Source organism: Serratia sp. CY33525, assembly GCF_052169115.1.
In the GTDB taxonomy this organism is placed as follows: domain Bacteria; phylum Pseudomonadota; class Gammaproteobacteria; order Enterobacterales; family Enterobacteriaceae; genus Serratia; species Serratia sarumanii.
This window is the reverse complement of record NZ_JBJNLK010000002.1, coordinates 674992-731434: the sequence shown is the minus strand read 5'-3', so window position 1 is coordinate 731434 and position 56443 is coordinate 674992. Positions and strand designations below refer to the sequence as shown.

The window sequence follows — 56443 nt, the reverse complement described above, 5'->3', positions numbered from 1 at the left end:
CTGATTTACCTGATCCCGAACGTGATGACGGTCTTCACCCTGGTGACCACCGTATCGGCGATTCTGTTCATGTTCGTCTGGACCATCATCCTGTGCTCGTACCTGGTCTACCGTAAACAGCGCCCGGCGCTGCACCAGAAATCGATCTACAAGATGCCGGCCGGCAAGCTGATGTGCTGGGTGTGCATGGCGTTCTTCGTGTTCGTGCTGGTGCTGCTGTCGCTGCGCGAAGACACCCGCCAGGCGCTGATCGTCACCCCGCTGTGGTTCATCGTGCTCGGCCTGTCTTACGTGTTCCTGCGCAAGAAGAAAACCGCGTGATGCAAAAGGGGCGGATATCTCCGCCCCTTCCTGCTTTCTATGTCTCTGCGCTAATCCGCTTCCGTCGCCACCGCCGCTTTATCCCTGCGCCGCACGCGCAGCTCGCTGACCACCACCCCGATTACAATCAACGCGCCCCCCAATAACGCCACGCCCGGTAAACGCTCGCCGGCCAACCGCCCGACGATGCCCGCCCAGACCGGTTCGCCGGCGTAAATCACCGTGGCGCGCGTCGGCGAAACGCTGCGCTGCGCCCAGTTCATGGTCAGCTGAATCAAGGCGCTGGCCAGCCCCAGCCCTATGGCGCTGTACAGCAGGTAATCCGAATACGGCGGCGGCGACTCGCCGGTCGGCGCCATCATCAAAAAGGAGGCCAGCGAGGCGGTCGCCAGCTGCACAATGGTCACTCGGCGAATATTGACCTTGCCGGCGAAGGCGCCGATCAGAATGATCTCTGCCGCCATGCCCAGGGTGCCGGCCAGCGTCAGAATTTCACCGAGGCTCAGCGTCATGTCGGTGCTGCTCGGCGCCGCCAGCAGCATCAGGCCGGTGAAGGCCAGCAGAATGCCGATCCACGACATGATGCCGGGGAAGCGCCCCAGCACCAGCCATTGCAACAGAGGCACGATCGGCACGTACATGGCGGTGATAAACGCCGATTGGCTGCTGGTGATGGTCTGTAGGCCGACGGTTTGCATGCTGTAACCGAACATGATCGCCAGCCCGATCAGCATGCCCGCCTTCAGTTCATACCGGGTCAGGCCGCGCAGCACGCGCAGCGAAAACAGCGTCAGCGCCAGCGTGGCGGTGGCGAAACGCAGGCCGACGAAAAAGAACGGCCCGCTGACCTGCATCGCGTGATGCACCGCCAAAAAGGTGCCGCCCCAGATCATGGTGATGAAAATCAACACCGCTTCCGGCAACCTGATTTGCGGAACCACGGCGGAAATAAAGGATTTTTTTGCTGCTGACACCGGCTTGCCCTTCCTGCTGAGTGCAATATAATGCACAGATCCTGCCAGTATGAGATAAAGTCCGGCGATGAGCAATACGGCGCATAACGCAAAAACCGATCCTCCCAAGGTGCTGCAATACCTGAGCAGCAATCTGCGCGGCTACCGCCAACGGGCGGGCCTGAGCCAGATGGCGCTGGCCGAGCTTTCCGGCGTCAGCCGCCGCATGCTGGCGGGCATCGAGGCCGGCGATCGCAACGTCAGCCTGGCGGTGCTCGACAAGATCGCCGCCGCCCTGGCGATTTCTTTCACCGATCTTATCCAGGCGCCGGAAGCGCGCGGCAGCCATCTGGTGGGCGAGTTGGCCTGGCAAGGCGCGCAGCCGGGCAGCCAGGCGCTGTTCGCCGCCAGCGTGCCGGCGCGGCAACGGGCCGAGCTGTGGGAGTGGACGCTGATGCCGGGCGAGCGCTATGACTCTGCCCCGGACGCCGAAGGCTGGAGCGAAATGATCTACGTGATTGCCGGTACCCTGACGCTGGAGCTGGAACAAGGCACGCTGACGCTCAGCGCCGGCGCCGCACAAACCTTCAACAGCGATCAACGCTACGCTTACGCCAACCACGGCAACCTCCCCCTGCGCTTTATCCGCAACGTCGCCTTCTGACCGCCCGCCGACCCGCGCCGGCACGCTGGCAGGAACAGCGGCTGGCGCACAAGCTGCGGCGCTTGCCCTGAATCCGCCATCCAACAAAACCAAGTTCGTCATTCGCTTCTATGCTTATCAAGGGTTTTTGTTAATCATCTGAGCGGGAGTACGGAACATGACGAAAGTGTTGGTGCTTTATTACTCAATGTACGGCCATATCGAAAGCCTGGCGCAGGCGGTGGCCGAAGGCGCGAATCGGGTTAACGGCGTGGACGTGACGATTAAACGCGTGCCGGAAACCATGACGCCGGAGGCCTTCGCCAAAGCCGGGGGCAAACAACATCAACAGGCGCCGGTCGCCACCCCGCAAGAGCTGGCGGACTATGACGGCATTATCTTCGGCACGCCGACCCGCTTCGGCAATATGGCCGGGCAGATGCGCACCTTCCTCGATCAGACCGGCGGTCTGTGGGCTTCCGGCGCGCTGTACGGCAAGGTAGGCAGCGTCTTCTCCTCCACCGGCACCGGCGGCGGCCAGGAACACACCATCAGTTCCACCTGGACCACGCTGGCGCACCACGGTTTCATCATCGTGCCGATCGGCTATGCGACCCCGGAGCTGTTTGACGTTTCGCAGGTGCGCGGCGGCACCCCGTATGGCGCCACCACCATCGCCGGCGCCGACGGCTCGCGGCAGCCGAGCAACGAAGAGCTGACCATTGCCCGCTATCAGGGCGAGCACGTGGCAAAAATCACCGCCAAGCTGAAAAGTTAAGTCCCCTCCTGCGCCTGTGATTCAAAGGGCCGCGCATTCGCACGGCCCCATCTTGTTGCCGACACGCCGCAAGGTTAGAATGCCCCTCCCCCGGCCATTCAGCGTCTGAAGGCCAGGCCCGAATTCGTTCTGCCCGTCGCTCATCCGCTTTCAGCCCGAGGACGGGCGTTCTGTTTTTTGCGCACAGCGAAGGGAATAAGTCAGTGTCTAAAGATTTTGATGAACTAATAAGAGACATGGATCTTATTATTGAAAATGTAGACAGCTTCAAGGCTCTGGCTCCGCGCGCGCCCGAGCCGGCTCCGGCCCCGCCGCCGCCGGTTCATCACTACGACTCGTTCTGCGAGAACATCGCGCTGAAAGTGGTCTTGAAGGTGCTGCTGTCTTCGGTGGACAAAATAGTCAAAGTGCAGATCGCCAACAAGGTCGAGCAGGAGATTACCCAGATCGAACAGCAGGTGGTGCGCGCCGGCGGCGGCCCGGTGTCGCCGGACGATCTGGCGCAGATGACGCACTATGTGCGCCGTACGGTCAACGACCTGCTGGAATAACGCCCCCGCCATACTTATTAGGCGATATGAATTTTTACGTTATTTTTATATCGCCTGCTTTATGCTTGATACACTTCAATAAATTGACGCATTGTCGGCAGGCATTCCGAGCAACAGTATGGTCAGAACCAAACAGATCCTGGTCGTTATTCATCTTTGCAGCTTTTTGGTCCTTCTTTACAGCCTTTCAATGATCCCGCCCCTGCTGATGGGGCTGTTGTATAAAGAAAAAAGCGCCTTCTCATTTTTCTATACCCTAGTGGTGGCCGCCACGCTCGGCGGATTGGGCTGGTTCAGCACCCGGCAGTCGAAAGTGCAGCTGCGCACCCAGGACGGTTTTCTGATCATCGTGATGTTTTGGCTGCTGTTTTCCGCGATCAGCGCCCTGCCGCTGTGGCTGGATGACACGCTGAACGTCCGGCTGGTCGACGCGATGTTTGAGGGAGTCTCCGGCATCACCACCACCGGCGCCTCGGTGCTGAATGACGTCTCGAACGTGCCCAAATCGTTCCTCTATTACCGCTCCCAGCTCAATTTTATCGGCGGCCTCGGGGTTATCGTGTTGGCCGTGGCCGTGCTGCCGCTGCTGGGCATCGGCGGCGCCAAACTTTACCAGTCGGAAATGCCCGGCCCGTTCAAGGAGGAACGCCTGACGCCACGCCTGGCCGATACCTCGAAAAACCTGTGGTTGATCTACCTTGGGCTGGGGTTGGCCTGTACCGTCGCCTTTCGTCTGGCGGGCATGCCGTGGTTCGATGCGCTGTGCCACGGCATTTCCACCGTGTCGCTCGGCGGATTTTCCACCCGTAACGAAAGCCTGGGGTACTACGACAGTTCGGCGGTGGAAATGGTCGGCGGCATTTTCTCTATTCTGGCGGCGGTGAACTTCACGCTCTATTTCATTGCCGTCGGCCGTCGCAGCCTGAAACCGCTGTACCGCAGCCCCGAGCTGCGCTTTTTCCTGTTGATTCTGGCCATCGTCGTGGCGATCGTGTGTATCGAGCTGTACCGCTCGGGCATGTACGGCGTCAAAGACGCCTTCGTGCACGGCTTTTTCCTCACCAGTTCGATGATGACCGACAACGGTCTGGCCATCGCCGATTACACCCGGATCCCGTCCCACACCATCATGCTGCTGCTGGCGGCGAGTTTCTTCGGCGGCTGCGTCGGCTCCACCTGCGGCGGCATTAAAGCGCTGCGCTTTCTGATCATGTACAAACAAAGCCGGCTCGAGATCAACCAGCTGGTGCATCCCAACGCCATGTACACCATCAAGGTCGGCAATGCGCCGATCCAGGATCGGACGCTGCGCTCCGTCTGGAGCTTCTTCTTCCTTTACGTGCTGTTCACCTGTCTGTTTATCTGGCTGCTGAACTTGATGGGCTATGATCTGGTCACCGCTTTCGCCACCGTCGCCGCCTGCATCAACAATATGGGGCTGGGGTACGGAGAAACCGCCGCCGGTTTCGGCACGCTGAACGACGCGGCGAAATGGCTGATGTGCGCCGCCATGCTGCTCGGCCGCCTTGAGATCTATCCGATGTTGATCCTCTGTTCACGCGCGTTTTGGCGTTTTTGATAGTCCGAGCGGCGTACAGGGCGCCGTTCCGCTCTGTCAACGCCGACACATTCACAACATGAATGTGTTGCATTGTTGTATTCGTTTCACTGCGATAAGTTTAATTCACTGTAAATATATACAGTATTTTTTAACTTATTGAGGATATGAATATGCGTTTTAACAACAAGATGTTGGCCCTGGCCGCCCTGCTGTTCGCCGCGCAGGCGTCGGCCGACACGCTCGAATCCATCGACAACTGCGCGGTCGGCTGCCCGACCGGCGGCAGCAGCAACGTATCGATCGTGCGTCACGCTTATACGTTGAACAACAACAGCACCACCAAGTTCGCCAACTGGGTGGCCTATCACATCACCAAAGACACGCCGGCCAGCGGCAAGACGCGCAACTGGAAAACCGATCCGGCGCTCAACCCGGCGGACACTTTGGCGCCCGCCGATTACACCGGCGCCAATGCGGCGTTGAAGGTCGATCGCGGTCATCAGGCGCCGCTGGCCTCGCTGGCGGGCGTTTCCGACTGGGAGTCGCTGAACTACCTGTCCAACATCACGCCGCAAAAGTCCGATCTGAACCAGGGCGCCTGGGCGCGGCTGGAAGATCAGGAACGCAAGCTGATCGATCGCGCCGATATTTCCTCGGTCTATACCGTGACCGGGCCGCTGTATGAGCGCGATATGGGCAAACTGCCGGGCACCCAGAAAGCGCACACCATCCCCAGCGCCTACTGGAAAGTGATTTTCATCAACAACAGCCCGGCGGTGAACCACTATGCCGCTTTCCTGTTCGATCAGAACACGCCGAAGGGTGCCGATTTTTGCCAATTCCGCGTGACGGTGGACGAGATCGAGAAACGCACCGGTCTGATCATCTGGGCCGGTCTGCCGGACGACGTGCAGGCCTCGCTGAAGAGCAAGCCCGGCGTCCTGCCGGAATTGATGGGCTGCAAAAACTGACGAAAAAACCCGCCAAGGCGTGTTTATTTTTCATACGGGCGCCGGCGGTTTATTCCGCCAGCGCCTTTTGCGCCGCGGCCAGTTCACGCTGCCGGGGCGACGCCACCGCGTGATCGCGCGCCAGCAGCGTATACACCGTCGGCAACACAAACAGGGTGAACAGCGTGCCCACCAGCATGCCGGATACGATCACCAGCCCCAGGCCGAAGCGGCTGGCGGCGCCGGCGCCGCTGGCGAACAGCAGCGGAATCAAGCCGAACACCATCGCCCCGGTGGTCATCAACACCGGCCGCAGGCGAATTTGCGCCGCCTGCAAAATCGCGACGCGGCGCGTCAGCCCCTGATGCATCTGCAACTCGTTGGCGAACTCCACCATCAAAATGCCGTGCTTGCTGATCAGCCCGATCAGGGTCACCAGCCCGACCTGGGTATAGATGTTCATCGTGGCGTAGCCCAGCGCCAGCGGCAGCAAGGCGCCGCAGATCGACAGCGGCACGGTGATGAGGATGATCAGCGGATCTTTCAGGCTCTCGTACTGCGCCGCCAGCACCAGATAGATGATCACCAACGCCGCCAGGAACGCGAATGCCAGCGCGCTGCCTTCCTGGGTATATTGGCGCGAATCCCCCTGCCAGTCGTGGCTAAACTCGGCCGGCAGCGCATTGGCCTGCCGTTCGAGGAAGGCCACCGCTTCGCCCATCGAAACGCCGGGCGCGGGAATGGCCTGCAGGGTGGCGGCGTTCTGCTGGTTGAACTGGATCAGCTTGTTCGGCTCGACCTTAACGGCCACCGACACCACAGTGGAGAGCGGCACCAGCGTATTGTCCTGCGTGCGGACGTACTGTCGCGCCAGCGCCTGCGGCGTCAGCCGCTGTTCGCGCAGGCTCTGCGGGATCACGTCATAGGCGCGGCCGTCCATGCCGAAGCGGTTGAGGTAGTTTTCCCCCACCAGCACCGCCAGCGATTCGCCGATGTCGCTCATGCGGATCCCCAGACTGTTGGCCTTGGCGCGATCGATATGCACCTCCGCCAGCGGGTTGTTGTAGTCCAGATCGCTGTCCACCACCATAAACAGGCCGCTGTTTCTGGCGTTCTGCTTCACCTCTTCCAGGGTGCGATACAGCTGCGGGTAGTCCTGCGGCGTGCGCAGCACCATCTGCACCGGCAGCCCGCCGGTGGAGCCCGGCAAGGCGGGCAGCTGGAAGGCGAAAATGCTGGTGCCTTCGACGTCATTCACCGCCCGCTGCAGATCGGCCTGCACCGCCGACGCCGAGCGCTGGCGCGCCTGCCACAGCGTCAGGTTGATGCCGCCGATGCCGGACGCCGTGCCGTCGCTGCCGTTGATGATCCAGCGGCTTTCGGTTTCCGGCATGCGGTTGTAAACCTCGTCCAGCTTGTAGGCAAAGCGTTCGACATAGTTCAGGTTGGCGTGCTGCGGCGCCTTGATGGCGGTCAGTACGATGGCCTGATCCTCGGTCGGCGCCAGCTCGCGCTGCGGCATCAGGTACAATAGCGGCAGGCTGATCATCACCAGCAACGCCAGCGCGCCGGTCAACCAACGGTGGCGCAACGAAAAATCCAGCGCGCGCGCATAGCGCCGCGTCAGACCGCCGAAGAACCACTCGGCGGCGTGCGCCACGCGCCCTTCGCTCTGTTTGGCCGGCAGCAGGAGCGAGCTCATCACCGGCGACAGCGTCAGCGCCACCACGCCGGACACCACTACCGCCCCGGCCAGCGTCAACGCAAACTCGCGAAACAGCGCGCCGGTCAGCCCGCCCATCAGGCCGATCGGCGCATAGACCGCCGCCAGCGTCAGGGTCATGGCGATCACCGGCCCCGCCACCTCGCGCGCGCCGATCATCGCCGCCGCCAGCGGCGTTTTCCCCTCTTCGATATGACGATGCACGTTCTCCACCACCACGATGGCGTCGTCCACCACCAGGCCGATCGCCAGGACCATCGCCAACAGCGTCAGCAAATTGACGCTGAAGCCGAAGGCCAACATCAGCCCGGCAGCGCCAAGGATCGACAGCGGAATGGTCACCACCGGGATCAACACGGTGCGCAGCGACCCCAGACACAGGTAGATCACCGCCACCACGATCACCAGCGCTTCAAGCAGGGTATGCACCACTTCATCGATCGAGGCCTGAATAAAGCGCGCGGTTTCGAACGCCAGCGCCATCTTCACGCCCGGCGGCTGCATCTTGTCGATCGCCGGCATCAGGTGACGAATGCCGTCGACGATCACCAGCGGGTTGCCGGTCGGCGTAGGGAAGACGCCGAGGAACACCGCCGGTTCGCCATCCATCAGGGCGCTGGTTTCCGTGGCCGCGGCGCCCAGCTCCACGGTGCCGACGTCTTTTAAACGCACCAGGCCATTGCCGTCGTTGCGCACCACCAGATTGCGAAATTCCTCAACGCTGGTGAGATCGGTATTCACCCGCACGTTGGCAACCACATACTGCCCTTTCACCTTGCCCGGCGCCGCCTGGTAGTTGTTGCGCCGCACCGCGTCGGCCACGTCGGCGGCAGTCAGGCCGCGGCCGGCCAGCCGATCGCTGTCCAGCCACAGGCGCATCGCCATTTTTTGCCCGCCGAACACTTCCACCTTGGCGACGCCGTCGATGGTGGTGAACATCGGCTCCACCACCCGCGTCAGGTATTCGCTCAGCGCCGGCGTGGACAGCGTTTTACTGGAAAAGCCGACATAGGCCACGGCGGTGGCCTCACCGGCGGAACGTTCAATCACCGGATCGTAAGCCTGCTCCGGCAGCTTGTAGCGCACCTGATTGACCTTGGCCATCACTTCGGTCAGCGCCTGGGTGGAGTCGCGGTTCAGCGCCATGCGCACCGTCACCACGCTGCGCCCCTGCACCGAAGAGGAAGAAAGGTAGTCAACGCCCTCGACAGAGGACACCGCCTGGGCGATCGGCTGCGTGACAAAGCCCTGCATCAGCTCGGACGACGCGCCGGGATATTCAGTGCTGATGGTGATGGTCGAGTTTTCCAGCAGCGGGTATTGGCGGATCGGCAACTTGCTGAGCGCCAGCGCGCCGAACAGCAGGATCAGGGTGCTGACCACCAGCGCCAGCACCGGCCGGCGCACGAACAGATCGGTAAATGTCATCGGTCTCTCCTCAGGAACCGGCCTGGGCGGCGTTCAGGGTATCCTGCGCCACCGGCTCGGCCGCCATGCCGTCGCTCAGCTTGAGCTGGCCCGAAGTCACCACCCGATCGCCTTCCTGCAGGCCATTGACGATCTCGACGCGCCCGTCGTTGCGCTCACCCACGGTGACCGAAACGCGCTTGACCGTCATGCCCTTTTCACCCTGCTGGGCCAGAAACACGGTATCGCCGTACGCGGTATAGGTCAGCGCCGTTTCCGGCACCGTCAGCACCGCCACGCGCTGCTGCTGCGTGACGCGAATGCCGGCGTACATGCCGGCCTTCAGCAATCCCTCACGGTTGGTCAACGTCGCCTGCACCTGCACGGTGCGGGATTTGCCGATCATCGGGTCGATAGCGGTAATGACGGCGGGGAAAGCGCGATCGGGATACGCCCCAACCTGCACCGACACCGCCTGGCCTGGCGCCAACCCGGCGCTGCTTTGTTCGTCCAGCGAAAAGTTGACGCGCAGCGTATCGGCGTCCACCAGGTTCGCCACCGCCTCGGCGGCGTTAAGATATTGCCCTTCATGCACGCGGCGAATGCCGATGACGCCGGAAAACGGCGCGCGGATCGCCTTCTGCGCAATTTTGGCCTGCGTTTCCCGCACCGCGCCAAGCGCCATATCCCGCTCGGCCAGCGCATCGTCCAACTGTTGCCGCGCAGTGGCATTGAGGTTCATCAGTTTTCGCATGCGCCCCAGCAGCAGATCGGCGTTGCGCAATTGCGCCTGCAGACGCACCAGCTCAGCCTGTTCGACCGCATCGTTGAGCTGCACCAGCAACTGCCCCTGCCGCACCGTTTGGCCAGATTCGAACAGGATGCGCGTGATGCGGCCGCTGGTTTCCGCCGCCACCTCCACCTGGCTGGCCGCCTCCAGCTCGCCCACGCCGGCGTAGCTGCGCGCCGCCTGTTCACGCAGTGCGGGCGCCAGCGCCACTTTCACCGGCGGATAGGCCGGTGCGCCTTCGCTTTGCCGCGCGGTGGAACGCATCGCTACCGCAGCGACGACGAGTACCGCCAGCAGCGCCGCGATAATGAGATATCGTTTCATCATGCAGCCTCACGCGTGTTGGCCAGACGTTGACGCAAACGGCTGGCGATGGCCGTCACCCACAGCCCGCCGATCACCGTGATGTGTTCCAGCGCGAAGTAGAGAGAAATCTGCATATTGGGAGCGGACATATTCCAGAAGGTGTGGACGATCGCGATAGTCAGGATCAGAAACACCGACAGCATGCCGGCGCCCAGCCACACCCACCGGTTCAGCAGGATCAATACCGAACCTGTCAGCAGCACCGCCGCCGACGCCAGGTTGAACAGCCAGGCCGGATGCAAACCGGCGGCGCGCATCTCCGCCAGGCTCCCTTCGATGTCGAACAGCTTGGCGAGCCCCGACGAGATGAAAATCACCATCAAGCACAGACGTGCGAGCAGCCAAAGCCAATAACTGTCCAGAGCGGTGTTGATAAAGCGTTGCATAACGGTTTCTTCCTGATTTTACAGCCAAAGCCATCCTTCTCCCCAATAAGACGGGGGCAGGTCTCGAGAGATGCCGGTTGCCAAGCCCGGCAGGCTGAACTATAAAACCTCAGGTTAACTTGAGGTCAAGTTGAGGAAGATAAAATGGCAAGAAATGAACCGATTGACGCCAATCGGCTATTGACCGTCGGGGAAGTGGCGAAACGCAGCGGCGTGGCGATATCCGCGCTGCACTTCTACGAGAGTAAAGGGCTGATTCAGGCGACGCGCAACGCCGGCAATCAGCGGCGTTATCCGTCGGTGGTATTGCGCTATATCGCGGTGATCAAGATCGCACAGCGCGCGGGCATTCCGCTGGAAGAGATCCGCGCCGCGCTGAGCCGTTTCCCCATCGGCAGCAAGCTGACCTCAGAACAATGGGGAGTGCTGTCCTCCGCCTGGCGCAAAACGCTGGATGAGCGTATTCAACGGCTGACGGTGCTGCGCGACCATCTCGATAGCTGCATCGGCTGCGGCTGCCTGTCGCTCGCCGACTGCCCGCTGCGCAACCCGAACGATATATTGGGCCGGCAAGGAGCCGGCGCGCATATTTTCGAACACCCGGATGGGCAGTGACAGGCGGCTAGGCAACCGGCATCATCGAGAGGCGGCGATTGGCTTCGGCGAATACCGCGACGCTGTGATCGATAAACGCCCGCACCGGCGGCAACAGGCCTTTGCCGCTGGTGAACACCAGATGAACAATGCTGCTCGGCGCACGCCACTGTGGCAGCAGACGCAGCAGTTGACCCGTTCGCAATTCGTTGGCACACAAATGGATCGGCAAAAACGCGACGCCCATCCCGGCAATCGCCGCACTATGCAACGTGCTGTAATCCCCGCAACACAGCCGGGGGACGTGAACGAAAGTACGTTGATTGCCTGCATTATCCTCGAATTCCCATCGATCGCGATCCAGCCACTCCCCCATCGACAACGTCGGCAAGCTGGCCAGCTGTTCGAACGACTGCGGCAAGCCGCCGGCTTTCTCCACCAGCTGCGCGCCGGCGACCAAAATGCGTTGCCGTACGCCAAGATCGCGCTTTATCAATGATTGATCCTGGTCGAAATGACTCGTAATGCGAAACGCCACATCGATCTTTTCGTTGATCAGATCCACATGGCGCTCATGGATCAACAGTTGTACGCGCACGTCCGGGTAACGCGCCATAAACCCCAACAGCAGATGGGAATTATAATACTGCATCAAACCGGGCGGCGAACTGATGCGCAGGCAGCCGCTCACTTCGTCGCGCGCACGGGCGACAATGGCATCGGTCGCCTCCAACCGCTCGATAATCGCCTCACACTGCCGATACACATCGCGGCCAATATCCGTGACGCGGAAACTGCGCGTCGAACGTTCGATTAACCGCGCACCGTAACTCGCCTCCAGACGAGCCACGCGTTTGCTGAGTTTGGATTTGGCTTCGCCGCTCGCCCGCTCGGCTGCGGCGAAACCACCATGTCGCACCACCAAAGCAAACAGTTGAAGATCGTTCAAATCCTGCATGCCCCCTCCTTATCGTTTCCAGTTTGGAAACGATGCATTACGCTTTCAGGCACTACCGCGCCGACACCTCGCTGCTTATCCTTTAGCATAACGAAACAAAAAGATTCAACCATAGCAAAGAACAAGCGTATTGCGCTTGGGGAGAACATCATGAAGAACGTCATGTTGAAAACGATGCTGCTAGGGGCTTTTGTCTTTTCAGGCGCAACAGTCGCGGCAACGCAAATCAATAGTCAACAGGCGGACGCCCTGACGCCGCGCCAGGTGATTACCGTTAGCGGTGCCGCGAATCTGAGCGATGCGGAAAAGATGTTGGCGGACAAAACCGCCAAGGCTGGCGCCCGTTACTACAAAATCATCGCGATCGTAGGCAATAACAAGCTGCACGCCAGCGCGATGACTTATCAATAACCAACCCCGGCAGCGGCGGCTGCCGGTTTTTTTGCACCCACCCATTCATCAGGGATAAATAATGTTCAGCGTGGCCGAGGTGTTGATTTCACCCTGCGTCACGCCATCGCGCTGATAAGGGTAATAATAAGCGCCCATGCCGATGATAAAGTGACTGTTCAGGCTGCCGCCGGCGGCGACGTGAAACAATGAGGTGGCGCTGCCGCGATCGACATTGGAGGGCGACAGTATCACCGGCGAGCTCGGCATATCGCGTTTGACCAGGCGCAGCCCCACCCCTTGCGCGCCGCTCGCGTTGGCATTGGTCAGCACGCTGGCGTCGGAGGCCAGCAGGTTATTGCTGGACAGGAACATCTCGACGGTACGATCGGCGATACCTTCCTGCTGCATGTTCTGGCAGCTGATGTTCAGCGAGAACGGCGTGTAGCCGGGTTGGTTGTTATTCAGCACCTGCGCCACGCCCATTTTCGGCAATCTGACCGTCAGGCCGGCGTTGTCGAAACGGCAGGTGGTGGTTTTGGGCGCGTATTTGATGTTCATCGGCTGGCCATACATATCGCGTTCGTCATAAGGCCAGTTGCCGGTCAGGAGCCAACTGAGTATTTTCCCGACTTGCTGCAACAGCCAAATCGGCAATTCCCATATCTTTATGCCGGTAATGTCCGAGACCATCAGCGCGTCATCCAGCATCAGCGTATCCCCCGGCACCACACGGCCATTTTTGGGCTTCGATTCTAATGAGTAGCGCACGGTCATCGGCGTATTTAACTCGGCGGCGGAATGTTCGCCGCGCTTTGACAGTTCACGATCGCCAATCTTATTGACGATTTGCGCGCGTATCCACTGCGTGCCGTTGTTAAAACCAAAAATAGCCGCATTCTTATTATCGGGCGACAGCTTGAGCGTATAGGTAAATTTGCTCTTTGAAGAACTGCAGTCGAAAGTGCCGACATATTGGGTGCTGTATTGCTCCTCCCACACCGGGGTGTTGGCATTCAGCTTATCGGAGAGATCGACATTCAAAGCCGGTGCAAATGAGATCCCTTTGCCAAAACAGGTGGCATAGCTATAGCCGCTGAACAGTCCGGACAGCAGCAGCAAAAAAATCAGCCTGATCATAGGTTCGGTTATCCTGTATTAGCGGCAAACGCCGGGCGACGCGTCGAGCGCCAGAGTCGGTTTGGCGATGCGGCAACGGCCGTCGCGCAGTTGCACCGTCAACGCCGTTGGCGGCTGTTCGACGCGCAGGTACAGCACGCTGGCCTGGCCGACAAAGCCTATCGACCGGCCGTTTTCATCCAGCACTTCGGCGCCGAACGGCAGCGGTGCACCATCGGCGCGCTGCGCCCGCAGCTGGAATGGCTGACGTTGATCGGTTTCGAATTTCAGGTAGCTGACCGCGCCGTAGTAAGGCACGTGGTTGGCGACGTTGCCGCTGATTTCCGCCCCGCTGCTGTGGCCGGTATCCGACAGCGTGACCGAGTTTTGCCGGTATGGCGTGGCATAGGGCACCAGCGCCAGGCCCTGGGCGTTGGTCACGATGCTTTCATCACCGTTGACCATCAGCCCTTCGGCCTGCGGCGCCTCGACCACCGTCATGGTGTTGCCGATTTCGTTCGACGCCAGCACATGCCAGGGGATCGCCACCAGGCTGCCGCGCGCGCTGAGGCCACTCTGGCGATAATCGTTGCCTTCGCTGTAGGAGACGCCAAGCGTCGAGACACGGGTGCGGTAGGCCGCATTGACGCCGGCCATGTTGTCGCCGCCGCTGCGATTGCTGCCGTTCAACGAGTAGCTCAGACGGTTGGACTCCAGCGCGTTGCCGCTCAGGCTGACCGTGCTTTGCTGATAGTGAGAGTCCGTCGCCGACAGGCCGGTGCTGAGGTAGGCGTTGTTGTCGAACACCGACAGCGGCAGGCTGAACGACAGGTAATAACGCGTCTCTTCCTCACGCTGGCTGTTGCGCACCCGGCTGGCGGAAACGGAGTAGCTGACGCGCCCCAGATTGTTGGAGTACCCCAGCTGGTATTCGCGGCTTTTCGCGTTGGCCGTCCAGTAATCGCGCTGGGAGCCGGAGAAGAACAGCGTGCCCCACCCTTCGTTAAGACGCTGGTTCAGGTTAAGCGTAAAGGTATTTTTCGGCCGGGCGGACCGTAGCGCATCCCAGGTGTTCATATCCAGTTCGGACAAACCCTCCTCGTCGCGCCAGCGGTCAAACTGCCGTTCCAGCTGGCGGTAACCGTCATTAGAGTAAATGGCGTCGGTAAAGCTGTAGTAACCGCGGGTGGAGTAACGGTAGGCCGCCAGCGTGAAGTTGGTCGCGGTGGCATCGAGAAATTTACTGTAGGCGATACGGAAGCTCTGCCCGCTTTCACGGCGGTTTTTCAGGCGGGTATCGGCATGCGTCAGGTCGATGGACACCGCCCCTATCGGCAGGTTCCAGCCGCTGCCGAGCAGCCAGGCCTGATAGTCGTCGCTCAAAATGCTGCCGGCATAGCCGGTTACCAGGTTGTTGAAACCGTACTGCAGGGTGCCCTGCACAAAGCCGGGATCGTAATCGGTATTGCTTTCGTTCACCTTGCCGGCCAGCACGCTGTATTGGCTGACGCCCTGTTTCAACATGTTGGGTACGGCGGAAAACGGCACGCTGAACGACTGTTCACGCCCATCCGCCTCTTTGACCGTTACCCACAGATCGCCCGCCGAGCCGGTCGGCTGAATGCTGTCGAGGGTAAAGGCGCCCGGCGGCACGTTTTCCTGGTAGATCACGTTGCCGTTCTGCACCACTTTCACCAGGGCGTTGGTTTGCGCCACGCCCCGCACGATCGGTGAAAAGCCCTGCTGCGAGTTGGGGCGCATGCTGATGTCCGACGCCAGCGCCACCCCGCGGATGCGCACCGAGTCGAACAGATCCCCCGGCGAATAAAAATCGCCGGCGGTCAGGTTGGATTTGATGTCGGCGAAGCCGCGCTGCAGATAGCGCGTGTTATTCTGCCAGTGGCTCCCCCGCCCGCTGCCGTGGCGAAAGCTGCTGCTGTCGCGAAATTGCCAACCGGCCAGATTGATCCCGGATTCCAGCCCGGTATAAAAATCGTCGTTGTTGCTGCGATTGCCGTCGCCGCGCGCCTCGGCGTGGTAGTACGTCGCGTTGTAGGCCAGCGTCAATGCGGAGATGCCGCGATTCCAGAAGGCCGGATCCACGTATCCCGCCTCCGATCGGTTGACCCGCGCCTGCGGCACCGTCAGCCGCAGGCTCAGCGCGCCGACGTCCATATCGAACCGGCCGCCCTGCACCAGCGTGGCGATCGACAGCGTCGTCTGGGGCGCCTGAGGCGTCGGCAATTGACTCAGATCGATGCCCAGCCGCTGCGCATCCTGGTAGTCGATTTGGATATCGTCGCGTTGGGTGCCAAACAGCAGCGCATAGCGCCCTTTCCAGTCATGGTTGACATACACATCGATCTCCTGCCGGCCGGCAGGCATGTCATTATTGAGGTAAAAACGCGAGAGATCGGAATCGCGCGATTCGCCGGCCAACAGCGACGTATCGAACGTCACCGTCCAGGCCGTATCCGGCAACAAGAATGAAGAGGCGGTCAGCAGCGAGAGGACTTTTTTATTCAGCTTCATTGTTGTTCTTTCAGGTTAGTGTGCGGTGATGGCTTTAGACTTGTAAGCCCCCAGATCGTCGATATACATCAGGTCATAACGGGCGTTTTTGCTAACCGCTCGTTTGCTGGCGGCAAACTGGGTGGAAAACGGCGCGACCATCAGCGAATCAACCAGCAGATGCTTGTCCGCACCCTGGCCTATATTCGCTACCGTAATGAAATACGGGCTTTTATTGATGACGTTGAAGCCTTTGCCATTGGCTTGCAGCGTCAGTTCTTCCAACGCATTTTCCACGCCGCGGGTTAACGCCTGCGGGCGGTAGAACAGTTTGATGCGCGACTTGATCGCCAGCTGCAGCGTATTGGTGCCCTGCAGGTTTTCCGGCGTCGGCGGGATATCCAGCACGTTGAGGTAGAACACCGATTCACGATCCGCCGCCAACGCGGCGCCAACTTTCTGAATACGCAGTTGCTGCCCGCTGTTGCCGTTCACTTTCACCACCGGCGGCGACAGCAAAAACGGCACATTGGCGGTTTCCGGGGTGGAATTGATATCGCCGTCGTCGATCCAGGCCTGAACCAGCGAGGGGTCGGTACCGTTATTCAGCAATTGGACAATCACGTCCTTGTTGTTTGCCGGGTAGATCACCCGCGTGCCGTTAACCACCACATTGGCCTGCGCGCCAACGGAACCCAGCAACAGCGCCGCTATCATCATGTATTTTTTCATCGTTCCCCCGGGTGGCCAGGCCCTATCAAGGGCCTGGCTGTCAGCGCGATTACAGGTAAGAAATGGTGTAAGTCACGTTGGAGCTCAGAGCGCCCACTTTTGCCGCTTCGGCGTTGGTTTTGTAGTAGTACGCGTCCAGCGTCAGGGTTTCTGAATCCGGCGCCTCTTTGTCGCCCATGATGTCGGTGACATAAGGCACGTTCAGCTGGATCGGGGTGGAAGAACCGGTTTCCGCCAGAGAGAAGCCTACGTTCTTCGCGACGGAAGCGTCGTTCTCGTTGACCGAGTTGTTCAGCAAATATTTGCCGTCGGTGGAGATGTTATCCGCGGAGGAGAAGTAGATTTTCAGCGGGGTGCCTGCGGTACCGGCCGCCGGCGAACAGCCGGAGAAGGTCAACGAGAAGGACTTCTTGTTCTTGGTGATTGGCCCGACGGTGTTACCCGCGTCGGTCACCGAGATCGGGCTCAGTGCTACGGTGAAATCCGCGCTCTTGCCGCCGTTAATCGTACAGGTGGTGTCGGTAATGGCGCCGGTAAAGTTAATCACGCCACCGGCGGAATTGTCTTCAGCAAAAGCCACAGGCGCAGCGACCGCGGCCGCCATGATTGCAACAGAAAGCATCTTCTTCATCATGAGATAAAACTCCATAACAGTTTGGTTTGAGAGAATAAATAAAAAGCAGCCGCTGCTGGCGGGATGAAACAATCCCTCCCCGTAATACAGAGGCAAAAGGGTGAACACATTCCTGTTTTTATAAAATCAAGCCATAGCGTTATTCATCAGCCGATAATAAAAGCGACAAAATAACGAACTCCTAGATAACCGCCGAGAAACCGGATGAAATGTCCAATAAATTGTGCACCCGATTCTTCAATCCCATTTTGCGTAATGCACTGCATTTCTGCGTGCTGACCGTTTTTACGCTTTTATCAAGCATTCGGGATACCTGGGTCACCGTATAGCCGAAAGAAAGCAAATGAAGCGTTTTCACTTCACTTTCAGTCAGGCAACTTTTCGTATTGCGGGCCGCCCCACCCTCAACGTTTCCATTTAATGCAGAATGCTGCGAAATATTAGCCAGCAGCAAAGACAATTCCTTATTCATGTCGGGAACTCGCACTCTTTTATCGAGCACCACCACATCACGCGTGACAGAAAGAAATAACAGACGACGCTTCTCTTCTGTCGTCAAAAAAATTTTCACGCCATGAATAGCAGACAATAACGCTGCCGCCATGCTGAAACGCAACAGGCTTTTTATCGCATCATCGACGATCAGAATATCCTGGCAATTTCGCCCCATGGCCAAAGGCAGATCGTCGTAGTAAGCAATAACGTGATCCTTATGAAAAATCCTTGGCGCCAATATCCTTTTCATCGCCTCTCTGAAAAAGATGTTTTCAGATACGATACCGATACTGAGCATACTTCCTCCATCCATGGCTAAAGAAAACGGCGATGCCTTGCACTAAATACCTGCCGTTTTCTTGGAAAAATCGCATTGCCGTTTGGGAGCCATCAATAAGCGCCCGGCACATAAGCAGGCGCCGTAAAACATTAAGATAATTCTGCATCAAATCATTAACAACAGGAACATTATTTTTATTAACGCAAATTTTAATTATTATAATCTAATAAATTAGATTTTTTCAGAATTTAACTCTGTTAAGCATAATAAAAAGAGCAATGCACCATGCATTCTGTTCGTCGAAGAAATAAAAAACACCCTGAATTATTTATGTTTCCCTCCCAGAACCTTGACCTGACCGACGTTTCACTAAATACTAGCCGCGACCTGGAAGCCTATACCATTATAAAAACCTGAATACATGAAATATATTATCGACCTCTGCGTAATCTATGACGCAAATGCGTGTCGTCTCCAACTCATTGATAACGATGAGTCATCGATACGGATATCCAATCCGGCCTCGCGCCTGTTAATTGAAATGCTGACTCATCCGAATATCCCATTGAAACGTGAGGTATTGATAAAAAAGGTATGGGAAGAGTATGGTTTTTCAGGCTCATCGATCAGCCTCAATGTAGCCGTCAGTGAAATAAGGAAAGCGTTCAAACTGCTGGGGAGAGAAACCTCGCCGATAAAGACCCTGGCGAAAGTCGGTTTTTGCTTTACCGCCATGATTGATATTTACCCATCACCGCAGGCAACCGTTAACGAAACTCCCCCTTATTCCGCCTCAGTGCCGCTTTCGTCTTTCCCGTCGGTTGCCGAATCACATAACACGCCGCCGCAGAAACAGGTAAATATTCGCGCTATTGCCGCTATCTGCGGCGCATTTATTCCGCTGTTGTTCGTCGCGGCGTTCTATCCTGTTGAACCGCCTGATCAACCCAGAGAAAATTTAATCTCGTTAGGGAAAAAAGACCGCTGCACCTTGTATTCTCTGGATGCAGACAAGCATATTGATGACGAACTGGAAAAGCGCATGGTCAACCAGGCGCTAGAAGATAGCGGTGTGGATTGTATAGCCAGTAAAGCGGACATCTATTTTTCCTCCGTAAAACACACGTTGACTTATAACACCTTCCTCGGTGTGTGTTATCTCGGCTCACAAGATCGATATACCCAGTGTGTTACCTACAAAATTCTCAACGGAAAATAAATGGCCGCATTGCTCAACCCCAAAATGCTGACTATCGGATTTTTGGCAGTGATTCTCTTCATTGTGCTGTTTCGCATTTTAACCCCCGCCGCGCCTGTGCATATGAATTGCCAGGCCGATACGATCACTAAAAAACGATTAGCTTCAGGCGATGACCTGGAATTAAAAGTGACGGGTAGTTTATTCATCTATGACGAACATCATGCCATGATCGTGCAGCGTGGGGACATCACCGTGAGAGGAAAAACCTACAGCCTGGATAGGAAAATAAACTTTGATATAAAGAGGTTAGATCACGGGTTTTACATGACCACCCACCGAGAAATCAGTAAAACGCCCGACGACAACGCGCCGGATGAGCTGACCCAGGAAATCCCCATGATCTCTCTCGGCATTAAGAACGGCGTTTTTTCGATGCGTAAAGCTCGGCAAGATGCGTACATCGTTCATGGCGTGCTTTTCCCGGTAACGCTATGCCGTTAACCTGAGAACAGAATGCCATAGAGAGACAGCGAAGGATCGCAATGGGGCGCGCTTATGGCAAACACGCCCCAGATACCGATTGGGGAGGAAGGGCTATTTTACCGACATATCCGTACGGACGATGCCATGGTTTTTCATCACCTCTTCCATGGTGAGGTTCTCATCATACGGCGTATCGTCCACCACGACGTCTTGCGGGCGCACATAAGGTTTGGTCGCGCGTTTGAACATCCACCACCACACGAATACCAGGAAAGCGCCGGACTTCAGAAAGATCATGGTCCATAGGGCGACTTGATACCAGTTCATCTCTGTCTCCATAAGAGCATTAAGCGAAATCGATAAGGCAGCGTTGTTTATCACCCCGGCGGTGCCTGACAGCAGCAGGCATCCGAGCAGCCAACCTTGATGACCGCATAATCTCACCGATGCGTGGCCCTTATCAATAGCCGATCGCGTTTCCTGCAAAAGCGCCTCGGTTTCTGCGCACGCAAAAACAAAAACCCCGTGCTCAGTGAGCACGGGGTGAGAATGTATGGCGGAGGAGCAGAGATTCGAACTCTGGAACGGTTTCCCGTCGACGGTTTTCAAGACCGTTGCCTTCAGCCACTCGGCCACCCCTCCGCAACGACGCGCACTATAAACAGACCTCATTCGCTTGTAAAGCCCGGGCGCGTTCAACCGCGCGAAAAATCGGCGAAGACGCAGCAAACGGCGAACAAACGCGCGTCCGCTCCTCCCTGCTGTTGCAACAATGATAACTAAGGGTAAAGATTGGTAAACAAACTTTAATCAAGCGCTTGCGCTGCCTATCATCGGGATTATTTTGTGATGGCTTGATAAGAGAGAGCATTATGGACCGCATTGTCGTCTCATCTTCTTCGCGCGACTCGCTGCTCAGCACGCATAAAGTCCTGCGCAACACCTATTTCCTGTTATCCCTGACGCTGGCTTTCTCGGCGCTGACCGCGACCGCCAGCACGATGCTGGGGCTGCCGGCACCGGGCTTGCTGCTGATGCTGGTTGGCTTCTACGGCCTGATGTTCCTGACCCATAAACTGGCCAACAGCCCGGCAGGCATTCTGGCGGCGTTTGCGCTGACCGGTTTCATGGGGTATGCCCTCGGCCCCATTCTCAGCTCGTTCCTGAACGCCGGCGCGGGCGATCTGATCATGCTGGCGCTGGGCGGCACCGCAGCGGTGTTCTTCTGCTGCTCGGCGTATGTGCTGACCACCCGTAAAGACATGTCATTCCTGTCCGGCATGATGATGGCAGGTTTTGTGGTACTGCTGGTGGCGGTGATCGCCAACCTGTTCCTGCAGATCCCTGCCCTGCACCTGGCCATCAGCGCGCTGTTCATCCTGTTCTCCGCCGGCGCGATCCTGTGGGAAACCAGCAACATCATTCACGGCGGCGAGACCAACTACATTCGCGCCACCGTTAGCCTGTACGTGTCGCTCTACAACATGTTCATCAGCTTGTTGAGCATTCTGGGCTTCGCCCGCAGCAACTGATCGCACGTTACACCAGCTTTCCAGGCCCCGCTCCGGCGGGGCTTTGTTTTTTGCGGCTGAAAAAATTTGCTAAACTGGCGGCCGTTCCGAATTATCCGTTATCGAGGCAGTATGTTGGAGTTTGAAGGTCAGGTTATCGACACTGACGCGCAGGGGTATCTGAAAAACAGCGCCGACTGGCATGAAGGGCTGGCGCCGCTGCTGGCCGCGCAGGAAGAGATCGTGCTCACCGAAGCACACTGGGAAGTGGTGCGCTTCGTGCGCGACTTCTATCAGGAATTTAATACCTCACCGGCTATCCGCATGCTGGTCAAAGCGATGGCGCAGAAATACGGCGAAGAAAAAGGCAACAGCCGCTATCTGTATCGCCTGTTCCCGAAAGGGCCGGCCAAACAAGCCACCAAAATCGCCGGATTGCCGAAACCGGTAAAATGCATTTGACCGCTCTGCCCGCAGCGCCGCTGCAGGCGAGCGTTTAATAACGAATGCCAAACCCGCTGTAATCAGCCAGGCCCTGCGGCTCCACCAGCACGCGTTCGACGCGCGCGCTGCGCGGGCCGCCCTGTTTCAACCACTCCAGCAGCTTGTCCACCTGCGCCTGTGTGCCGCAGGCCACCACCTGAACACTGCCGTCATCGAGATTGCGCGCATAGCCTGTCACCCCCAACGCCTCGGCCTGCCGCTGGGTGGAATAGCGAAACCCAACCCCCTGCACCACGCCATACACATACGCAGCAATGCAAACTTGTGTCATAATCGCCCCCTTATTCAGTTTTCGTTATGGCATTGCCGTGCCTTTGCACCGCCGTGTCACTCTTTCTATCCTAGCTGGCAGCATTCTTAATTATGACCGTACGCCTGTTTCTCGCCAAAGGACGTGAAAAGTCCTTACTCCGTCGCCACCCTTGGGTGTTCTCCGGCGCCGTTCAACGCGTTGAGGGCAAAGCCCACTCCGGTGAAACCATCGACATCCTCGACAGCCAGGGTAAGTGGCTGGCACGCGGCGCCTATTCGCCCGAGTCGCAGATCCGCGCACGCGTCTGGACCTTCCAGCAAGATGAAGAGATTAACATCGATTTCTTCATTCGCCGCCTGCAGCAAGCGCAAAGCTGGCGCGATTGGGTCGCACAGCGCGACGGTCTGGACGGATACCGCCTGATCGCCGGCGAGTCCGACGGCCTGCCGGGCATCACTATCGATCGCTTCCAGAATTTCCTGGTGCTGCAGCTGCTGTCCGCCGGTGCCGAATACCAGCGCCCGGCCCTGCTTTCCGCCCTGCAGCATTGTTACCCGGAATGTTCGATCTACGATCGCTCCGACGTTGCGGTACGTAAAAAAGAAGGCCTGCCGCTGGCGCAGGGCCCGGTGCTGGGCGATCTGCCGCCGGAACTGCTGCCGATCACCGAACACGGCATGAAGCTGCTGGTGGACATTCAGCAGGGGCACAAAACTGGTTTCTACCTCGACCAGCGCGACAGCCGCCTGGCGGCGCGCAATTACTCCGCCGGCCGTCGGGTGCTGAACTGCTTCTCCTACACCGGCGCCTTCGCCGTTTCCGCTTTGATGGGCGGTTGCGCGCAGGTGATCAGCGTGGATACCTCGCAGGCGGCGCTGGATATCGCCAAACAGAACGTCGAGCTCAACAAGCTGGATCTGAACAAAGCGGAGTTCGTTCGCGATGACGTGTTCCAGCTGCTGCGCAACTACCGCACTCAAGGCGAAAAATTCGATCTGATCATCATGGATCCGCCGAAATTCGTCGAGAACAAGAATCAGTTGGCCAGCGCCTGCCGCGGCTACAAAGACATCAACATGCTGGCGCTGCAGCTGCTGAATCCGGGCGGCATTCTGCTCAGCTTCTCCTGCTCCGGCCTGATGCCGACCGACCTGTTCCAGAAAATTTTGGCCGACGCCGCTGTAGATGCCGGACGTGATGTACAATTTATAGAGCAGTTCCGACAGGCTGCCGATCACCCGGTGATCGCCACATACCCTGAGGGGCTGTATCTGAAAGGATTCGCTTGTCGGGTGATGTAACTTGAAATGCGCTGCCCTGCCCCCATATATGAGCAAGGCATTGTTTCTCAGGAGGTCATCATGATTGCCAGCAAATTCGGTATCGGACAACAGGTTAGGCATAAACTGCTGGGGTATTTGGGCGTCGTGATCGATATCGACCCGGAATACTCTTTGGAACAACCCAAAGCTGACGAAATAGCGGCGAACGATGAACTGCGTTCAGCCCCTTGGTACCACGTGGTGATGGAAGACGAGGAAGGCCAACCGGTACACACCTATCTGGCGGAAGCGCAGCTGGATAGCGAAGCCCAGGAGGCACACCCCGAGCAACCATCGCTGGATGAACTGGCGGAATCCATCCGTCACCAGCTACAGGCGCCACGCTTGCGCAATTGACCGCGCCAAGACCTGAGAAACCCGAGAGGGCCCGGCATCGCGCCTGGCCCTTTTTATTTAGCGCTCCAACCCTAAGCGCGGGATTTCGATTTTCGGACAGCGATCCATCACCACACGCAACCCGGCCTGTTGCGCCAGCGCTGCCGCCTGCTCGTTAATCACCCCTATCTGCAGCCAGAGCGCCCTGGCGCCGATCGCTATCGCCTCTTGCGCCACACCGTAAGCCGCTTCTGAATTGCGAAACACGTCAACCATATCCACCGGCTGCGGGATAGCGGCCAGCGTAGGGTAAACCTGCTGCCCCAGCAGCGTCTGCCCCGCCAGTTTTGGGCTGACCGGGATCACCTGATACCCTTGCGCCAACAGATACGCCATCACCCCATAGCTGGGCCGCGATGGGTTATCGCTGGCACCGACCAGCGCGATAGTTTTCACCTGTTGCAACAGCTCAACAATCTCTTGATCTTGCATCTTCAACTCCCGTTTATCACTGCGTCACTTTCCATTTCGAGTGTAACCGATCGGCATTCGTTCGGTTAAACGCAACGCAAGGGAAACTTCACCGCAATCTTATGGTCAGAGGCTGTCGCGGTTCAGCTGCGCATGGTCATGTCTAATCGCGATAAAATATGTAAAAATGTAAACAAAATACCCGATTGAAAAATTTTGACACAACCTATGCCGTGTTCAACACTTAGCGTTACGCCACTTTATAAGGAGATAATGATGAAATTTGGTCTGGTGGTTGCGGCGTTGCTCAGCATCAGCATGCCTGCCGCGGCTACGACCCTGAAACTCTCCCCGGACATCGACCTGCTGGTGGTCGACGGCAAGAAAATGACAGGTTCGTTGTTAAAAGGCGCCGACAGCCTTGAACTGGATGGCGGGCAGCACCAGTTGCTGTTTAAAGTGACCAAAACCGTACGTTCCGGCCAGCATACGCAGGCCTATGCTTCCTTGCCGCTGGTTGCCACCTTCAATACGCAAAAGATCAGCCAGGTGGCGATCGAACTGCCACGCATCGAGAACGATCGTGATGCGCAACGCTTTGACAGAACGTTGAATTATCTGGTGGTCGATAAAGACGGCAACGCCCTGCCGTTCCGGCATGATGTGCTGCATCCCGACAGCGTCACCTTCAATACCGATTTGGAAAAGGTGATGACCGATTACAACCGCCAGAACCGCCAGAACCGCCCGGCCTCCGTTCCGAGCTTTGTTCAGGCGAACGCGGGCAATGCCTCAGCCCTCGCGTTGGCCGGCGCGCCGATAAACGCCCCGACGGTGACGTTGAAAGGTGAAAACGTGTCGGAACAAATGCTGCAATACTGGTTTCAACAGGCCGACAAGGAAACACAGAAGCGTTTTCTGCGCTGGGCCAATAAACAACCGATTCGCTGATCCCTCCCGGCGCCTTTCCCCGTAAAGGCGTCTTTTCTTCGCATTTTCAAGCGCAAACGCTAGGCAGTGAAAAACAGTTTCAGTAATCTGTCGCACATTCCCCGATTAGCGAAGGACACCGAGATGGAATTGACCACCCGCACTATCGCCGCGCGCAAACACATTGCGCTGGTGGCGCACGATCACCGCAAACAGGCCCTGCTGGAGTGGGTAGAAAGCCACAAGACCATTCTGGCGCAGCACCAGCTGTACGCCACCGGCACTACCGGTAATCTGATCCAGCGCGCCAGCGGCATTCCCGTCACCAGCATGCTGAGTGGCCCGATGGGCGGCGATCAGCAGGTTGGCGCACTGATTGCGGAAGGCAAGATAGACATGCTGATCTTCTTCTGGGATCCGCTGAACGCGGTGCCGCACGATCCGGACGTGAAGGCGCTGCTGCGGCTGGCGACCGTATGGAATATTCCGGTGGCCACCAACCGCTCGACCGCCGACTTTCTGATCGACTCTCCGCTGTTCAAAAGCGAGGTGGAGATCGCCATCCCCGACTATCAGCGCTACCTGCAAGACCGCCTGAAATAGTCCTCGCGGCCTGGCAGCCGCCAGGCCCAGGCTTACGGTTTTTTCTGCACCGGTACGCCAAGATCTTGCAGGTGTTCAACGAACACCGAAGGACGTTCACGATCCTGCAACAGCCATACCTGATGTTTAGCGCGCGTCAACGCGACATACAGCAGACGGCGCTCTTCGGCATCCGGGAAATCCTCCGGCTGCGGCAGCAGCACCTCTTCCAACACCGACTCGCGCGCCACGGCGGGGAAGCCGTCACGCCCATCATGCAAACCGGCGATGATGACGTATTCCGCCTGCTGCCCCTTGCTGGCGTGGATGGTCATAAATTCCAGATCCAGCTTGGGCCAGCGGGTGGCCGCCTTCGCCAGCGCTTCCGGTTTCAGATGATGGTAGCGCGCCAGCACCAGGATGCGCTCATCCGGCTTGGCGTAGCCGCTCAGTTTATCCAGCAAGGGCTCCAACTGCTCGTGCGGCAGGATCGCCACCGACTTTTTATTGCCCTTGCTCAGGCTGTTGAGCGGTTTTTTCAGCTGGTGCGGGTTCTGCTGCACGAACCGGTTGGCCACCTCGCCGATACGTTCGTTGAAGCGATAAGTGGTGTCCAGCGCGCACTGCGCCCCTTCGCCGAAGTGGGTGGCAAAAGCCGTGGTTAACGTCAACTCTGCGCCGCTGAAGCGATAAATCGCCTGCCAGTCATCCCCCACCGCAAACAGGCAGGTCTGCTTGTTCTGCCGACGCAGCGCCGCCAGCAACAGCGCACGCTGCGGCGAGATATCCTGAAACTCATCGACCAGAATATGTTTCCACGGGCTGACGAAGCGCCCCTTGTCGAGAATGTTGACCGCCTGATGAATAAGGCCGGAGAAGTCCACCGCTCCTTCCTCTTTCAAGGCGCTTTTCCAAGCTTTCAACAGTGGCGCCATCAGCCGAATGCGTTTCGAAAACAGATCGCGGATTTCTTCATCCGCCTGCTCAATCATTTCCGCCTGGCTGCCGCCGTGCATGCGCATCAGCCCCAGCCAGCGTTCCAACCGGCCCGCCAGCCGGTCCGCCAGGCGTTTATCCTGCCAGAAGTCGCCTTCCGGCACGTCCCATTCCAGCTCCTCGGTCAACCATTGACGCCACCCCTTCGCCTGGGCTTTTTTCTCTGCACATTGCTCGCGCCAATGGGCAATCAGCAACGCTTTGCGCGCGCTGGCATCGGTTTCCAACCGGCTGATGGCCGGGGCTTTGCGGCTGCCTTGTTGAATGATCTGCAGCGCCAATGCATGGAATGTTTTGGCCTGAATACCGACATCGCCCAAACGTTCTTTGATGCGATCATTCATCTCACTCGCAGCCTGACGGCCGAACGCCAACAGCAAGATTTGGCCCGGCTCCGCCTCCTGACGGCGCAGCAGCCAGCCGGCGCGCGCCACCAGCACCGACGTCTTGCCGCTGCCGGCCCCCGCCAATACCAGGACGGAATCCTCGCCGTTGACCACCGCACGGCTCTGAGAGTCATTGAGCGGTGAGCTCTCGACGGTCTGGAAGAAGTCGTGATGTTGCTCCAGCATGCGATCGGTCCACTGCCGGTTGCGTTGGTCGACACTGCGTTGCCCCTGCTGCAGCCATTGCAGACACAGATGGTAATCGGCCCGGCAGTTATCGAATTCCTCCAGGCGCGCCACCGGCATTGGCAGCGCGGAGAAGGCTTCACGGATTTGCTGCTGCAGTTTGCCCAGCTCAGACTTTTTGAACCATTTATCTTGCTGCTCAATGCGCTGAATCTGTGCCACCTGCTGTTGCAACACGCCGGCACTGACCTCACTCATTTCGGCGCTCCACTGCTGCCACGCCTGCTGCAGATAGTGATAAAAACGCTGCGTTTCCTGCCACTCGGTGCCGTGCAGTCGCACCACTTTTTCGTCCGGCAATTCAAATTCCAGCTCGCCCCAGACGATGCCGCGCTTGCACCTGACCTGAATCAGTTGATTGAAGGGGATCAGGTATTCATGTTTTTCCCCGCTCACCTCAACGCCGGCGTGCAGCAACCGCACGCGGTTATAAGGGTGCTGAGCCAGGTGTTTCCCCAGCGATGTCGCTTTAAGTTCCATATCGTCGCGCCATGACTATGTTGAGATTAAATAACGGATATCTGCCAGTTTACCTGCGATAAGCAGTGGCACTCTAGCGCTAAAAAAAGGGTAGAATAGATTTTGCGTTTTTATCGTGAATACGCCCGCATCGCGGTTTGGCCAACATTAGAGCAGAATGACGTCTATGCGTACTGTACTGAATATTCTTAATTTTGTGTTGGGCGGTTTCTTCACCACGCTGGGTTGGCTCATCGCCACGGTGTTCAGCGTGCTGCTGGTCATCACGCTGCCGCTCACCCGCTCCTGCTGGGAAATCACCAAGCTGTCGCTGGTGCCGTTCGGCAATGAGGCAATCCACGTCGATGAGCTCTACCCGGAAAAAAGCAATGCGCTGCTCTCCGCCGGCGGCTCACTGCTCAACGTTATCTGGCTGGTGCTGTTCGGCTGGTGGCTGTGCCTGTCACACATCGCCGCCGGTATCGTGCAGTGCGTTTCGATCATCGGCATTCCGGTCGGCATCGCCAATTTCAAAATTGCCGCCATCGCGCTGTGGCCGGTGGGGCGCCGCGTCGTCTCGGTAGAAATGGCTCAGCAAGCGCGTATTGAGAATGCTCGCCGCCACTATCATCAGCGTTAATTTTTTCTCCGTTTGAGGAGTTTTTCGTGCGCTCTTTTGCACCCGCAGTACGTCGTTACACATATAACAGCAATCTGCTGTATCACCTGCGCATCCTTATTGCGCTGATCGGCACCACCGCCGTTCCCTGGTGGCTGGGCATTCCCAAGCTGACCATCCCGCTGACGCTGGGCGTGGTGGCAGCGGCCCTGACCGACTTGGATGACCGCCTGGCCGGCAGGTTACGCAACCTGCTGATCACGCTGGTGTGCTTCTTTGTCGCCTCAGCTTCAATCGAGCTGCTGTTCCCCTATCCCTGGTTGTTCGCCCTTGGCTTAACCACGTCGACCTGCGGTTTTATCCTTCTGGGCGCCTTGGGGCAACGTTACGCCACCATCGCCTTCGGCGCACTGCTGATCGCGGTTTACACCATGCTCGGCACCGCCATGTACGATGCCTGGTATCAGCAACCGCTGCTGCTGGTGATCGGTGCGCTGTGGTACAACCTGCTGACGCTGGCGGGCCACTTGCTGTTCCCTATCCGGCCACTGCAAGAGAACCTGGCGCGCTGCTACGATCAACTGGCCAACTATCTGGATGCCAAAGCCAACCTGTTCGATCCCGACGCCGAACGCGACGCCGACCTGCCATGGATGGATGTTGCGATGGCCAACAGCGCGTTGGTCGCGTTGCTTAACCAGACCAAAGCCTCGCTGCTGACGCGCCTGAAAGGCGATCGCGGCCAGCGCGGCACCCGCCGCACCCTGCACTACTACTTTGTCGCGCAGGATATCCACGAACGTGCCAGCTCTTCCCACGTTCAGTATCACGCGCTCAGCCGGCAATTCCGCCACAGCGATATTTTATTCCGCTTCCAGCGTTTGCTGAGCATGCAGGCGCGCGCCTGCCGCCAACTGGCACAATCGATCCTGCTGCGGCAAAAATACCAGCACAACCCACGTTTTGAGCCGGCCTTCAGCCGCATTCAGGAGGCCTTGGCGCGCATCGCCGAAACCCAGGGCAATTCAGAACAAACCAAGGCGCTGGCGCACCTGCTGAAAAACCTGCATGCGATCGATGCGCAGCTGGCCAATATTGAGTCAGAGCAGACGCTGGCAAACGGGCAAGCGGAAGAGAACAGCCTGGCCGACGATCGCTTAACCGGCTGGAGCGACATCCGTCTGCGCATCAGCCGCCATTTGACGCCGCAATCGGCCCTGTTCCGCCACGCGATCCGCATGTCGGTGGTGCTGTGCGTGGGTTACGCTTTCATCCAGTTCACCGGCATGCAACACGGTTACTGGATCCTGTTGACCAGCCTGTTCGTCTGTCAACCGAACTACAACGCTACCCGCCGACGCCTGGCGCTGCGCATCATCGGCACCCTGGCCGGTATCCTGATCGGCCTGCCGATCCTCTATTTCGTGCCTTCACTGGAAGGACAGCTGGTGTTGATCGTCATCACCGGCGTTCTATTTTTCGCTTTCCGCACCGTCCAGTATGCCCACGCCACCATGTTCATCACGCTACTGGTCTTGTTATGCTTTAACCTGTTGGGTGAAGGATTCGAAGTAGCCGCCCCGCGCGTTTACGACACCTTGTTGGGCTGCGCCATCGCCTGGGCGGCGGTCAGCTTTATCTGGCCGGACTGGAAATTCCGCCAACTGCCGGCGGTGGTGGATAAAACCCTGAATGCCAACTGCCGTTATCTGGACGCCATTCTGGTGCAATACCACCAGGGTAAAGATAACGGCCTCGCCTACCGCATTGCGCGGCGAGATGCCCACAACAGCGATGCCGAACTGGCTTCGGTCATCTCCAACATGTCGGCCGATCCCAAGGCCGACAAGGAATTGCAGGAAGCCGCCTTCCGCCTGCTTTGCCTCAACCACACCCTCCTGAGTTATATCTCGGCGTTGGGGGCGCACCGCGAGCGGCTGAATACCCCTGTCACCCTCGATCTGCTCAATGATGCCGTGTGTTACGTGGACGGCGCCCTTCATCAGGAAGAACGGAACAGCCAGCGCATTGCGAAAGCGCTGGAACAGCTGGCGGAGCGCATTCGCAGAGCCGTTCCGGAACCTGAAAGCAAAGAGCAGTTGGTGTTGCAACAGGTGGGGTTGATGCTCGAACTGCTGCCGGAGCTCACCGCACTCCACGCCCAAATCAATAAGGCAATCTAATTATTCAGGGCTCGCTCGATGGGCCCTGAACCACTGGCTCATGCCCATGGCGGCGCATCGCCATCGTATGATCGAACCAGCGCACCAGTTCGTTGCGCAATTCGGCCGGCAACGCCGCCTGATGATAACCGGCTATCGCGCCGCCCAGCGACAGCAGCACGCGCAGCCCCAGATTGGTCTGCTGTTGCAGCAGGCGGAGATAGCTGCGTTTAGCGCCTTGCAGCCGCAGGTCATAGGCATTGCGGATACCCGCTCGCCATAGCAAGCGCTCCATGTTGACATCGATATTCGGCAACGCCTTCAATCGACCGTGATCGCCGGCCTTAAGCCGCTGCTCTCGACGCGCTTCCCTGACGGCCTGCCAGGCCAGCCCCACCAGCTCGTTGCGTTCCCGCCACAGCGACTCGTCAACCCAGTAATAACGCAAAGTGATGGGCACTCCACGCTTGGAATAGACCATATTGACCATCCCTCTGGCGCGAAAAGCCGGTTCCATGCTCACCGTAGCCCGCAGGTACAACTCTCCTTCCGCTATCACTGCAAACATTACCCCCTCGGCCAGCAGGCCGTAGCCGCCAAACTGTGACCGCGTGGTGATGGCGCCCAGCGCCGCGAAGCAATTTTTAGCCTGTGCGATCCTTCGTATCGACATCCTTTTCATAGCGTTTCTCCTTTTTAGGTTCCGGTCGTATTATTTCTCTTATCAATGAAAAGAGTAACGTGAACAACTAATTAGGAAAATACGCACTATCCACCCGCATGCCAATCACAAAAAACACCGGTACAAAAAATGATCGCAATTATGCGAGCCGCTACGAAAATTTGGGTTGATCTTATCCCAAATCAGGGATACTGTATAAACATACAGTAACACGACGGGCGGGAACTTTATGCGTACTCAATCACTCTACCAACCTCATTTCAGCCAAGGCTCTTTTACAGCGCGCAATGTTGAGAAGAACACGGATGTCGGCAAAGAGAATGGCTTGATCAGTGAACTTGTTTACAACGAGCGCCAGCCCGCAGTGGCTCAATTGCTGTTGCCCCTGCTGCTGCAACTGGGCAAGCAGTCTCGCTGGCTTCTGTGGCTGACACCGCAGCAAAAATTAAGCAAGCAATGGCTGCAGCAATCCGGCCTGCCTGTAGATAAGATGGTGCAATTGAGCCAGATCAGCCCGGTGAATACGGTCGAGGCGATGGAAAAAGCACTGCAAACGGGAAATTACAGCGTGGTTCTCGGTTGGTTGCCCGAGCTAACGGAGGAGGATCGTCTAAAATTAAGACGTGCGGCAGAATTGGGTAATGCCTATGGGTTTATCATGCGGCCTCAACGTGACATTAACCCGACTCACGGACACTGTTCCACCCTAAAAATTCACTCTTCTTTGTATCATTAAGTAAATTTAGGATTTTTCCCATCATTTTCGCACCCCATAAGCAGAACCTTTGCATGGGAAGGCAAAAAGCGAGTCCGGCTGCGGTTTGGCAGGCAAAAACGTTCGATGAATCGCCGTTTTTTTAGGCTAAGAATGTTAGCAAATATGTACGATTCCGCGTTTTTTTTTAGAGCCTTATCACATCACACTTGTAACTTTCGCGCCACGTTGTAGACTTTACATCGCCAAGGTTGCTCTATAACGTCAGAAAAACTGGCGAGTAACAAACGAGGGCTTAAACCTTGGCGAAGGAATTTAACCAAGGGCTTAAACAGCTTTAAAGCTCATTGCCTATTTGGATGATAACGAGGCGCAAAATGAAAAAGACAGCTATCGCATTAGCAGTGGCACTGGCAGGTTTCGCTACCGTAGCGCAAGCCGCTCCAAAAGATAACACCTGGTACACCGGTGCTAAACTGGGCTGGTCCCAGTACCACGACACTGGTTTCTACGGTAACGGCTACCGCGTAGACAACGATGCACGTAAAGACCAACTCGGTGCTGGTGCATTCTTGGGCTATCAAGCTAACCAATACCTGGGCTTTGAAATGGGTTACGACTGGTTGGGTCGTATGAAATATACCGGCCGTAACACCGGTTCCTTCAAAGCACAAGGCGTTCAATTGGCCGCTAAACTGAGCTACCCAATCGTTGACGATCTGGACATCTACACCCGTCTGGGTGGTATGGTATGGCGTGCAGACAGTGACGGCGTAGGCTCTAACGGCGGTAACCACGACACCGGCGTTTCTCCGCTGGCTGCTGTTGGTGTTGAATACGCACTGACCAAAAACTGGGCTACTCGCCTGGATTACCAGTTCGTAAGCAACATCGGTGACGCAGGTACCGTTGGCGCACGTCCAGACAACACCATGCTGAGCCTGGGCGTTTCTTACCGCTTCGGTCAGGATGACGTAGTTGCTCCAGCACCAGCTCCGGCTCCAGCTCCAGTTGTTGAAACCAAGCGTTTCACTCTGAAGTCTGACGTGCTGTTCAACTTCAACAAGTCTACTCTGAAAGCAGAAGGCCAACAGGCTCTGGATCAGCTGTACAGCCAGCTGAGCTCCATGGATCCTAAAGACGGTTCCGTAGTTGTTCTGGGTTACACCGACGCCGTTGGTTCTGACCAGTACAACCAGAAACTGTCCGAACAACGTGCACAGAGCGTTGTTGACTACCTGGTCTCCAAAGGCATCCCGTCAGACAAAATCTCTGCACGTGGTATGGGTGAAGCAGATGCAGTTACTGGCAACACCTGTGGCTACAAATCTGGCCGCGCTACCAAAGCTCAGATCGCTTGCCTGGCACCAGATCGTCGCGTAGAGATCGAAGTTAAAGGTATCAAAGACGTTGTAACTCAGCCTCAGGGCTAAGTTTACTCGCCTAATAAAAACCCCGCATAGCGGGGTTTTTTTTCGTCCTATTGTTGAAACCAAGCGCAACAAAGGCGCGCTCACGCACTTACTTGGGATCTTTGCCAAGAATCGCCTTCAAGTCTTCTTTCAACGACGACATCTGGTTCGCATACTTTTCTTTGCGTTCAGCGTCTTCGATAAGCTGCACGACGGTTTCCGACAGCGTAACGCCACGTCGGCGCGCCAGGGCAGCCAATCGTTGCCAAACCAAAAACTCCAGATCGATAGATTTTTTACGCGTATGCTGATGTTCTGCGTTAAAATGACGTTTACGGCGGGCGCGGATCGTTTGTTTCATCCGGTTATCCAGTTCCGGATTCATGTGAGCGGCAATCCATGCAAGTACCTTTACCGGCTCATTTTCCAGCTTCAGCAGCTCGTTAACCGCCTCCTGAGCAGCGCTGTTTTCAATGTAGCGGGTAATGAGTTCCCCTTCCCGATGTTTCTTCACCAGGTACTTCCATTTCCAACCGCTCTCCAGATTTTCCAGTTGCTGATATTTCATCTTGAGCTCTTCAGTGACCGCGTAACTTCAAATAAGCATAACAGCTTTGCGCCAAATTTCCCCGGCAATTAAGCCGTCTTTTAGACTGTTTTTTGCACAGTCACCGCGCGATGTCAAACTCCCTGATGCCAACTGGCACTCCGCATGTATCAAGCCGCCGTTATTCTTGTATAATCGCCCTTTCCCTTTTTAACGATTGCATCTAACACTTTGACCAATAACCGACTTGAATGGCAATCTTTATTGCCGGACGTAACGCCTTATCAGGCGATATTTGATACCGCCGCTCAGTTGGCACCCGTGCCCTTTTCCGCCATTCAGCCTCGGCTGGAAAATGCCCTGACGCTATTTTGCCACCCCCAATCGCCACCGCGTTTCATGCTGTTGAAGGCGCAAGAAACACGAGAGTATCTGGAACTGATCGCTCACGCCGTCACGCCACTGCTGCCGAAAAACACGGCATGCCGCGGCAGCCACTATGTCATTCAGGATGGCAAAGTCAGCGTAGAACCGGCCAGCCGTGGCGATGAACCTTTTGCCGCCGGCGGCGCTTGCCTGTTCCAGGAGTGGGTTGAGCCAGAGCAACTGTTTGGCTGCGTACGGATCCACAATGGCGACATCACCCTGCAGCCGGGTCTGGTGCACCAGGCCAACGGCGGCATTTTGATTCTGTCGGCCCGCGCCCTGTTGGCTCAGCCGTTGCTATGGCTGCGGCTGAAGCAAATGATCGGCCAACGTCAGTTCCATTGGGTTTCGCCAGACGAAACCCGCCCGCTGCCGGTAGCCATTCCGCCAATGCCGCTGGAGCTGCGGCTGATTGTGGTCGGCGATCGCCACGGCCTGGCCGATTTTCACGATATCGAGCCGGAACTGAGTGAACAAGCGGTCTACGGTGAATTCGAAGACGATCTGCAGCTGACTGAAGTTGATGATATGGCGCAGTGGTGCGGCTACGTCAACGGCGTGATTGCCGACCAGCAGTTGCCGATGCTGGCGAGCGACGCCTGGGCGCCGCTGATCGTTCAGGCCGTGCGTTACAGTGGCGACCAGGGCATCCTGCCACTCTCGCCGGTTTGGCTTGGCCAGCAGCTGTCCGAAGCCGCACTGTATGCCGAAGAAGATCGCATTACGGCCAAAGCGTTCGAAGCGGCGTTAAATGCCCGCGAATGGCGTGAAAGCTATCTGGCCGAACGTATGCAGGATGAAATCGAGCTGGGCCAGATTCTGATTGAGACCGAGGGTGAAGTGATAGGGCAAATCAACGGCCTGTCAGTCCTGGATTATCCCGGCCATCCACGCAGTTTTGGCGAACCGTCGCGCATCAGTTGCGTTGTGCATCTCGGCGACGGCGAATTCACCGACGTCGAGCGCAAAGCCGAACTGGGCGGCAACCTGCACGCTAAAGGCATGATGATCATGCAGGCGTTTTTGATCGCCGAGCTGGATCTGGATCAGCAGTTACCCTTCTCCGCTTCCATCGTCTTTGAGCAATCTTACGGTGAAGTAGACGGCGACAGCGCCTCGCTGGCTGAACTGTGCGCGTTGATCAGCGCCCTGTCACAGCAACCGATCACCCAGCAGATCGCCGTCACCGGCTCCGTCGACCAATTCGGCAACGTACAGCCGATAGGTGGCGTTAACGAAAAGATCGAAGGTTTCTTCGAGGTTTGTTTGCGCCGCGGCCTGACGGGTAAACAGGGCGTCGTATTGCCCGCGACCAACGTGCGCCACCTGTGCCTGCGCCAGGATGTCGTCGACGCGGTACGCGAAGGGCAATTCCATCTGTGGGCGGTAGAGAGCGCGGCGGAAGCCTTGCCTTTGCTCACAGGTTGCCTCTACTCTGACGAACAACAGCCGAACTTGTTGGCGGCCATTCAGGAACGGATTGCGCAGGTGAGCCTGCAGGAACGCCGTCGTCCGTGGCCGCTGCGCTGGCTCAACTGGTTCAACCACGGCTGATCGGACTTGTTCAGCGTACACGTGTTAGCTAACCTGCGTCCTTCATTAAAATAAGGCTTACTGAGAACATGGTAGATAAACGCGATTCCTATACGAAAGAAGACCTCGAAGCATCCGGCCGTGGCGAGCTGTTCGGCGCCGGTGGCCCACCGTTGCCGGCAGGTAACATGTTGATGATGGACCGCGTGGTCAAGATGACCGAAGACGGCGGAACTCACAACAAAGGTTATGTGGAAGCGGAGCTGGATATTAATCCGGACCTATGGTTCTTCGGTTGCCACTTTATCGGCGATCCGGTCATGCCAGGCTGCCTGGGCCTGGATGCGATGTGGCAGCTGGTCGGTTTCTACCTCGGTTGGCTGGGTGGCGAAGGCAAAGGCCGCGCGCTGGGCGTCGGTGAAGTCAAGTTTACCGGCCAGGTGCTGCCAACCGCGAAGAAAGTGACCTACCGCATTAACTTCAAACGCGTCATCACCCGCAAGCTGATCATGGGCGTCGCCGATGGCGAAGTGCTGGTTGACGGCGAAGTGATCTATACCGCTACCGATCTGAAAGTGGGTCTGTTCAAGGACACCACAGCGTTCTGATCACGCTGAGGAGAAGGCGGCCATCGTCTTGTTTTCTAATCCTCTTCGCATGCCATCACGCCCAGCGTGATGGCATTTCTTTCTCTTCTCGTTTAAAGACTACTCACCTCCTTTAATTGCCCGCTGCCGAAACGTTTTCTCCCCCCTGTCTCCACCCTATTCCTACCCGAACGCAGGCCAGTTGAGCGAGGCCCCTCCCTGCAGCCCGCACCGACGCGATAGCGGTTTTTTCCATCCGGTCATTTTCTTGCCCCTCAAAATCGCCTAGTATAGCTATCATGTAACTACAATAAATGTATCCACAAAGAGGCGATATGCAAAAAACCCGCTTTAGCGATACACCTTGCCCCGTCGCACGTTCGTTAGATCGCGTCGGAGAATGGTGGAGCATCCTGATCCTGCGTGATGCCTTTCAGGGGTTGTCCAAGTTCGACGAATTCCAACAAAGTCTGGGGATTTCACCCACTCTCCTGGCCCGACGCCTGAAGGATTTAGTGGCCCACGGCATTCTGCATAAGCAACGTTATCAAACGCGGCCGGTTCGCTATCAATATCTGCTCACCGAACGCGGCAACGACTTTCTTCCCGTACTGGCCGCTCTCTCACAATGGGGCAATCGCCATTTGATCGACGGTGACATTAGCGCCTTGTTAGTCGACGGCCGCACCGATCGGCCGATCCAGGTCCAGTTGATCAACGTCGAGACCCAACAGCAGGTGCCGCTGCAGTTTATTACGTTGGCACCGGGGCCTGCGGCAAATGACGGCATACGTCAACGCGCCGAACTGATGCGGCAGCGGCGCCTCGCCGATTTATCCGAACTCACCAAGGAGCAGTCATGAGCAATCGTCGTATCGTTATTACCGGCATGGGCGCCGTTTCACCGTTAGGGTGCGGCGTGGAGGCCATCTGGCAACGTTTATTAAAAGGAGAGTCCGGCATTCGGGCTTTGCCTGACGAGATCGTTGCAGATTTGCCGGTCAAGGTCGGGGGGCAAGTCCCCGAACTGGCGCAAGATGCCGAGGCGGGATTCAACCCAGACGCGTCCGTCGCCCCCAAGGACCAAAAGAAAATGGATCGCTTTATACTGTTTGCCATGGCGGCGGCGGATGAAGCCGTTCGTCAGGCCGGCTGGATAGCCGATACGGAGGAAAAACAAGAGCGAACCGCCACCGTCATCGCCTCGGGCATTGGCGGCTTCCCGGCCATTGCCCAGGCGGTGCGCACTACGGACAGCCGCGGCGCCAAGCGCCTGTCGCCATTCACCATCCCCTCTTTCCTGGTCAATCTGGCGGCCGGTCACGTTTCCATCAAGCATCACTTCAAAGGCCCGATTGGCGCACCGGTCACCGCCTGTGCGGCCGGCGTGCAGGCCATTGGCGACGCGGTGCGTATGATCCGCAATGATGAGGCCGATATCGCCCTGTGCGGCGGTACAGAAGCGGCTATCGACACCGTAAGCCTGGGCGGATTCGCCGCCGCGCGCGCCATGTCCACCGCACCGGCCGAGTTGGCGCGACAGGCCTCCCGGCCTTTCGACAGCGCCCGGGACGGTTTTGTCATGGGGGAAGGCGCCGGCATGCTGGTGATTGAAACGCTGGAGCATGCGCGGGCGCGCGGCGCTACGCCGCTCGCGGAAATCGTCGGCTATGGCACCAGCGCCGACGCCTACCACATGACCTCCGGCGCTGAAGACGGCAACGGCGCCTATCGGGCGATGAAAATCGCGTTGAAGCAGGCGAATGTCGCCCCAGAAGAGGTTCAGCATTTAAACGCGCACGCGACTTCGACACCCGTAGGCGATTTAGGCGAAATCAATGCCATCAAGCACCTGTTTGGCACCGCCGGGACTGTCGCCGTGACCTCGACGAAATCAGCGACCGGGCACCTGCTCGGCGCCGCCGGCGGGCTGGAAACCATCTTTACCGCCCTGGCTCTGCGCGATCAGATAGCTCCTGCAACGCTGAATCTGGATAACCCCGATCCGGCGACGGCAGGCTTGCATCTGGTCGCGAAACGGGCTGAATCGATGGACATGACCTACGCCTTATCAAACGGCTTTGGCTTTGGCGGCGTGAATGCGAGTATTTTACTGAAACGTTGGCAGGACGAATAAACGGCACAAACAAAAACCTCCGCCAAGGGCGGAGGTTATTCCTTTTATTTGACAGGGAGCCGCTTAAGCGGTCACAGCCCTGTCTTCCATGGCTTCTCGCCAACCTCCCAGCCATTGAGACCGGGCGTCCACCGATGATTGGTAGGGACAATGTTCCCTGGAACGCCCTAAAATACCTGCCTGATACCCTCTCGAATGCGCCCTTTCCAGACGATCGCGTTTCTGTCTCTTCATGCCTCGTTTCCCTCATTTTGGTCTGGTGGAAAGAAAACAATGGCTGCTTTTTGCGCAGCCACGAGTAATCAATAGCGCTAAAAGAAGAGAAGATCAATGCGCAAAATTCACGCCAATGTCATATTTGTGAGCTACGCCCGAGGAAAGTGCTAAGTGGCTGATCTGCCGGGGAAGGGTTTAACTTTTTGAAATTAAATAGAAATCCCTGCCAGCGAAAAAAACGAATTTTCACGCTGACAGGGATTAGACGATTTTAGACCAAATTATGACTAAATGCCGCCCATCTGTGCTGCGATAGCCTGAGCTTCCTGCTGCCAGCCCTGCGCCAGGGTGCGCACCAGGGCATCATAGCCGTCCTCGCCCTGTTTCAATTCCAGGCTGAAAGGCCGTTTGATCAAACGCCCCTGGCGGTTCAGCACCCACTCGCCGCGAACGATCGCCTTGCCGTCAAAACGGCCGTGGAAGCCGCTGACGGTGACGTTGAGCACATCCTGATCGCTACTCATCGGCTGCGAAGAGACCACCCAGCCCGGCAGCGCACTGCTCAGGTTGGTGACCAGCGTTTGCTGCAGCTGCTGGTCGAGCGGGCTGGCCCACAGATTGTTCTGCGCTATCACATACTGCACGTCGTTGGTCTGATACACCACGCCGCTCTGCGCCAGATAATCCGCCACGCTCACGTGCTCCAGCCACAGCTGGCGCGTGGAGGCACCGCTGCTGCTGGCCGCGGCCGGCGCACCCAGCGCCGGCAACTGATAGTAGGTCTTCTGTGGCGAACTGCTGCAGGCGCTGAGCAACAACGCCAGGGCTACCGGGATCCATTTCATCATTTCGTGGCCTTCTTCGGCTGAGGGTCAGTGCTGCCGGCGGCTTCAAACACCAGCGCGTTGCTCTTCTCATTCAGGGTGCGCAGCACCGGTTGCAGCTCACGCAACACCTGGTCGAGGCGCTGCATATCGCCCACCATCTTGTTGTAAGCCGGCGAACCAGGCTGGAACCCTTTCATGCTGCGGTTCAGCTCCAGCAGGGTTTTCTGCATGTCCTGCGGCAGCGCCTGCATCTCTTTGCTGGCGATGATGTCGTTCAGCGACTTCATGGTCTGCTGCGTCGATTTCATTGTTTTCTGACTTTCCGCCAGCGTCTTGGTCGCTTCGTTGATCATCGGATTGATCGGCATCGAATTAATCTTATCCAACGTCTGCATCAGTTTCTGCTGGATCTGCGCCAGACCGCCGCTGGTGGTCGGCATCAGCGGATAACCGAACAGCTCGCGCGGCCCTTTCCACGGTTTCTCCTGCGGATAGAAGTCGAGATCGATGTACAGCGAACCGGTCAGCAGGTTGGCGGACTTCATCGAGGCGCGCATGCCGCGGGATTCGGCGTCTTTCAAATGCCCTTCGATATCGAAATTGCCGCCCAACTCTTTCTGGAAGCGATCCGGCTCGATGCGGATCAACACCGGAATGCGGTAATCGTTGTCCAGGCGCTGCGCCATGCCCTCTTTGTAGAACGGCACCTGCGCCACCGTGCCCAGACGAATGCCGCGGAACTCGACCGGGGCGCCCGGCTGCAGGCCGCGCACCGAATCGGAGAAGAACAGCAGGTAGTCCTTATGCACGGTATACAGCGAATCCTGCGTGCTGCGCTGGTTGTCGAACAGCTGGTACTCCGCCTTCTCTTTCGCCTGTTCGCCGCGATCCCAGCCCTCCGGCACGTCAAAACTGACGCCGCCGCTGAACAGGGTGGTCAGCGACCCCATCTCCACCCGCATGCCCTGCGCCGACATGTCGAACGCCACGCCGCTGTCTTTCCAGAAGCGCACGTTGGTGGTAACCAGCTGATCGTAAGGCGCGGTAATGAACAGCTGATAGCGCATGGCGCGCGTTTTAGGATCGAAATAGCTGGTTTCCACCGAGCCGACGCGGTAGCCGCGGAACAGCACCGGATCGCCGGCGTTGAGCTGGCCCGATCTTTCGCTGTCCAGCACGATGCGCAGCCCTTTGGCATCCGGAGAGGCCAGCGGCGGCGCGTCGAGCAGCTGATAGTTGTCTTTGCCGTCTTTGCCCTTGTTGCCCGGCTGCAGTTCGATATAGGCGCCGGAGAGCAGCGTGCCCAGCCCGGAGACGCCTTCACGGCCGATCTGCGGCTTCACCACCCAGAAGGCGGAGTCCTGGCGCAGCAATTTCTCCATGCCGGAATTAAGGCGCGCCTGCACCATCACCTTGCTCAGATCCTCGCTCAGCGTGACGGTTTCCACCACGCCGACGTCCACGCTGCGGCTTTTGATTTTGGTTTTACCCGCTTCTAGCCCTTCCGCCGTCGTGGTGACCAGCGTCACTACCGGCCCCTGATGGCTGAAGTGGTAAAACAGGATCCAGGCGCCGATCAGCGCGGTCACGATGGGAATGATCCACACCGGCGACCAGCGCTTGATCTTCTCGACGTCCGCGACGCTATGATTATTTTCCGTCACCTTGCGGCTCCTTGTTGATTGTTTCACTTGCGCGATCCCAGGTCAGCCGGGGATCAAATGTCATGGCGGCGAACATGGTGAGGATCACCACCAGCGCGAACAGCACGGCGCCCGTCGCGGGGTAAATGCTCATCAACTGCCCCATTCGCACCAGCGCCGACAATACGGCGATCACAAACACGTCGATCATTGACCAGCGGCCAACGAATTCGACCACTTCATAAATCAGATGCATGCGCTCGCTGTCGGCGCGCGGTTTCTTCCTGCCGTTGGCATCCCAGCACAGCCAGCCGATCGCCAGCATTTTCAGCGACGGCACCATGATACTGGCGATGAAAATCACCAGCGCCACCGGATAAGAGCCGTCGCCCCACAGCAGGATCACCCCCGCCATGATGGTGGAGTTCATCTTGTTGCCCAGCGCCTCGGTCACCATGATCGGCATCAGGTTGGCCGGAATGTACAGCATGACGGAGGTCACCAACAGCGCCAGCGTCCACTGCAGGCTGTGGCGGCGACGTACGTAGCCGTTGGTGTGGCAGCGCGGGCAGCGCACCTGATTGGCCGGCAGGATCGCCGTGCAGCAGGCGCAAGAGCGCACGCCCTGCCGCATGCCGGTGCGCCCCACCGTCAGCGGGCGATCGAGACGCGGCGCCGGTTCGATGTCCTGCCACAGCCAACGCCTGTCCACGCACTGGAAGGCGCGCACCTGCAGCAGGCAGAACAGGCAATAAGGCACGAAGCTGCTGCCGATGCCGATATCGCCGTAGGCCATCAGCTTGACGAAGCTGACCAGCACCCCGGCGAGGAAAATTTCCACCATGCACCAGGTCTTGAACTGGAACAGCACCCGGGCCATCCACTCTTTCAGCCCCAGCGGCAAACGCACTTTGGCGCACAGCAGAATGATCGCCACCATGCAAAACGCCGGGATCAGCTGCACGAACACCATAAACAACGTGGCCATGCTGGCGTAGTCTTCCGCCACCATGACTTCCGGAATTTGAATCAGCCGGATTTCATTGCCGATGCCGGCGACGCGCATATTGATAAACGGGAAAATGTTGGCCAGCACCAGCATGAACAGGGCGCTGAGGGCGTAACCGATCGGCCGCTTGCGCGGCTCGTCCCAGCGGGCGCTGAGCGTGGTTTTGCAGCGCGGGCATACCGCTTTGCTGCCATAGGCCAGCGGCGGCAGCGCCACCAGCATGTCGCACTGCGGACACAGCATCAGGTTATCCTGGTGCTCCGCCGAAGGTGCGGAATGACTATGCTGCTGATGATTGTTGTGGGAACACACCATATTCCTCCTAAATAACGTTGCTCACCGGCACGTCGATACCGCCCGCAGCAGCGCGCGGGCGGTATCGCAACGGTCAGCCGTTTTTCATCGCTTCCAGCTCTTCCCAGCGGGCGAAGGCCTGCTCGAGCGCCTGCTCGGCGTTAGCCAGCGCCGTCAGCACTTGTTGCGTTTCGCTGTGCGGCCGCGTGAAGAAGTCGGCGTCGCTCATCTGCGCCTGCAGCGCTTCGATCTCCGCCTCCAGCTGTTCGAGCCGCTGCGGCAACTGTTCCAGTTCGCGCAGCAGGTTGTAACTCAGCTTGGCCGCCGCTTTCTTCGGCTGTTCGGCCTTTTTCTCCGCCGCCGGTTTGCTCGCGCTCGGCGCCGCCTGACGAATCGGTTTCGCCGTGGCGCGCTGATGATGCGCATCGTAGTAACCGCCGACAAAGGCGTTGATCACGCCGTTGCCTTCGAAGATCCAACACTCGGTCACCGAGTTGTCGACAAACTGACGATCGTGGCTGACCAGCAGCACGGTGCCCTGATAGCCGTCGATAAGCTCTTCCAGCAGCTCCAGCGTTTCGACGTCGAGATCGTTGGTTGGTTCATCGAGGATCAGCAGATTGCTCGGTTTCAGAAACAGCTTAGCCAACAGCAGGCGGTTACGCTCACCGCCCGACAGCGCCTTCACCGGCGTCATCGCGCGTTTCGGGTGGAACAGGAAGTCCTGCAGGTAGCCCAAGACGTGACGAGGACGGCCGTTGACCATCACTTCCTGCTTGCCTTCCGCCAGGTTGTCCATCACCGTGCGCTCCGGATCGAGATCCGCGCGGTGCTGATCGAAATAGGCCACTTCCAGCTTGGTGCCGCAGTGCACGCGGCCGCTGTCGGCTTTCAGCTGACCGAGCATCAGTTTCAGCAGCGTGGTTTTGCCGCAGCCGTTCGGCCCCACCAGCGCAATCTTATCGCCGCGCTGTACCTGAGCGGAGAAACCGCGCACCAGCACTTTTTCGCCCACCTGATAATTGACGTCTTCCAGCTCGAACACGATTTTGCCGGAGCGGGTCGCTTCTTCCACCTGCATCTTGGCGGTGCCCATCACTTCGCGGCGCTCTGAACGCTCGACGCGCAGCGCCTTCAGCGCACGCACGCGGCCCTCGTTACGGGTACGGCGCGCCTTGATGCCCTGACGGATCCAGACCTCTTCCTGCGCCAGCTTGCGATCGAACTCGGCGTTTTGCAGCTCTTCCACCCGCAGCGCTTCTTCTTTGCTCTGCAGATACAGATCGTAGTTGCCCGGCCAGGAAACCAGCTTGCCGCGGTCCAGATCGACGATGCGCGTCGCCATGTTGCGGATAAACGAACGGTCGTGCGAGATGAAGACGATGCTGCCGTCGAACTCTTTCAGGAAGCCTTCCAGCCAGTCGATGGTTTCGATATCCAGGTGGTTGGTCGGTTCGTCGAGCAACAGCACGCGCGGCGAGCTCACCAGCGCGCGGCCCAGCGCCGCTTTACGCAGCCAGCCGCCCGACAGCGAGGAAAGCTCGGCGTCGCCGTTCAGCCCCAGCTGCAACAGCACTTCGCTGATGCGGCTGTCGAGCTGCCACAGCCCCTGGTGATCGAGGATCTCCATGATTTGCGCCATGCGCGCCAGATTTTTCTCGCTCGGGTCGCTCTCCACCAGATGGGAAATCGCATGGTACGCCTTCAGGTGTTCCGCCTGCTCCGCGACGCCTTCGGCCACGAAGTCGAACACGCTGCCGCCGATATTGCGCGGCGGATCCTGTTGCAGGCGCGCCACGATCAGATCCTGCTCGTAGATCACCCGGCCGTCGTCCAGCGGGATCTCTTTGCCGAGGATCTTCAGCAGCGTGGATTTGCCGGCGCCGTTGCGCCCGACCAGACACACGCGCTCGTTGTCTTCGATATGAATTTCGGTGTTGTCTAACAGTGGCGCATCGCTGAAAGAGAGCCAGGCGCCGGACATGCTGATTAACGACATAGTAATTATTTTCCTTCGCCGGCGTGAGTCACCAGCCAGCAGTTGTGGATCTGACGGTTACGGGCAAAGTCCTGCGACAGCGTCTTGGCGGTGATCTCTTTCGCCTCCAGGCCCAGCGCGCTCAGCCCTGCCATATCCATTTGGAAACCGCGCTTGTTGTTCGAGAACATGATGGTCCCGTTACGGCGCAGCAACCGTTTCAAATCTTTCATCAGCGCCAGATGATCGCGCTGCACGTCAAAAGTGTTCTCCATCCGCTTGGAGTTGGAGAACGTCGGCGGATCGATGAAGATCACGTCGAACTGTTCATTGGCGTTGCTCAGCCACGACAGGCAGTCGGCCTGGATCAGCCGATGCTGACGGCCGGTCAGGCCGTTGGCGCGCAGGTTCTTCTCCGCCCATTCCAGATAGGTACGCGACATGTCCACCGTGGTGGTGCTGCGCGCGCCGCCCAGCCCGGCATGTACGCTGGCGGTGCCGGTATAGGCGAACAGGTTGAGGAAGTCCTTGCCGTTGCTCATTTCGCCCAGCATGCGGCGTGCGATGCGGTGATCGAGGAACAGGCCGGTATCGAGATAGTCGGTCAGGTTGACCCACAGCTTGGCGTTATACTCCTCCACCAGCAGGAACTCGCCTTTCTGCGCCAGTTTCTCGTACTGGTTCTTGCCCTTCTGCCGCTCGCGGGTTTTCAGGATCAGCTGATTCGATGGCAATTCCAGCACCGCCAGCGTCGCGTTGATCACATCGAACAGGCGCTGACGCGCTTTCTGCGCATCGACGGTTTTCGGCGGTGCATATTCCTGCACCACCACCTTGCTGCCGTAGCGATCCACCGCGACGTTGTATTCTGGCAGATCGGCATCGTACAAGCGGTAGCATTCAATGCCCTGCTGTTTCGCCCACTTGTCGAGCTTCTTCAAGTTTTTGCGCAGGCGGTTGGCGAAATCCTCCGCCACCTGCACGCCGCCGGCAGTGGCGCCGGCCGGGTTCGCCGCCAGCTGATAGTTTTTCTGCACGCACTCCAGCGGGCCGTTCTTCGCCTTGAACTGGCGCTCGGCGCGCAGCTGCAGGCAGCTCAACAGCTCCGGCGAGGCGCTGAACAGCGAAAGCTGCCAGCCGCCGAAGGCGCTTTTCATCACGCGCCCCAGCATGTTGTGCAGCGCGATCAGCGCCGGTTCGCTTTCCAGACGCTCACCGTACGGCGGATTGCTGATCACGGTGCCGTGCGGGCCTTCCGGCAGCGGGTTGGTCAACCGCGCCACGTCACCGACGTTGAAGGTGATCAGCTCGGCGACGCCGGCGCGGCGGGCGTTGCCGCGCGCCATCTCAATCACCCGGCGATCGATATCGGAACCGAAGAAGCGAGAGGCGGTTTCCTGCAGGCCCCGGCGCGCGCGCACCTGCGCTTCGGCGGTGATTTCACGCCACAGTTCGGCGTTGTGGCCATTCCAGGCGCTGAAGCCCCAGTGCTGGCGGTGCAGGCCAGGCGCGCGATCGGCGGCGATCATCGCCGCTTCGATCAACAGCGTGCCGGAGCCGCACATCGGATCGAGCATCGGCGTGCCCGGCTGCCAGCCTGAACGCAGCACGATGGCGGCCGCCAGGTTTTCCTTCAGCGGCGCCTGGCCGGTGAGATCGCGGTAGCCGCGCTGATGCAGGCCTTCACCGCTCAGATCGAGGGCCACGCTGGCCATATCGCGTTGCAGGAAGACGTTAACGCGAATATCCGGCTGCTGCTTGGCGACCGTCGGGCGTTGGTCGAGTTTGCGGGTAAAGCTGTCGACGATGGCGTCTTTCACCTTCAGCGCGCCATACTGGCTGTTGCGGATCTCTTCGTTCACGCCGCTGAAATGCACGGCAAAGGTTTTATCCACGCCAAAAATGCTCGGCCAGTCGATCGCCTGCACCCCGAGGTACAGATCCAGATCGCTGTGCACGCGGAATTCGTTCAGCGGCAACAGAATGCGCGAAGCCAGGCGGCTCCACAGCAGGCTTTGGTACAGAAGACGATCTTCACCCTGAAAATGTACCCCACCCTGCACCACTTTGCAGTCGTGAGCGCCAAGCGCTTCCAGCTCGCTTTTTAACAGTTCTTCCAATCCACGCGCCGTGCTGGCAAACAGAGAGTTCATATCGTGCTTATCACCAAAAAGAAAATTGTTGCGCATTATAGCTAATCCGCACCGCTTGTCATAAAGTTGCTCCCTTCTATTTAATAATCGCACGGAGATGAGGGTGATCACGCTTTCCAGACTCTACGTCCATCCGGTTAAATCACTGCGCGGTCTGCAGCTTTCTTACGCCCAGGTCGGCAGCAGCGGTCTGGCCTTCGACCGCAACTTTATGATCACCGAGCCGGATGGCACCTTTATTACCGCGCGCCAATACCCGCAGATGGTGCTGTTCACGCCGGCGCTGCTGCCGGACGGGCTATTCCTGACCGCGCCGGACGGCGAAAGCGCCGCCATTCGCTTCAGCGACTTCGCCGCCGCGCCGCAGCCGACCGAGGTGTGGGGCAATCATTTCACCGCGCTGATCGCGCCGGATGAGATCAACCGCTGGCTGAGCGGCTATTTCCAGCGTGACGTGCAGCTGCGCTGGCTGGGGCCGGAGTTGACCCGCCGGGTGAAGAAACACCCCGAGATCCCGCTGACGTTTGCCGATGGCTATCCTTATCTGCTGATTAACCAAGCTTCGTTCAACGATCTGCAGCGGCGTTGCCCCGGCAGCATCAAGCTGGAGCAGTTCCGCCCCAATCTGGTGGTGAGCGGCGCAGCCGCCTGGGCCGAGGACGGTTGGCAGGTTATCCGCGTCGGCGATGTGATGTTCGATCTGGTGAAACCCTGCAGCCGCTGCGTGCTCACCACCGTCAGCACCGAGCGCGGCCGCAAGCACCCGAGCGGCGAACCGCTGAGTACGCTGCAAAAATTCCGCTCCGCCGACAACGGCGATATCGATTTCGGCCAGAACATGATCGCGCGCAGCAGCGGCATCATCCGCGTGGGCGATACGGTGGAAGTGCTGTCGACCAAGCCGCCGCGCCCTTATGGCGCCGGCAAAGTGGTGGAGAGCGTGCAAGCGCCGCAAGACAGCGAGCACAGCGTCACTATCGAATACGAAGGAAAGGTGTTTACCGGCAACAACCAGCAGATCCTGCTCGAACAGCTGGAACAGCAAGGCATTCGCGTGCCTTACTCCTGCCGCGCCGGGATTTGCGGCAGCTGCCGCATTACGTTGTTGAGCGGTGAAGTCGCGCCCCTGAAGAAAAGCGCGCTGGGCGACAACGGCACCATCCTGTGCTGCAGCTGTATCCCGAAAAGTGATTTGACCCTGGCGTAATCCGCCCTATACCGCCCTGTCGTAAGCCGGGGCGGCGCTTTCATCCTGCGCGCAGGGTTTCAGCCGATCGTGCATCACCTTGATGGCGTCGCCCAATACCATGGTGCGGCCGGCGACAGTCAGTTGATTTTGCGCCAGCAGGCACAGGCTGGCGTTATCCCCGGCCTCTACCACCAGCAAGCGCGCTTCCACGCCGCTTTCCATCACCTTCACCGCCGCCAGCTCGCCGTTTTTCGGCTGCAGCGGGTAATGCTGCTGCGAGAAATGCCAGCTCTTCGGCATCAGCGGTTTCAGGAAGCGGTAGGCGACCAGCGCATTCAACACCAGCTCGGCGCGCTGCTCATGGCTGAGTTTGATCTGCTTGCACTGTTCTTCATAGGTGAAATAAAGGGCGGCGTCATCCACGCAAAAAGCGCATTCATCGAAGGCGTCCGGCGTTAACATTTTGGCCGGGAAACGTGAACGGAAGATCATACCATTAGCTAAATCCAGCATTAGCCGATCGTGTTCGGCATCAAAATACCAACGCCAATTATCGTCAGGTTTTATCTTCATTTCGTATCCTTCTCGCTGCCTATGCCAACGCCGCACTCACCCTAAAAGGCGATTTTATCACCGATAAAATAGCTTAAACATCGGATAATTCCGCGAACGATATTTATGCTAACGAACAAAATATAGACGAGCCGGGGGCAGAAATAAACCCCCGGAATAAAATGAGAGGAAAAATATTAGATATGGGTAACGATATCTTTAATCAAACGCGGGCCGTGATAGATAAATCCGGAATAAATTTGCAGCAGGCTCGCGCCGGCCTCCATTTTTTCGCGCGCCGCCGTCAGCGAATCGATGCCGCCCACGCCGATAATCGGCAGGCGCCCTTGAAGTTCGGTGGAAAGACGACGGATCACTTCCGTGCTGCGTGATTGTAACGGACGCCCACTTAACCCGCCCGCTTGTTCGCAGTAATTTAACCCCTGGATCAATTTTCGATCCAAGGTGGTATTGGTGGCGATCACGCCATCGATATTATGCCGCACCAGGCTATCGGCAATTTGGATCAATTCTTCTTCTGAAAGATCCGGCGCGATCTTTACCGCCACCGGCACATATTTGTGATGGCGCGCATGTAATTCCTGCTGCTTATTTTTAATCGCGGCCAAAAGATCATCCAGCGCTTCGCCATACTGTAAGGATCGTAACCCCGGGGTATTCGGTGAAGAGATGTTAATCGCGATATAACCGGCATACGGATAAACTTTATCCATGCAGATCAAATAATCGTCTTTACCCTGTTCGACCGGGGTGTCTTTATTCTTGCCGATATTGATCCCAAGAATGCCGCCGAAATGGGATTTCTTAACGTTTTCAACCAGATTGTCCACGCCATGGTTATTGAACCCCATGCGGTTGATCAGGCCTTCCGCCTCAACCACGCGGAACAAGCGCGGCTTGTCGTTGCCCGGTTGCGGGCGTGGCGTCACGGTGCCGACTTCCACATGGCCGAAGCCCATCGCGCCGAACGCATCGATGCATTCGCCGTTTTTATCCAGACCGGCGGCCAATCCCAACGGGTTTTTAAACGACAGCCCCATGCAGCTGACCGGTTTGGTCGGCACGGACTGACGGACAAGAAACGCTAATGGGGTGCCGGTAATACGGCTGAGCTGACGAAAGGTCACTTCGTGCGCGCGCTCGGGATCGAGCTGGAACAACGCTTTCCTGATGAGGGGGTAGTACATGGACTCTCCTGATTTCCCGGTTGCAAACCGGGGGCGTATTATCCGGTATCCCCCGCCCAATTGGAATTGATTAAAGGCAAAAAAAGCCGTTTTTACGCAATCGTTTTCTCTCTTCACCGCCAAATCGGCGCCAATCCGCTTTTGCGCATATCGAAATCAAAAAATGAGATTTAAAAAACGCGCCCGGTTGCTGGTAGGTTTAAAACACTTCTTTTTTATTTTCTAATTAAACCTAACTTTTAGTTATAAGGAGTGGCAATGCGCGTTATATCACTGGCCGGCAGCCCACGCATCCCATCACGTTCCGCCGCGCTGCTCGCGCTGAGTCAGAACTGGCTGCGGCAGCAAGGGGCGGAAGTGACGGCTTATACTCTGTACGACTTCGATGCCGAAGACCTGCTGTACGCCAACTTCAACAGCCCGGCGATCAAGGCGTTTGCCGAGCAGCTGGCGCAGGCCGACGGCCTGCTGATTTCCACGCCGGTTTATAAAGCGTCGTTCTCCGGCGCGCTGAAAACCCTGCTGGATCTGCTGCCGGAACGCGCGCTGGATCATAAGGTGGTGCTGCCGCTGGCGACCGGCGGTTCGATCGGCCACATGCTGGCGGTGGACTACGCGCTGAAACCGGTGCTGGCGGCGCTGAAAGCGCAAGAGGTGCTGCATGGCGTGTTCGCCGACGACAGCCAGATCCAACTGGCCGGCGAAGGCGCCACGCTCACCGACGCCGTCGCCGCCCGGCTGGAAGAGGCGCTCGCCAGTTTCTATCTGGCGCTTGGCCGCCGCAAACCACCCGCGCTGCGCGTCGCCTCACCGCTGGCGGCGCGTCAGACCGCCTGAAACGCCTGGAAAAGGAGAGCCTGAATGAAAAAACGCATCGTTTTACGGCGCTGGCTGAGCGCCGCTACCCTCACCGGCCTGCTGTCGTTGGTTTGGGCCACTGCCGCCGCCGCGCAGGATCCGGCGCAGTTCCGCATCGGCTACCAAAAAGGATCGGTCAGCCTGGTGCTGGCGAAGAGCCACCGGCTGCTGGAGGAACGTTTCCCCGCCACCCGCATCAGCTGGATAGAGTTTCCCGCCGGCCCGCAAATGCTCGAGGCCTTGAACGTCGGCAGCATCGATCTGGGCAGCACCGGCGATATTCCGCCGATCTTCGCGCAGGCCGCCGGCGCGGATCTGCTGTATGTCGGCGTTGAGCCGCCCAAACCGAAGGCGGAGGTGATCCTGGTGCCGGAAAATAGCCCGATCAAAACCGTCGCCGATCTGAAAGGCCATAAGGTCGCTTTCCAGAAAGGATCCAGCTCGCACAACCTGCTGTTGCGATCGCTGCAAAAGGCCGGCCTGAAATTTACGGATATCCAGCCTGCCTATCTGACCCCCGCCGATGCGCGCGCCGCCTTCCAGCAGGGCAACGTCGATGCCTGGGCCATCTGGGATCCTTATTATTCCGCCGCGCTGCTGCAGGGCGGCGTACGGGTGCTCGGCGACGGCACCGATCTGAACCAGACCGGTTCCTTCTATCTGGCGGCGCGCCCCTACGCCGAAGCCAACGGCAGCTTTATCAGCCAGGTTCTGACCGTGCTGACCCAGGCCGATGCGCTCACCCGCAGCGACCGGGCGCAAAGCGTGACCCTGCTGGCCAACGCCATGGGGCTGCCGGAGCCGGTGATCGCCAGCTATCTGGATCACCGCCCGCCGACCGCCATCACACCGCTCGATGCGCAGACGATCGCCGCGCAGCAGCAAACCGCCGACCTGTTTTACGCCAACCGGCTGGTGCCGGTGAAGGTCGACATCTCGCAACGCATCTGGCGCCCAAGCGCGCAATAAACAATGGGAGAACATTGACGATGAGCCTGAACGTTTTCTGGTTTTTACCCACCCACGGCGATGGCCACTATCTCGGCAGCGCACAGGGGGCGCGCAGCGTCGATCACGGTTACTTGCAGCAGATCGCCCAGGCGGCGGATCGGCTGGGATTCGGCGGCGTATTGATCCCCACCGGCCGCTCGTGCGAAGACTCCTGGCTGGTGGCCGCCTCGCTGATCCCGGTCACCCAGCGGCTGAAGTTTTTGGTCGCGCTGCGGCCGGGCATCATCTCCCCTACGCTGGCGGCGCGCCAGGCGGCGACGCTGGATCGCCTGTCCAACGGGCGCGCGCTGTTCAATCTGGTCACCGGCGGCGATCCGGAAGAACTGGCGGCGGAGGGGTTGCATCTCAATCATGAAGAGCGCTACGAAGCCTCAACCGAGTTCACCCACATCTGGCGCCGGGTGCTGGAAGGCGAAACCGTCGATTTCGACGGCAAGCACATTCAGGTGAAAGGCGCCAAACTGCTGTTCCCGCCGGTGCAGCAACCGCGCCCGCCGCTCTATTTCGGCGGATCCTCCGCCGCCGCGCAGGATCTGGCCGCCGAACAGGTAGAAATGTATCTCACCTGGGGAGAGCCGCCGGCGCAGGTTAAAGAGAAAATCGAAGAGGTGCGCGCCAAAGCGGCGGCGAAAGGCCGCCAGGTACGCTTCGGTATCCGCCTGCATGTCATCGTGCGGGAAACCACCGAAGAGGCCTGGCGCGCCGCCGATCGGCTGATCGCCCACCTCGATGAGGAAACCATCGCCGACGCGCAGCAGGCCTTTGCGCGCTTCGATTCCGTCGGCCAACGGCGCATGGCGGCGCTGCACGGCGGCAAGAAGGACAACCTGGAGATCAGCCCGAACCTGTGGGCCGGCATCGGCCTGGTGCGCGGCGGCGCCGGCACCGCGCTGGTGGGCGATGGCCCGACGGTCGCGGCGCGCATGCAGGAATATGCCGATCTGGGCATCGACACCTTTATTCTCTCCGGCTATCCGCATCTGGAAGAGGCCTACCGCGTCGGCGAACTGCTGTTCCCGCACCTCGATCTGGCGCAGGAGGAAACGCCCGTGCGCCTTCAGCCGGTGCGCCCGCAGGGCGAAGTGGTGGCCAACATTTATGTTCCGCAAAAAGTGTCGCAGAGCTGAGGAGCGCCCCGATGGCAAAGAACGCGCAACGCATCCTGTATCGGCTGGCCCCTTGGGCGCTGCCGCTGGCGCTGGTGATCCTCTGGCAGATCGCCGTCGAAACCGGCTGGCTGTCCAACCGTATTTTGCCGGCGCCGAGCGCGGTGCTGGCCGCCTTCTGGAGCCTGAGCCAAAGCGGCGAACTATGGCAGCACCTGAGCATCAGCAGCCAGCGCGCGCTGATCGGCTTTGCCATCGGCGGCAGCATCGGGCTGATCCTCGGCTTTATTACCGGGCTGTCGCGCTGGGGCGAACGCCTGCTGGACAGCTCGGTGCAAATGATCCGCAACGTGCCGCACCTGGCGCTGATCCCGCTGGTGATCCTGTGGTTCGGCATCGATGAATCCGCCAAGATCTTTCTGGTGGCGCTCGGTACGCTATTCCCGATTTATCTCAATACCTATCACGGCATCAAGAACATCGATCGCGGCCTGTTGGAGATGGCCCGCAGCTACGGCCTGAGCGGTTTCCGCCTGTTTACGCAGGTGGTGCTGCCGGGCGCGCTGCCGTCGATTATGGTCGGCGTGCGTTTCGCTCTCGGCTTCATGTGGCTGACGCTGATCGTCGCCGAAACCATTTCGGCCAATTCGGGCATCGGCTACCTGGCGATGAACGCGCGTGAATTCCTGCAAACCGACGTGGTGGTGGTGGCGATCGTGCTGTACGCCCTGCTCGGCAAGCTGGCGGACGTGGGCGCGCAACTGCTGGAGCGCGTCTGGTTGCGCTGGCATCCGGCCTATCAACTGAAACAGGGAGAAGCGCTATGACCCTTCCCGCTCGCCTTGCGCAAGGCACGCCGGTGACGCTGGAGTCCATCGGCAAAGGTTACGGCAACCGCACCGTGCTGGACAATATTCAGCTGCGCATTTCCGCCGGGCAGTTCGTGGCGGTGGTCGGCCGCAGCGGCTGCGGCAAGAGCACCCTGCTGCGCCTGTTGGCCGGCCTGGAACAGCCCAGCAGCGGCGCGCTGCTCAGCGGCAACGCGCCGCTTGCCGCCGCTAAAGAGGATACCCGGCTGATGTTTCAGGATGCGCGCCTGCTGCCGTGGAAAACGGTGATCGACAACGTGGGCCTGGGGCTGCGCGGCCAGTGGCGCGATGCGGCGCTGCAGGCGCTGGACGCGGTCGGCTTGGCGGATCGCGCCCGCGACTGGCCGGCGGCGCTGTCCGGCGGGCAAAAGCAGCGGGTCGCCCTGGCGCGCGCGCTGATCCACCGCCCTCGCCTGCTGCTGCTGGACGAACCGCTCGGGGCGTTGGATGCCCTGACGCGCATCGAGATGCAGGGGCTGATAGAAACGCTGTGGCAACAGCACGGTTTTACCGTACTGCTGGTCACGCACGACGTCAGCGAAGCCATCGCGCTGGCGGATCGGGTGATCCTGATCGAAGAGGGGCGTATCGGGCTGGATCTGACTCTCGATCTGCCGCGGCCGCGCCGCAAAGGCTCGGCCCGGCTGGCGGAACTGGAGGCCGAAGTGCTGGAGCGGGTGTTATCACCGCCGGCCACAGAGGCCAGCGGCCGTCGGGCGGCGAATTGAAGGGATGAAAAAAGGGACGGCGCAGGCCGTCCCTTGATCTATCCAGCGCGAAAAGATCAGGCGTCGAGCGCCTTGCTGATCTTCTCGTACAGATCGCCGGACAGGTTTTCCAATCCTTTCAGCTGTTCCAGCGCCTTGCGCATCAGCGCCTGGCGGCCCGCGTCGTAACGCTTCAGGCGAATCAGCGGTTCAATCAGGCGCGCGGCGATCTGCGGGTTGCGCTGGTTGAGATCGCTGAGGATCTCCGCCAGGAACTGATAGCCGCTGCCGTCCGCGGCATGGAACGCCGCCGGGTTGCCGGAAGCGAAGCCGCCGATCAGCGAACGGGTGCGGTTCGGGTTGCTCAGGCTGAACGAACGGTGTTGCAGCAGCGCGCGCACCTTGCTCAGCACGTCTGCCGCCGGGCTGCTGCCCTGCAGCACGAACCATTTATCCATCACCAGGCCATCCTGATGCCAGCGCTCGTCGAACGCCGCCAGCAGCGCATCGCGGCACGGCAGCTGGGCCGCGACCGCAGCAGACAGCGCCGCCAGCGAGTCGGTCATGTTGTCCGCCTGGCGATACTGTTCGCTCACCAGCTGGTCCGCCAGCGCCACATCTTCGCCGAACGCCAGATAGCCCAGGCACACATTACGCAAGGCGCGCTTGGCGATCTCGGCGTGCTCCACGCGGTAGCCGTCGGTCTTGTTGGCGTGATATACCGCCAGCCACTCATCGGCCAGCTCCCGCGCCAGGCAGCGAACGATCGCTTCATGCACCGCGGCGATCGCTTCCGGATCGATGGTGGCGAACAGCTCGGCGATTTCGTTCTCCGACGGCAACGTCAGGATCTGCGCCGCCAGCGCAGGATCCAGTTTTTCGTCCAGCAGCACTGCGCGGAACGCATCGGCCACGTGCAGCGGCAGCGACAGCGGCTGCTTCTGCTGGTGCCGCGCCACGTTCAGCTTGATATAGGTCGCCAGCAGGCTCTGCGCCGCATCCCAGCGCGCAAATTCATTGCGCGCGTGCTGCATCAGGAAGGTCAGCTGCTGATCGCTGTACGGATAGTCCAGCTTCACCGGCGCGGAGAATTCGCGCAGCAGCGACGGCACCGGCTTATGCGCCACGCCGTCGAACACGAAGATCTGCTCCGCTTCGGTGACGTTCAGCACGTTGTTGACCGGCAGGCCGCCCTTTTGCAATGGAATGACGTTGCCTTCGCTGTCGTACAGTTCGATATCCAGCGGGATATGCAGCGGCAATTTCTCCGGCTGATCGGCGGTCGGCGCGGTTTGCTGGCTGACATGCAGGCGATACTGCTGGGTTTCCGCGTCGTACTCGTCGCGCACCGTCAACAGCGGCGTGCCGGACTGGCTATACCAACGGCGGAAGCGCGACAGATCGACGTTGGACGCGTCCTCCATCGCCTGCACGAAATCGTCGCAGGTGGCGGCGCTGCCGTCGTGGCGTTCGAAATAGAGCTGCATCCCTTTCTGGAAGTTCTCCTCCCCCAGCAAGGTGTGCATCATGCGGATCACTTCGGAACCCTTTTCATACACCGTCAGGGTGTAGAAGTTGTTCATCTCGATCACTTTGTCCGGGCGGATGGCGTGCGCCATCGGGCTGGCGTCTTCGGCGAACTGCGCGCCGCGCATCACGCGCACGTTGTCGATGCGGTTGACCGAACGCGATCCCAGATCGGAACTGAACTCCTGGTCGCGGAATACCGTCAGCCCCTCTTTCAGGCTGAGCTGGAACCAGTCGCGGCAGGTTACGCGGTTACCGGTCCAGTTGTGGAAGTATTCGTGGCCGATCACCGCTTCAATGTTCAGGTAATCCTTGTCGGTGGCGGTTTCCGCCTTCGCCAGCACGTATTTGGAGTTAAAGATGTTTAACCCTTTGTTCTCCATCGCGCCCATATTGAAGAAATCGACCGCCACAATCATATAAATGTCGAGATCGTATTCCAGGCCGAAGCGGGTCTCGTCCCACTTCATTGAGTTCTTCAGCGACGTCATCGCCCAGTCGGCGCGATCCAGGTTGCCGCGATCGACGAACAGCTCCAGCGCGACCTTACGGCCGGAACGGGTGGTGAAGCTGTCGCGCAGCACGTCGAAGTCTCCCGCCACCAGCGCGAACAGGTAGCAAGGTTTCGGGAACGGATCCTGCCATTGCACCCAG

Annotated in this window: 55 protein-coding genes and 1 tRNA gene (2 of these 56 running past the window's edge); 30 read left to right on the top strand and 26 right to left on the bottom strand. The window is 58.6% G+C overall.

The features are described 5' to 3' along the window. On the top strand, positions 1–321 hold the end of the coding sequence (cycA, locus tag ACJ8IM_RS08405; RefSeq protein WP_033637927.1) for a D-serine/D-alanine/glycine transporter. It extends 1080 nt beyond the left edge of the window; the window shows 321 of its 1401 coding nt (coding positions 1081–1401); its start codon lies off the left edge, out of view; it ends in the stop codon at positions 319–321. A gap of 50 nt (positions 322–371) precedes the next feature. On the opposite strand, the gene ACJ8IM_RS08400 is transcribed toward cycA, so the two are convergent. Beyond that, on the bottom strand, positions 372–1295 hold the full coding sequence (locus ACJ8IM_RS08400) for a DMT family transporter (RefSeq protein ID WP_033654203.1): 924 nt from the start codon (positions 1293–1295) through the stop codon (positions 372–374). 67 nt (positions 1296–1362) lie between these two features. Between ACJ8IM_RS08400 and ACJ8IM_RS08395 the strand changes: the two genes are divergently transcribed. The 5 genes from ACJ8IM_RS08395 to ACJ8IM_RS08375 all read left to right on the top strand — a co-directional run bounded on the left by ACJ8IM_RS08395 (position 1363) and on the right by ACJ8IM_RS08375 (position 5778). After that, the gene (locus tag ACJ8IM_RS08395) at positions 1363–1938 is read left to right on the top strand and encodes a helix-turn-helix domain-containing protein (protein ID WP_033654204.1); all 576 of its coding nucleotides are present in this window, start codon (positions 1363–1365) and stop codon (positions 1936–1938) included. Between the two features lie 157 nt (positions 1939–2095). After that, a complete protein-coding gene (gene wrbA / locus ACJ8IM_RS08390; RefSeq protein ID WP_033637924.1) occupies positions 2096–2695 on the top strand; it encodes an NAD(P)H:quinone oxidoreductase in 600 nt (199 codons plus the stop codon). Positions 2696–2931: 236 nt separating this feature from the next. Beyond that, positions 2932–3246, top strand: coding sequence for a hypothetical protein (locus tag ACJ8IM_RS08385; protein ID WP_033637923.1), 315 nt, complete (start codon positions 2932–2934; stop codon positions 3244–3246). A gap of 118 nt (positions 3247–3364) precedes the next feature. Continuing rightward, on the top strand, positions 3365–4825 hold the full coding sequence (locus ACJ8IM_RS08380; protein ID WP_033654205.1) for a TrkH family potassium uptake protein: 1461 nt from the start codon (positions 3365–3367) through the stop codon (positions 4823–4825). A gap of 152 nt (positions 4826–4977) precedes the next feature. Beyond that, entirely contained in the window at positions 4978–5778 is an 801-nt protein-coding gene (locus tag ACJ8IM_RS08375; protein ID WP_015377376.1) for a DNA/RNA non-specific endonuclease, read from the top strand. A 49-nt stretch (positions 5779–5827) separates the two neighbouring features. On the opposite strand, the gene ACJ8IM_RS08370 is transcribed toward ACJ8IM_RS08375, so the two are convergent. From ACJ8IM_RS08370 to ACJ8IM_RS08360, 3 genes are read right to left on the bottom strand one after another with little or no spacing between them, the layout of a single operon-like run. Next, positions 5828–8908 (bottom strand): MexW/MexI family multidrug efflux RND transporter permease subunit, encoded by a 3081-nt coding sequence (locus ACJ8IM_RS08370; RefSeq protein ID WP_101455809.1) that lies wholly within the window; start codon positions 8906–8908, stop codon positions 5828–5830. Between the two features lie 10 nt (positions 8909–8918). Further along, positions 8919–10004 carry an efflux RND transporter periplasmic adaptor subunit gene (locus ACJ8IM_RS08365; protein ID WP_033646555.1) on the bottom strand — a complete coding sequence of 362 codons (1086 nt, stop codon included), beginning with the start codon at positions 10002–10004 and terminating at the stop codon, positions 8919–8921. After that, entirely contained in the window at positions 10001–10429 is a 429-nt protein-coding gene (locus ACJ8IM_RS08360) for a DoxX family protein (protein ID WP_033654208.1), read from the bottom strand. Before ACJ8IM_RS08360 ends, ACJ8IM_RS08365 begins: the two co-directional genes overlap by 4 nt. 144 nt (positions 10430–10573) lie before the next feature. Between ACJ8IM_RS08360 and soxR the strand changes: the two genes are divergently transcribed. Continuing rightward, on the top strand, positions 10574–11044 hold the full coding sequence (soxR, locus tag ACJ8IM_RS08355) for a redox-sensitive transcriptional activator SoxR (protein WP_033637918.1): 471 nt from the start codon (positions 10574–10576) through the stop codon (positions 11042–11044). A gap of 7 nt (positions 11045–11051) precedes the next feature. Here the strand turns inward: soxR and ACJ8IM_RS08350 are convergent, their stop codons facing one another. After that, positions 11052–11981, bottom strand: coding sequence for a LysR substrate-binding domain-containing protein (locus ACJ8IM_RS08350; protein WP_033646557.1), 930 nt, complete (start codon positions 11979–11981; stop codon positions 11052–11054). 150 nt (positions 11982–12131) lie between these two features. Here ACJ8IM_RS08350 and ACJ8IM_RS08345 point away from each other — a divergent pair, with 150 nt between their 5' ends. Next, a complete protein-coding gene (locus ACJ8IM_RS08345) occupies positions 12132–12392 on the top strand; it encodes a DUF1471 domain-containing protein (protein WP_033637916.1) in 261 nt (86 codons plus the stop codon). Between the two features lie 48 nt (positions 12393–12440). Here ACJ8IM_RS08345 and ACJ8IM_RS08340 read toward each other — a convergent pair whose 3' ends face one another. The 5 genes from ACJ8IM_RS08340 to ACJ8IM_RS08320 form a co-directional block, all read right to left on the bottom strand. Continuing rightward, positions 12441–13511 carry a fimbrial protein gene (locus tag ACJ8IM_RS08340; RefSeq protein ID WP_033654211.1) on the bottom strand — a complete coding sequence of 357 codons (1071 nt, stop codon included), beginning with the start codon at positions 13509–13511 and terminating at the stop codon, positions 12441–12443. Positions 13512–13529: 18 nt separating this feature from the next. Continuing rightward, positions 13530–16022, bottom strand: a complete 2493-nt coding sequence (locus ACJ8IM_RS08335; RefSeq protein WP_060420523.1) for a fimbria/pilus outer membrane usher protein — start codon at positions 16020–16022, stop codon at positions 13530–13532. 15 nt (positions 16023–16037) lie between these two features. Next, positions 16038–16733, bottom strand: coding sequence for a fimbrial biogenesis chaperone (locus tag ACJ8IM_RS08330; protein ID WP_033637911.1), 696 nt, complete (start codon positions 16731–16733; stop codon positions 16038–16040). Positions 16734–16782: 49 nt separating this feature from the next. Continuing rightward, complete coding sequence (locus ACJ8IM_RS08325; protein WP_033637910.1) at positions 16783–17367, bottom strand: fimbrial protein; 585 nt, start codon at positions 17365–17367, stop codon at positions 16783–16785. 181 nt (positions 17368–17548) lie between these two features. Next, positions 17549–18160, bottom strand: a complete 612-nt coding sequence (locus tag ACJ8IM_RS08320; protein ID WP_060420521.1) for a response regulator transcription factor — start codon at positions 18158–18160, stop codon at positions 17549–17551. Between the two features lie 403 nt (positions 18161–18563). Between ACJ8IM_RS08320 and ACJ8IM_RS08315 the strand changes: the two genes are divergently transcribed. After that, entirely contained in the window at positions 18564–19361 is a 798-nt protein-coding gene (locus tag ACJ8IM_RS08315) for a winged helix-turn-helix domain-containing protein (protein ID WP_060420519.1), read from the top strand. Beyond that, a complete protein-coding gene (locus ACJ8IM_RS08310; RefSeq protein ID WP_033654214.1) occupies positions 19362–19844 on the top strand; it encodes a hypothetical protein in 483 nt (160 codons plus the stop codon). Between the two features lie 93 nt (positions 19845–19937). On the opposite strand, the gene ACJ8IM_RS08305 is transcribed toward ACJ8IM_RS08310, so the two are convergent. Beyond that, complete coding sequence (locus ACJ8IM_RS08305) at positions 19938–20153, bottom strand: hypothetical protein (protein ID WP_016928277.1); 216 nt, start codon at positions 20151–20153, stop codon at positions 19938–19940. A gap of 227 nt (positions 20154–20380) precedes the next feature. Then, positions 20381–20468: transfer RNA gene (locus ACJ8IM_RS08300), tRNA-Ser, on the bottom strand. 230 nt (positions 20469–20698) lie between these two features. On the opposite strand from ACJ8IM_RS08300, the gene yccA reads away from it, so the two are divergent. Further along, the gene (gene yccA / locus ACJ8IM_RS08295) at positions 20699–21358 is read left to right on the top strand and encodes an FtsH protease modulator YccA (protein ID WP_004928091.1); all 660 of its coding nucleotides are present in this window, start codon (positions 20699–20701) and stop codon (positions 21356–21358) included. A 111-nt stretch (positions 21359–21469) separates the two neighbouring features. Further along, complete coding sequence (gene tusE, locus ACJ8IM_RS08290) at positions 21470–21799, top strand: sulfurtransferase TusE (RefSeq protein ID WP_004928095.1); 330 nt, start codon at positions 21470–21472, stop codon at positions 21797–21799. A gap of 34 nt (positions 21800–21833) precedes the next feature. Here the strand turns inward: tusE and yccX are convergent, their stop codons facing one another. Then, complete coding sequence (yccX, locus tag ACJ8IM_RS08285; RefSeq protein WP_033646563.1) at positions 21834–22112, bottom strand: acylphosphatase; 279 nt, start codon at positions 22110–22112, stop codon at positions 21834–21836. A gap of 92 nt (positions 22113–22204) precedes the next feature. Between yccX and rlmI the strand changes: the two genes are divergently transcribed. Next, a complete protein-coding gene (gene rlmI / locus ACJ8IM_RS08280; RefSeq protein WP_074027574.1) occupies positions 22205–23395 on the top strand; it encodes a 23S rRNA (cytosine(1962)-C(5))-methyltransferase RlmI in 1191 nt (396 codons plus the stop codon). A gap of 60 nt (positions 23396–23455) precedes the next feature. Continuing rightward, positions 23456–23773, top strand: coding sequence for a heat shock protein HspQ (gene hspQ / locus ACJ8IM_RS08275; protein ID WP_033637900.1), 318 nt, complete (start codon positions 23456–23458; stop codon positions 23771–23773). 57 nt (positions 23774–23830) lie between these two features. Here hspQ and ACJ8IM_RS08270 read toward each other — a convergent pair whose 3' ends face one another. After that, positions 23831–24244, bottom strand: a complete 414-nt coding sequence (locus ACJ8IM_RS08270) for a CoA-binding protein (RefSeq protein WP_033637899.1) — start codon at positions 24242–24244, stop codon at positions 23831–23833. Between the two features lie 255 nt (positions 24245–24499). Between ACJ8IM_RS08270 and ACJ8IM_RS08265 the strand changes: the two genes are divergently transcribed. Together ACJ8IM_RS08265 and ACJ8IM_RS08260 are read left to right on the top strand one after the other, a co-directional pair. Beyond that, complete coding sequence (locus tag ACJ8IM_RS08265; protein ID WP_442516235.1) at positions 24500–25174, top strand: DUF2057 family protein; 675 nt, start codon at positions 24500–24502, stop codon at positions 25172–25174. A gap of 123 nt (positions 25175–25297) precedes the next feature. Next, complete coding sequence (locus ACJ8IM_RS08260) at positions 25298–25756, top strand: methylglyoxal synthase (protein ID WP_015377363.1); 459 nt, start codon at positions 25298–25300, stop codon at positions 25754–25756. 32 nt (positions 25757–25788) lie between these two features. On the opposite strand, the gene helD is transcribed toward ACJ8IM_RS08260, so the two are convergent. Beyond that, the gene (helD, locus tag ACJ8IM_RS08255; protein WP_033637897.1) at positions 25789–27843 is read right to left on the bottom strand and encodes a DNA helicase IV; all 2055 of its coding nucleotides are present in this window, start codon (positions 27841–27843) and stop codon (positions 25789–25791) included. Between the two features lie 166 nt (positions 27844–28009). Here helD and ACJ8IM_RS08250 point away from each other — a divergent pair, with 166 nt between their 5' ends. Together ACJ8IM_RS08250 and yccS are read left to right on the top strand one after the other, a co-directional pair. Then, entirely contained in the window at positions 28010–28462 is a 453-nt protein-coding gene (locus ACJ8IM_RS08250; RefSeq protein ID WP_033637896.1) for a YccF domain-containing protein, read from the top strand. A gap of 26 nt (positions 28463–28488) precedes the next feature. Then, entirely contained in the window at positions 28489–30624 is a 2136-nt protein-coding gene (gene yccS, locus ACJ8IM_RS08245) for a YccS family putative transporter (protein ID WP_033654218.1), read from the top strand. Positions 30625–30628: 4 nt separating this feature from the next. Here yccS and ACJ8IM_RS08240 read toward each other — a convergent pair whose 3' ends face one another. Then, positions 30629–31285 carry a TfoX/Sxy family DNA transformation protein gene (locus ACJ8IM_RS08240; RefSeq protein ID WP_033654219.1) on the bottom strand — a complete coding sequence of 219 codons (657 nt, stop codon included), beginning with the start codon at positions 31283–31285 and terminating at the stop codon, positions 30629–30631. 229 nt (positions 31286–31514) lie between these two features. Between ACJ8IM_RS08240 and sulA the strand changes: the two genes are divergently transcribed. After that, positions 31515–32021, top strand: coding sequence for an SOS-induced cell division inhibitor SulA (gene sulA / locus ACJ8IM_RS08235; protein ID WP_033654220.1), 507 nt, complete (start codon positions 31515–31517; stop codon positions 32019–32021). Between the two features lie 356 nt (positions 32022–32377). Next, a complete protein-coding gene (gene ompA, locus ACJ8IM_RS08230) occupies positions 32378–33433 on the top strand; it encodes a porin OmpA (protein ID WP_033654269.1) in 1056 nt (351 codons plus the stop codon). 88 nt (positions 33434–33521) lie between these two features. Here ompA and matP read toward each other — a convergent pair whose 3' ends face one another. Beyond that, on the bottom strand, positions 33522–33980 hold the full coding sequence (gene matP / locus ACJ8IM_RS08225) for a macrodomain Ter protein MatP (RefSeq protein ID WP_004928138.1): 459 nt from the start codon (positions 33978–33980) through the stop codon (positions 33522–33524). Between the two features lie 210 nt (positions 33981–34190). Between matP and ACJ8IM_RS08220 the strand changes: the two genes are divergently transcribed. The 4 genes from ACJ8IM_RS08220 (at position 34191) to fabF (ending at position 38642) form a co-directional block, all read left to right on the top strand. Continuing rightward, positions 34191–35939, top strand: a complete 1749-nt coding sequence (locus tag ACJ8IM_RS08220) for an AAA family ATPase (protein ID WP_033646573.1) — start codon at positions 34191–34193, stop codon at positions 35937–35939. 68 nt (positions 35940–36007) lie between these two features. Beyond that, positions 36008–36526 (top strand): bifunctional 3-hydroxydecanoyl-ACP dehydratase/trans-2-decenoyl-ACP isomerase, encoded by a 519-nt coding sequence (gene fabA, locus ACJ8IM_RS08215; RefSeq protein WP_004928144.1) that lies wholly within the window; start codon positions 36008–36010, stop codon positions 36524–36526. A gap of 314 nt (positions 36527–36840) precedes the next feature. After that, positions 36841–37368: a winged helix-turn-helix transcriptional regulator gene (locus ACJ8IM_RS08210; protein WP_060429020.1), complete on the top strand. Its 528-nt coding sequence runs from the start codon at positions 36841–36843 to the stop codon at positions 37366–37368. Next, a complete protein-coding gene (gene fabF / locus ACJ8IM_RS08205) occupies positions 37365–38642 on the top strand; it encodes a beta-ketoacyl-ACP synthase II (protein ID WP_230116441.1) in 1278 nt (425 codons plus the stop codon). Before ACJ8IM_RS08210 ends, fabF begins: the two co-directional genes overlap by 4 nt. A gap of 63 nt (positions 38643–38705) precedes the next feature. Here the strand turns inward: fabF and rmf are convergent, their stop codons facing one another. The 6 genes from rmf to rlmKL form a co-directional block, all read right to left on the bottom strand. Beyond that, on the bottom strand, positions 38706–38876 hold the full coding sequence (rmf, locus tag ACJ8IM_RS08200) for a ribosome modulation factor (protein WP_004928150.1): 171 nt from the start codon (positions 38874–38876) through the stop codon (positions 38706–38708). Between the two features lie 269 nt (positions 38877–39145). Then, on the bottom strand, positions 39146–39706 hold the full coding sequence (gene pqiC, locus ACJ8IM_RS08195) for a membrane integrity-associated transporter subunit PqiC (protein ID WP_039566678.1): 561 nt from the start codon (positions 39704–39706) through the stop codon (positions 39146–39148). Beyond that, a complete protein-coding gene (gene pqiB / locus ACJ8IM_RS08190; RefSeq protein WP_033646578.1) occupies positions 39703–41349 on the bottom strand; it encodes an intermembrane transport protein PqiB in 1647 nt (548 codons plus the stop codon). Before pqiB ends, pqiC begins: the two co-directional genes overlap by 4 nt. Then, positions 41336–42652: a membrane integrity-associated transporter subunit PqiA gene (pqiA, locus tag ACJ8IM_RS08185; protein ID WP_071883795.1), complete on the bottom strand. Its 1317-nt coding sequence runs from the start codon at positions 42650–42652 to the stop codon at positions 41336–41338. The genes pqiB and pqiA overlap by 14 nt, the downstream gene beginning before the upstream one ends. 73 nt (positions 42653–42725) lie before the next feature. Next, positions 42726–44630, bottom strand: coding sequence for an ABC transporter ATP-binding protein (locus ACJ8IM_RS08180; protein WP_060421706.1), 1905 nt, complete (start codon positions 44628–44630; stop codon positions 42726–42728). Between the two features lie 5 nt (positions 44631–44635). After that, entirely contained in the window at positions 44636–46762 is a 2127-nt protein-coding gene (gene rlmKL / locus ACJ8IM_RS08175) for a bifunctional 23S rRNA (guanine(2069)-N(7))-methyltransferase RlmK/23S rRNA (guanine(2445)-N(2))-methyltransferase RlmL (protein WP_101455861.1), read from the bottom strand. A gap of 103 nt (positions 46763–46865) precedes the next feature. Here rlmKL and ACJ8IM_RS08170 point away from each other — a divergent pair, with 103 nt between their 5' ends. Then, positions 46866–47969 carry a YcbX family protein gene (locus tag ACJ8IM_RS08170; protein WP_049235523.1) on the top strand — a complete coding sequence of 368 codons (1104 nt, stop codon included), beginning with the start codon at positions 46866–46868 and terminating at the stop codon, positions 47967–47969. Positions 47970–47975: 6 nt separating this feature from the next. Here ACJ8IM_RS08170 and ACJ8IM_RS08165 read toward each other — a convergent pair whose 3' ends face one another. Both ACJ8IM_RS08165 and pyrD read right to left on the bottom strand, forming a co-directional pair. Next, complete coding sequence (locus ACJ8IM_RS08165; RefSeq protein WP_033637882.1) at positions 47976–48524, bottom strand: cell division protein ZapC; 549 nt, start codon at positions 48522–48524, stop codon at positions 47976–47978. Between the two features lie 176 nt (positions 48525–48700). After that, the gene (gene pyrD / locus ACJ8IM_RS08160) at positions 48701–49711 is read right to left on the bottom strand and encodes a quinone-dependent dihydroorotate dehydrogenase (protein WP_019454516.1); all 1011 of its coding nucleotides are present in this window, start codon (positions 49709–49711) and stop codon (positions 48701–48703) included. A gap of 258 nt (positions 49712–49969) precedes the next feature. Between pyrD and ssuE the strand changes: the two genes are divergently transcribed. Genes ssuE through ssuB form a run of 5 tightly spaced genes read left to right on the top strand, consistent with a single transcriptional unit; the run spans position 49970 to position 54283 of the window. After that, positions 49970–50548, top strand: coding sequence for an NADPH-dependent FMN reductase (gene ssuE / locus ACJ8IM_RS08155; protein WP_101455807.1), 579 nt, complete (start codon positions 49970–49972; stop codon positions 50546–50548). Positions 50549–50572: 24 nt separating this feature from the next. Further along, positions 50573–51538 carry a sulfonate ABC transporter substrate-binding protein gene (locus tag ACJ8IM_RS08150; protein WP_049195836.1) on the top strand — a complete coding sequence of 322 codons (966 nt, stop codon included), beginning with the start codon at positions 50573–50575 and terminating at the stop codon, positions 51536–51538. Positions 51539–51558: 20 nt separating this feature from the next. Next, the gene (gene ssuD / locus ACJ8IM_RS08145; protein WP_033637877.1) at positions 51559–52707 is read left to right on the top strand and encodes an FMNH2-dependent alkanesulfonate monooxygenase; all 1149 of its coding nucleotides are present in this window, start codon (positions 51559–51561) and stop codon (positions 52705–52707) included. 11 nt (positions 52708–52718) lie between these two features. Then, a complete protein-coding gene (gene ssuC / locus ACJ8IM_RS08140) occupies positions 52719–53513 on the top strand; it encodes an aliphatic sulfonate ABC transporter permease SsuC (protein WP_033646585.1) in 795 nt (264 codons plus the stop codon). Then, complete coding sequence (gene ssuB / locus ACJ8IM_RS08135; protein ID WP_033654231.1) at positions 53510–54283, top strand: aliphatic sulfonates ABC transporter ATP-binding protein; 774 nt, start codon at positions 53510–53512, stop codon at positions 54281–54283. Before ssuC ends, ssuB begins: the two co-directional genes overlap by 4 nt. A gap of 56 nt (positions 54284–54339) precedes the next feature. On the opposite strand, the gene pepN is transcribed toward ssuB, so the two are convergent. After that, on the bottom strand, positions 54340–56443 hold the 3' portion of the coding sequence (pepN, locus tag ACJ8IM_RS08130) for an aminopeptidase N (protein WP_033654232.1). The gene runs 515 nt beyond the window's last position; 2104 of the gene's 2619 nt are visible here — the last part of the coding sequence; the start codon falls outside the window, past its right edge; it ends in the stop codon at positions 54340–54342.

Bases quoted from the DNA above. Each gene is read 5' to 3' on its own strand.
- tusE (WP_004928095.1), top strand. From the start codon at position 21,470: ATGTTGGAGTTTGAAGGTCAGGTTATCGACACTGACGCGCAGGGGTAT.
- rmf (WP_004928150.1), bottom strand. From the start codon at position 38,876: ATGAAGAGACAGAAACGCGATCGTCTGGAAAGGGCGCATTCGAGAGGG.
- ACJ8IM_RS08260 (WP_015377363.1), top strand. From the start codon at position 25,298: ATGGAATTGACCACCCGCACTATCGCCGCGCGCAAACACATTGCGCTG.
- ACJ8IM_RS08240 (WP_033654219.1), bottom strand. From the start codon at position 31,285: ATGAAAAGGATGTCGATACGAAGGATCGCACAGGCTAAAAATTGCTTC.
- rlmI (WP_074027574.1), top strand. From the start codon at position 22,205: ATGACCGTACGCCTGTTTCTCGCCAAAGGACGTGAAAAGTCCTTACTC.
- yccA (WP_004928091.1), top strand. From the start codon at position 20,699: ATGGACCGCATTGTCGTCTCATCTTCTTCGCGCGACTCGCTGCTCAGC.
- ACJ8IM_RS08345 (WP_033637916.1), top strand. From the start codon at position 12,132: ATGAAGAACGTCATGTTGAAAACGATGCTGCTAGGGGCTTTTGTCTTT.
- ssuC (WP_033646585.1), top strand. From the start codon at position 52,719: ATGGCAAAGAACGCGCAACGCATCCTGTATCGGCTGGCCCCTTGGGCG.
- ACJ8IM_RS08335 (WP_060420523.1), bottom strand. From the start codon at position 16,022: ATGAAGCTGAATAAAAAAGTCCTCTCGCTGCTGACCGCCTCTTCATTC.
- ACJ8IM_RS08340 (WP_033654211.1), bottom strand. From the start codon at position 13,511: ATGATCAGGCTGATTTTTTTGCTGCTGCTGTCCGGACTGTTCAGCGGC.
- ACJ8IM_RS08315 (WP_060420519.1), top strand. From the start codon at position 18,564: ATGAAATATATTATCGACCTCTGCGTAATCTATGACGCAAATGCGTGT.
- ACJ8IM_RS08370 (WP_101455809.1), bottom strand. From the start codon at position 8,908: ATGACATTTACCGATCTGTTCGTGCGCCGGCCGGTGCTGGCGCTGGTG.
- ACJ8IM_RS08360 (WP_033654208.1), bottom strand. From the start codon at position 10,429: ATGCAACGCTTTATCAACACCGCTCTGGACAGTTATTGGCTTTGGCTG.
- yccX (WP_033646563.1), bottom strand. From the start codon at position 22,112: ATGACACAAGTTTGCATTGCTGCGTATGTGTATGGCGTGGTGCAGGGG.
- ACJ8IM_RS08180 (WP_060421706.1), bottom strand. From the start codon at position 44,630: ATGTCGTTAATCAGCATGTCCGGCGCCTGGCTCTCTTTCAGCGATGCG.
- ACJ8IM_RS08265 (WP_442516235.1), top strand. From the start codon at position 24,500: ATGAAATTTGGTCTGGTGGTTGCGGCGTTGCTCAGCATCAGCATGCCT.
- fabF (WP_230116441.1), top strand. From the start codon at position 37,365: ATGAGCAATCGTCGTATCGTTATTACCGGCATGGGCGCCGTTTCACCG.
- ssuD (WP_033637877.1), top strand. From the start codon at position 51,559: ATGAGCCTGAACGTTTTCTGGTTTTTACCCACCCACGGCGATGGCCAC.
- wrbA (WP_033637924.1), top strand. From the start codon at position 2,096: ATGACGAAAGTGTTGGTGCTTTATTACTCAATGTACGGCCATATCGAA.
- ACJ8IM_RS08330 (WP_033637911.1), bottom strand. From the start codon at position 16,733: ATGAAAAAATACATGATGATAGCGGCGCTGTTGCTGGGTTCCGTTGGC.
- ACJ8IM_RS08395 (WP_033654204.1), top strand. From the start codon at position 1,363: ATGAGCAATACGGCGCATAACGCAAAAACCGATCCTCCCAAGGTGCTG.
- ssuB (WP_033654231.1), top strand. From the start codon at position 53,510: ATGACCCTTCCCGCTCGCCTTGCGCAAGGCACGCCGGTGACGCTGGAG.
- ACJ8IM_RS08270 (WP_033637899.1), bottom strand. From the start codon at position 24,244: ATGCAAGATCAAGAGATTGTTGAGCTGTTGCAACAGGTGAAAACTATC.
- soxR (WP_033637918.1), top strand. From the start codon at position 10,574: ATGGCAAGAAATGAACCGATTGACGCCAATCGGCTATTGACCGTCGGG.
- ACJ8IM_RS08150 (WP_049195836.1), top strand. From the start codon at position 50,573: ATGAAAAAACGCATCGTTTTACGGCGCTGGCTGAGCGCCGCTACCCTC.
- ompA (WP_033654269.1), top strand. From the start codon at position 32,378: ATGAAAAAGACAGCTATCGCATTAGCAGTGGCACTGGCAGGTTTCGCT.
- ACJ8IM_RS08325 (WP_033637910.1), bottom strand. From the start codon at position 17,367: ATGATGAAGAAGATGCTTTCTGTTGCAATCATGGCGGCCGCGGTCGCT.
- ACJ8IM_RS08365 (WP_033646555.1), bottom strand. From the start codon at position 10,004: ATGATGAAACGATATCTCATTATCGCGGCGCTGCTGGCGGTACTCGTC.
- ACJ8IM_RS08250 (WP_033637896.1), top strand. From the start codon at position 28,010: ATGCGTACTGTACTGAATATTCTTAATTTTGTGTTGGGCGGTTTCTTC.
- ACJ8IM_RS08350 (WP_033646557.1), bottom strand. From the start codon at position 11,981: ATGCAGGATTTGAACGATCTTCAACTGTTTGCTTTGGTGGTGCGACAT.
- sulA (WP_033654220.1), top strand. From the start codon at position 31,515: ATGCGTACTCAATCACTCTACCAACCTCATTTCAGCCAAGGCTCTTTT.
- pqiA (WP_071883795.1), bottom strand. From the start codon at position 42,652: ATGGTGTGTTCCCACAACAATCATCAGCAGCATAGTCATTCCGCACCT.
- ACJ8IM_RS08380 (WP_033654205.1), top strand. From the start codon at position 3,365: ATGGTCAGAACCAAACAGATCCTGGTCGTTATTCATCTTTGCAGCTTT.
- pyrD (WP_019454516.1), bottom strand. From the start codon at position 49,711: ATGTACTACCCCCTCATCAGGAAAGCGTTGTTCCAGCTCGATCCCGAG.
- ACJ8IM_RS08210 (WP_060429020.1), top strand. From the start codon at position 36,841: ATGCAAAAAACCCGCTTTAGCGATACACCTTGCCCCGTCGCACGTTCG.
- rlmKL (WP_101455861.1), bottom strand. From the start codon at position 46,762: ATGAACTCTCTGTTTGCCAGCACGGCGCGTGGATTGGAAGAACTGTTA.
- fabA (WP_004928144.1), top strand. From the start codon at position 36,008: ATGGTAGATAAACGCGATTCCTATACGAAAGAAGACCTCGAAGCATCC.
- helD (WP_033637897.1), bottom strand. From the start codon at position 27,843: ATGGAACTTAAAGCGACATCGCTGGGGAAACACCTGGCTCAGCACCCT.
- ACJ8IM_RS08310 (WP_033654214.1), top strand. From the start codon at position 19,362: ATGGCCGCATTGCTCAACCCCAAAATGCTGACTATCGGATTTTTGGCA.
- matP (WP_004928138.1), bottom strand. From the start codon at position 33,980: ATGAAATATCAGCAACTGGAAAATCTGGAGAGCGGTTGGAAATGGAAG.
- ssuE (WP_101455807.1), top strand. From the start codon at position 49,970: ATGCGCGTTATATCACTGGCCGGCAGCCCACGCATCCCATCACGTTCC.
- ACJ8IM_RS08320 (WP_060420521.1), bottom strand. From the start codon at position 18,160: ATGCTCAGTATCGGTATCGTATCTGAAAACATCTTTTTCAGAGAGGCG.
- pqiC (WP_039566678.1), bottom strand. From the start codon at position 39,706: ATGATGAAATGGATCCCGGTAGCCCTGGCGTTGTTGCTCAGCGCCTGC.
- hspQ (WP_033637900.1), top strand. From the start codon at position 23,456: ATGATTGCCAGCAAATTCGGTATCGGACAACAGGTTAGGCATAAACTG.
- ACJ8IM_RS08375 (WP_015377376.1), top strand. From the start codon at position 4,978: ATGCGTTTTAACAACAAGATGTTGGCCCTGGCCGCCCTGCTGTTCGCC.
- ACJ8IM_RS08385 (WP_033637923.1), top strand. From the start codon at position 2,932: ATGGATCTTATTATTGAAAATGTAGACAGCTTCAAGGCTCTGGCTCCG.
- ACJ8IM_RS08165 (WP_033637882.1), bottom strand. From the start codon at position 48,524: ATGAAGATAAAACCTGACGATAATTGGCGTTGGTATTTTGATGCCGAA.
- ACJ8IM_RS08305 (WP_016928277.1), bottom strand. From the start codon at position 20,153: ATGAACTGGTATCAAGTCGCCCTATGGACCATGATCTTTCTGAAGTCC.